General features: G+C 64.8%; 50 protein-coding genes and 1 pseudogene. 21 read left to right on the top strand and 30 right to left on the bottom strand.

Annotated elements, in window-relative coordinates; translation table 11 throughout:
• Positions 1-73: 73 nt before the first annotated feature.
• The 4 genes from IPF36_RS17515 to IPF36_RS17500 form a co-directional block, all read right to left on the bottom strand.
• Entirely contained in the window at positions 74-838 is a 765-nt protein-coding gene (locus IPF36_RS17515; RefSeq protein ID WP_133092720.1) for an amino acid ABC transporter ATP-binding protein, read from the bottom strand.
• A gap of 89 nt (positions 839-927) precedes the next feature.
• Entirely contained in the window at positions 928-1,578 is a 651-nt protein-coding gene (locus tag IPF36_RS17510; RefSeq protein ID WP_133092721.1) for an amino acid ABC transporter permease, read from the bottom strand.
• A 12-nt stretch (positions 1,579-1,590) separates the two neighbouring features.
• The gene (locus tag IPF36_RS17505) at positions 1,591-2,250 is read right to left on the bottom strand and encodes an amino acid ABC transporter permease (protein ID WP_133092722.1); all 660 of its coding nucleotides are present in this window, start codon (positions 2,248-2,250) and stop codon (positions 1,591-1,593) included.
• Between the two features lie 69 nt (positions 2,251-2,319).
• On the bottom strand, positions 2,320-3,114 hold the full coding sequence (locus tag IPF36_RS17500; protein WP_133092723.1) for a transporter substrate-binding domain-containing protein: 795 nt from the start codon (positions 3,112-3,114) through the stop codon (positions 2,320-2,322).
• A gap of 304 nt (positions 3,115-3,418) precedes the next feature.
• Here IPF36_RS17500 and IPF36_RS17495 point away from each other — a divergent pair, with 304 nt between their 5' ends.
• From IPF36_RS17495 to IPF36_RS17480, 4 genes are all read left to right on the top strand, one after another.
• Complete coding sequence (locus IPF36_RS17495; RefSeq protein ID WP_195429272.1) at positions 3,419-4,303, top strand: MurR/RpiR family transcriptional regulator; 885 nt, start codon at positions 3,419-3,421, stop codon at positions 4,301-4,303.
• Between the two features lie 70 nt (positions 4,304-4,373).
• Positions 4,374-5,600 (top strand): diaminopropionate ammonia-lyase, encoded by a 1,227-nt coding sequence (locus tag IPF36_RS17490; RefSeq protein ID WP_195429270.1) that lies wholly within the window; start codon positions 4,374-4,376, stop codon positions 5,598-5,600.
• Positions 5,597-6,874, top strand: a complete 1,278-nt coding sequence (locus IPF36_RS17485; RefSeq protein ID WP_133092726.1) for a Zn-dependent hydrolase — start codon at positions 5,597-5,599, stop codon at positions 6,872-6,874. Before IPF36_RS17490 ends, IPF36_RS17485 begins: the two co-directional genes overlap by 4 nt.
• Positions 6,875-6,936: 62 nt before the next feature.
• Entirely contained in the window at positions 6,937-7,887 is a 951-nt protein-coding gene (locus tag IPF36_RS17480; protein WP_195429268.1) for an N-carbamoyl-D-amino-acid hydrolase, read from the top strand.
• Positions 7,888-8,933: 1,046 nt separating this feature from the next.
• On the opposite strand, the gene IPF36_RS17475 is transcribed toward IPF36_RS17480, so the two are convergent.
• Genes IPF36_RS17475 through IPF36_RS17435 form a run of 9 tightly spaced genes read right to left on the bottom strand, consistent with a single transcriptional unit; the run spans position 8,934 to position 19,306 of the window.
• Positions 8,934-9,257 carry a tripartite tricarboxylate transporter substrate-binding protein gene (locus tag IPF36_RS17475; protein WP_368671166.1) on the bottom strand — a complete coding sequence of 108 codons (324 nt, stop codon included), beginning with the start codon at positions 9,255-9,257 and terminating at the stop codon, positions 8,934-8,936.
• Between the two features lie 2 nt (positions 9,258-9,259).
• Positions 9,260-10,066 (bottom strand): enoyl-CoA hydratase/isomerase family protein, encoded by an 807-nt coding sequence (locus IPF36_RS17470; protein ID WP_133092737.1) that lies wholly within the window; start codon positions 10,064-10,066, stop codon positions 9,260-9,262.
• A 33-nt stretch (positions 10,067-10,099) separates the two neighbouring features.
• A complete protein-coding gene (locus IPF36_RS17465; RefSeq protein WP_195429264.1) occupies positions 10,100-11,647 on the bottom strand; it encodes an AMP-binding protein in 1,548 nt (515 codons plus the stop codon).
• The gene (locus tag IPF36_RS17460; protein ID WP_133092984.1) at positions 11,640-12,167 is read right to left on the bottom strand and encodes a (2Fe-2S)-binding protein; all 528 of its coding nucleotides are present in this window, start codon (positions 12,165-12,167) and stop codon (positions 11,640-11,642) included. The genes IPF36_RS17465 and IPF36_RS17460 overlap by 8 nt, the downstream gene beginning before the upstream one ends.
• Before the next feature lie 44 nt (positions 12,168-12,211).
• The gene (locus IPF36_RS17455; RefSeq protein ID WP_195429262.1) at positions 12,212-13,027 is read right to left on the bottom strand and encodes a xanthine dehydrogenase family protein subunit M; all 816 of its coding nucleotides are present in this window, start codon (positions 13,025-13,027) and stop codon (positions 12,212-12,214) included.
• Complete coding sequence (locus IPF36_RS17450; protein WP_255519822.1) at positions 13,024-16,116, bottom strand: molybdopterin cofactor-binding domain-containing protein; 3,093 nt, start codon at positions 16,114-16,116, stop codon at positions 13,024-13,026. Before IPF36_RS17450 ends, IPF36_RS17455 begins: the two co-directional genes overlap by 4 nt.
• Entirely contained in the window at positions 16,113-17,087 is a 975-nt protein-coding gene (locus tag IPF36_RS17445; protein WP_195429260.1) for a tripartite tricarboxylate transporter substrate binding protein, read from the bottom strand. Before IPF36_RS17445 ends, IPF36_RS17450 begins: the two co-directional genes overlap by 4 nt.
• Before the next feature lie 55 nt (positions 17,088-17,142).
• Complete coding sequence (locus IPF36_RS17440; protein ID WP_133092741.1) at positions 17,143-17,796, bottom strand: UbiX family flavin prenyltransferase; 654 nt, start codon at positions 17,794-17,796, stop codon at positions 17,143-17,145.
• 4 nt (positions 17,797-17,800) lie between these two features.
• Positions 17,801-19,306, bottom strand: coding sequence for a UbiD family decarboxylase (locus tag IPF36_RS17435; protein ID WP_195429258.1), 1,506 nt, complete (start codon positions 19,304-19,306; stop codon positions 17,801-17,803).
• A 316-nt stretch (positions 19,307-19,622) separates the two neighbouring features.
• Between IPF36_RS17435 and IPF36_RS17430 the strand changes: the two genes are divergently transcribed.
• Entirely contained in the window at positions 19,623-20,552 is a 930-nt protein-coding gene (locus IPF36_RS17430) for a LysR family transcriptional regulator (RefSeq protein WP_133092743.1), read from the top strand.
• Between the two features lie 387 nt (positions 20,553-20,939).
• Positions 20,940-21,722, top strand: coding sequence for an IclR family transcriptional regulator (locus tag IPF36_RS17420; protein ID WP_133092744.1), 783 nt, complete (start codon positions 20,940-20,942; stop codon positions 21,720-21,722).
• Positions 21,723-21,787: 65 nt separating this feature from the next.
• Here IPF36_RS17420 and IPF36_RS17415 read toward each other — a convergent pair whose 3' ends face one another.
• Complete coding sequence (locus IPF36_RS17415; RefSeq protein WP_195429254.1) at positions 21,788-23,035, bottom strand: Zn-dependent hydrolase; 1,248 nt, start codon at positions 23,033-23,035, stop codon at positions 21,788-21,790.
• A gap of 232 nt (positions 23,036-23,267) precedes the next feature.
• Here IPF36_RS17415 and IPF36_RS17410 point away from each other — a divergent pair, with 232 nt between their 5' ends.
• From IPF36_RS17410 to IPF36_RS17380, 7 genes are all read left to right on the top strand, one after another.
• Positions 23,268-24,845 carry an ABC transporter substrate-binding protein gene (locus IPF36_RS17410; RefSeq protein WP_255519820.1) on the top strand — a complete coding sequence of 526 codons (1,578 nt, stop codon included), beginning with the start codon at positions 23,268-23,270 and terminating at the stop codon, positions 24,843-24,845.
• A gap of 138 nt (positions 24,846-24,983) precedes the next feature.
• Entirely contained in the window at positions 24,984-25,934 is a 951-nt protein-coding gene (locus tag IPF36_RS17405; protein WP_133092747.1) for an ABC transporter permease, read from the top strand.
• 10 nt (positions 25,935-25,944) lie between these two features.
• Positions 25,945-26,832, top strand: coding sequence for an ABC transporter permease (locus tag IPF36_RS17400; protein ID WP_135706926.1), 888 nt, complete (start codon positions 25,945-25,947; stop codon positions 26,830-26,832).
• 2 nt (positions 26,833-26,834) lie between these two features.
• Positions 26,835-27,905, top strand: coding sequence for an ABC transporter ATP-binding protein (locus IPF36_RS17395; protein ID WP_195429250.1), 1,071 nt, complete (start codon positions 26,835-26,837; stop codon positions 27,903-27,905).
• Between the two features lie 12 nt (positions 27,906-27,917).
• Positions 27,918-28,919, top strand: coding sequence for an ABC transporter ATP-binding protein (locus tag IPF36_RS17390; protein ID WP_133092750.1), 1,002 nt, complete (start codon positions 27,918-27,920; stop codon positions 28,917-28,919).
• Positions 28,920-28,964: 45 nt separating this feature from the next.
• Positions 28,965-30,155 carry an amidase gene (locus tag IPF36_RS17385; protein ID WP_195429247.1) on the top strand — a complete coding sequence of 397 codons (1,191 nt, stop codon included), beginning with the start codon at positions 28,965-28,967 and terminating at the stop codon, positions 30,153-30,155.
• A 44-nt stretch (positions 30,156-30,199) separates the two neighbouring features.
• Positions 30,200-30,613 (top strand): DUF3830 family protein, encoded by a 414-nt coding sequence (locus IPF36_RS17380; protein WP_133092752.1) that lies wholly within the window; start codon positions 30,200-30,202, stop codon positions 30,611-30,613.
• Between the two features lie 134 nt (positions 30,614-30,747).
• On the opposite strand, the pseudogene IPF36_RS17375 reads toward IPF36_RS17380, so the two are convergent.
• Positions 30,748-30,954 (bottom strand): annotated as a pseudogene (locus IPF36_RS17375) (amino acid ABC transporter ATP-binding protein); the annotation flags it as partial.
• Between the two features lie 158 nt (positions 30,955-31,112).
• Between IPF36_RS17375 and IPF36_RS17370 the strand changes: the two are divergent.
• The 3 genes from IPF36_RS17370 to IPF36_RS17360 all read left to right on the top strand — a co-directional run bounded on the left by IPF36_RS17370 (position 31,113) and on the right by IPF36_RS17360 (position 33,421).
• On the top strand, positions 31,113-31,310 hold the full coding sequence (locus IPF36_RS17370) for a hypothetical protein (RefSeq protein ID WP_195429246.1): 198 nt from the start codon (positions 31,113-31,115) through the stop codon (positions 31,308-31,310).
• 170 nt (positions 31,311-31,480) lie between these two features.
• Complete coding sequence (locus tag IPF36_RS17365; protein ID WP_133092753.1) at positions 31,481-32,575, top strand: branched-chain amino acid aminotransferase; 1,095 nt, start codon at positions 31,481-31,483, stop codon at positions 32,573-32,575.
• Between the two features lie 420 nt (positions 32,576-32,995).
• On the top strand, positions 32,996-33,421 hold the full coding sequence (locus IPF36_RS17360; protein ID WP_133092754.1) for an amino acid-binding protein: 426 nt from the start codon (positions 32,996-32,998) through the stop codon (positions 33,419-33,421).
• 264 nt (positions 33,422-33,685) lie between these two features.
• Here the strand turns inward: IPF36_RS17360 and IPF36_RS17355 are convergent, their stop codons facing one another.
• From IPF36_RS17355 to IPF36_RS17335, 5 genes are all read right to left on the bottom strand, one after another.
• Positions 33,686-34,033: a YkgJ family cysteine cluster protein gene (locus IPF36_RS17355; protein WP_133092755.1), complete on the bottom strand. Its 348-nt coding sequence runs from the start codon at positions 34,031-34,033 to the stop codon at positions 33,686-33,688.
• Positions 34,034-34,128: 95 nt separating this feature from the next.
• The gene (locus IPF36_RS17350; protein ID WP_165971416.1) at positions 34,129-34,293 is read right to left on the bottom strand and encodes a hypothetical protein; all 165 of its coding nucleotides are present in this window, start codon (positions 34,291-34,293) and stop codon (positions 34,129-34,131) included.
• A gap of 78 nt (positions 34,294-34,371) precedes the next feature.
• Positions 34,372-35,532 (bottom strand): DUF1275 domain-containing transporter, encoded by a 1,161-nt coding sequence (locus tag IPF36_RS17345; RefSeq protein WP_195429244.1) that lies wholly within the window; start codon positions 35,530-35,532, stop codon positions 34,372-34,374.
• A gap of 40 nt (positions 35,533-35,572) precedes the next feature.
• Positions 35,573-36,403 carry a fused MFS/spermidine synthase gene (locus IPF36_RS17340; protein WP_135706931.1) on the bottom strand — a complete coding sequence of 277 codons (831 nt, stop codon included), beginning with the start codon at positions 36,401-36,403 and terminating at the stop codon, positions 35,573-35,575.
• Between the two features lie 13 nt (positions 36,404-36,416).
• Positions 36,417-36,689 carry an HPr family phosphocarrier protein gene (locus IPF36_RS17335; protein WP_135706932.1) on the bottom strand — a complete coding sequence of 91 codons (273 nt, stop codon included), beginning with the start codon at positions 36,687-36,689 and terminating at the stop codon, positions 36,417-36,419.
• 150 nt (positions 36,690-36,839) lie between these two features.
• Between IPF36_RS17335 and IPF36_RS17330 the strand changes: the two genes are divergently transcribed.
• On the top strand, positions 36,840-37,049 hold the full coding sequence (locus IPF36_RS17330) for a ribbon-helix-helix protein, CopG family (RefSeq protein ID WP_133092759.1): 210 nt from the start codon (positions 36,840-36,842) through the stop codon (positions 37,047-37,049).
• A gap of 62 nt (positions 37,050-37,111) precedes the next feature.
• On the opposite strand, the gene IPF36_RS17325 is transcribed toward IPF36_RS17330, so the two are convergent.
• From IPF36_RS17325 to IPF36_RS17285, 9 genes are all read right to left on the bottom strand, one after another.
• Positions 37,112-37,633 carry an NADH-quinone oxidoreductase subunit B family protein gene (locus IPF36_RS17325; protein WP_195429242.1) on the bottom strand — a complete coding sequence of 174 codons (522 nt, stop codon included), beginning with the start codon at positions 37,631-37,633 and terminating at the stop codon, positions 37,112-37,114.
• Positions 37,633-39,183, bottom strand: coding sequence for an NADH-quinone oxidoreductase subunit C (locus tag IPF36_RS17320; protein WP_195429241.1), 1,551 nt, complete (start codon positions 39,181-39,183; stop codon positions 37,633-37,635). Before IPF36_RS17320 ends, IPF36_RS17325 begins: the two co-directional genes overlap by 1 nt.
• A gap of 4 nt (positions 39,184-39,187) precedes the next feature.
• Entirely contained in the window at positions 39,188-40,642 is a 1,455-nt protein-coding gene (locus IPF36_RS17315) for a hydrogenase 4 subunit F (protein ID WP_133092762.1), read from the bottom strand.
• A 1-nt stretch (position 40,643) separates the two neighbouring features.
• Entirely contained in the window at positions 40,644-41,303 is a 660-nt protein-coding gene (locus IPF36_RS17310; protein ID WP_133092763.1) for a formate hydrogenlyase, read from the bottom strand.
• A gap of 11 nt (positions 41,304-41,314) precedes the next feature.
• Entirely contained in the window at positions 41,315-42,262 is a 948-nt protein-coding gene (locus tag IPF36_RS17305; protein WP_133092764.1) for a respiratory chain complex I subunit 1 family protein, read from the bottom strand.
• A gap of 7 nt (positions 42,263-42,269) precedes the next feature.
• Positions 42,270-44,297 (bottom strand): hydrogenase 4 subunit B, encoded by a 2,028-nt coding sequence (gene hyfB / locus IPF36_RS17300; protein WP_195429238.1) that lies wholly within the window; start codon positions 44,295-44,297, stop codon positions 42,270-42,272.
• A gap of 3 nt (positions 44,298-44,300) precedes the next feature.
• Positions 44,301-44,576 carry a ribbon-helix-helix protein, CopG family gene (locus tag IPF36_RS17295; RefSeq protein ID WP_133092766.1) on the bottom strand — a complete coding sequence of 92 codons (276 nt, stop codon included), beginning with the start codon at positions 44,574-44,576 and terminating at the stop codon, positions 44,301-44,303.
• Positions 44,577-45,115: 539 nt separating this feature from the next.
• On the bottom strand, positions 45,116-45,724 hold the full coding sequence (locus IPF36_RS17290; RefSeq protein WP_133092986.1) for a response regulator transcription factor: 609 nt from the start codon (positions 45,722-45,724) through the stop codon (positions 45,116-45,118).
• 399 nt (positions 45,725-46,123) lie between these two features.
• Positions 46,124-47,083 (bottom strand): tripartite tricarboxylate transporter substrate binding protein, encoded by a 960-nt coding sequence (locus tag IPF36_RS17285; protein ID WP_255519819.1) that lies wholly within the window; start codon positions 47,081-47,083, stop codon positions 46,124-46,126.
• A 456-nt stretch (positions 47,084-47,539) separates the two neighbouring features.
• Here IPF36_RS17285 and IPF36_RS17280 point away from each other — a divergent pair, with 456 nt between their 5' ends.
• Positions 47,540-52,753: an AAA family ATPase gene (locus IPF36_RS17280; RefSeq protein ID WP_195429236.1), complete on the top strand. Its 5,214-nt coding sequence runs from the start codon at positions 47,540-47,542 to the stop codon at positions 52,751-52,753.
• Positions 52,754-53,063: 310 nt separating this feature from the next.
• Here the strand turns inward: IPF36_RS17280 and IPF36_RS17275 are convergent, their stop codons facing one another.
• Complete coding sequence (locus IPF36_RS17275) at positions 53,064-54,332, bottom strand: patatin-like phospholipase family protein (RefSeq protein ID WP_195429234.1); 1,269 nt, start codon at positions 54,330-54,332, stop codon at positions 53,064-53,066.
• A 736-nt stretch (positions 54,333-55,068) separates the two neighbouring features.
• Here IPF36_RS17275 and IPF36_RS17270 point away from each other — a divergent pair.
• The 3 genes from IPF36_RS17270 to IPF36_RS17260 all read left to right on the top strand — a co-directional run.
• Positions 55,069-55,755, top strand: coding sequence for a hydrolase (locus IPF36_RS17270; protein ID WP_133092770.1), 687 nt, complete (start codon positions 55,069-55,071; stop codon positions 55,753-55,755).
• Between the two features lie 237 nt (positions 55,756-55,992).
• Positions 55,993-56,859 (top strand): alpha/beta fold hydrolase, encoded by an 867-nt coding sequence (locus IPF36_RS17265; RefSeq protein ID WP_133092987.1) that lies wholly within the window; start codon positions 55,993-55,995, stop codon positions 56,857-56,859.
• An 81-nt stretch (positions 56,860-56,940) separates the two neighbouring features.
• The coding region (locus IPF36_RS17260) for an amidohydrolase family protein (RefSeq protein ID WP_218959615.1) at positions 56,941-57,671 on the top strand (731 nt) is incomplete at its 3' end.

Below are 57,671 nucleotides of genomic sequence, written 5' to 3'. Positions count from 1 at the left end.
GGCGGCCTCGACTTCGAGGAAGAAAGCCTTCGATCACACCGGTGTTCAGCAGTTCGGGCAGCTGCGCCGCGGATCAGCCGTGCATGGCCGACAGGAACTGCTGCAATTCCGCCGTCCGTGGGTCGCCGAACAGCTGCTCAGGGGTGCCGGTCTCGTGCACCCTGCCGTGGTGCATGAAGACGATGCGGTCGCTGACCTTGCGCGCAAAGTTCATCTCGTGCGTGACCATGATCAGCGTCATGCCGTCGGCGGCGAGCGACTCGACCACACTCAGCACCTCTCCCACCAGCTCCGGGTCCAGTGCCGAAGTGATTTCGTCGCACAGCAGCACGGCCGGGTCCATCGCCAGCGCGCGGGCGATCGCCACGCGCTGCTGCTGTCCGCCACTGAGCTGGTCGGGGTAGCTGTCGAACTTCTCGCCGAGGCCGACGCGCTGCAGCAGTGCCTGCGCGCGCCGGCGCGCATCCGCCTTCGGCACGTCCTTGACCAGCGTGGGCGCGAGCATCACGTTCTGGCCTGCGGTCAGGTGTGGGAACAGGTTGAAATTCTGGAAGATCATGCCGACGCTCTGTCGCAGTTCGCGCATCGTCTTCGCGTCGCCGTGACGCAGCACCTGGCCGTCGATCGACAGCTTGCCTTGCTGGAAAGTCTCGAGCCCGTTCAGGCAGCGCAGCAGCGTGCTCTTTCCAGAACCGCTGCGGCCAATGATGCAGACGACCTCACGCCGGCCGATCTGCAAGTCGATGCCCTTCAGGACTTCGTTGTCGCCATACTGCTTATGCAGGCCCTCGACATCGACGAGAGCAAATGGCTGGGTGGTGGCGTGTGATGTGGACATGGATATGCAGCTTGGAGAGCCTTGCTAAGGCTTGGTAGGCGTGGGTGGGGGGCTCGGTGCGAGCCCCCGTCGCGGTTCTATCTGCGGATTCAGGCATGCGCCTGCCAGCCGCGTTCGAGCCTGCGGCTCCAGAGCGACAGCGGGAAGCACAGCGCGAAATACAGCAACGCGACGCAGCTATAGACCAAGAAGGGCTGGAAGGTCGCGTTCGAGATCATCTGCCCGGCCTTGGTCACTTCGACGAAGCCGATCACCGAAGCCAGCGCAGTGCCTTTGACGATCTGCACCATAAAGCCCACCGTCGGCGCCACCGCGATGCGGGCCGCCTGCGGCAGGATCACGTAGCGCAATTGCTCGCGCAGGTTCAGCGCAAGGCTGGCCGATGCTTCCCATTGGCCGCGCGGAATCGCATCGACGCAGCCGCGCCAGATCTCGGTCAGGTAGGCGCTGGCATAGAGCGTGAGACACAATGCGGCGGCGAACAGCGCCGAGGTTTCGATGCCGATCAGCGCCAGCCCGAAATAGGCCAGGAAGAGCTGCATCAGCAACGGCGTGCCCTGGAACAGCTGCACGTACAACGCAATGCCGCGCCCCGCCCCCGGCACCCGGGAAATGCGCGCCACCAGCAGCAGCAGGCCGACGACGCCGCCGCCGACGAAAGCAATCAGCGACAGTCCGACGGTCCAGCGCAACGCCAGCAGCAGGTTGCGGAAGATGTCCCACAGTGAAAACTCGATCATGGCCGTCTCCTGTCAGCGTCCGAACAAAAAGCGCGGCCCGATCCAGTTCAGGGCCTGGCGCACCGCAACGGCCAGCGCCAGGTACGCGACGGCAACGGCGATATAAGCTTCAAAGTTCCGGAAGGTGCGGCTGGCGATAAGGTTTGCCGCATAGGACATTTCCTCCGCGGAGATCTGGCTGCAGACCGACGAGCCCAGCATCACGATGATGATCTGGCCGACCAGTGCTGGCCAGACACGCTTGAGCGAAGGCGGCAGCACCACGCGCGTGAAGATCTGCCAGCGGTCGAGCGCCAGGCTCTGCGCGGCTTCGATCTGCCCGCGCGGCGTGGATTCGAGGCCGGCGCGGATGATCTCGCAGGCGTAGGCGCCCAGGTTGAGCGTCATCGACAACACGCAGGCCACCTCGGGCGTCAGCCGCACGCCAATCGTCGGCAGGCCGAAGAAGACGAAGAACAGCTGAATGATGTAAGGGGTGTTGCGGATCGCCTCGACATAGCCGCCGACCATGGCGCGCACCCACGCCGGCGCGTGCAGGCGCGACCAGGCGCACCCGATGCCGAGCACGGTGCCGGCGACTGCCGAGAATGCCGTCAGCAGAACGGTCAGGAAGAGGCCCTGCAGCAGCATCGGCCATTGCGAGAGCACTGGCCCGAAATCAAAGGAAATCATACGCAACAGCCACACAGAAGCGAAGGTGGAACCCGCGACGGCGCGCGCCGCCGCGGTCTTGGCAGGTTCTTATTCGGGCAGCTCGCCGGTGCCGCGGCCGAGCCAGCGCTGCGCATAGTTACCCAGCGTGCCGTCGGCCCTGGCTTGGCGCAGGATCTCGTTGACCTTGGCCAGCAGTGCGGTTTCGCCCTTGCGCACGCCGATAAAGTTAGGCGAGTCCTTCAGCAGCAGCTTGTATTCGGCGTCCACCTTCGGATACTTCTGGATCGCCATGGCGGCGACCGCAGCCCCGGTGGCAACCAGCTGGGTCTGCTGCGTCACGAAGGCGGCCACCGTCGAGTTGTCATCCTCGAAGCGCTGGATCTTCAGCGTGGGCGGCGCGACCTGCTGCAGCACGTCGTCCTGAATGGTGCCGCGCGTCACAGCGATGGTCTTGCCCCCAAGGTCGGCAAAACTCTTGATGCTCAGGCTCTTCGGCCCGAACACCGCCTGGTAGAACGGCGCATAGGCGATCGTGAAGTCGATCACCTTGGCACGCTCGGCGTTCTTGCCCAGCGCCGACACGATCAGGTCGATCTTCTTCGTTTGCAGATAGGGAATGCGGTTAGGCGTGCTGACCGGCACAAGGTCGGCCTTGACGCCCATCTTGTCGGCAATCATCTGCGCCACGGCCACATCGAGCCCCTGCGGCTTCAGGTCGGGGCCCATGAAGCCATACGGCGCAAAGTCGACCGGGATGCCGATTGCAATCGACTTCTTCGCCATCACCGCGGTCAGGGAATCGTCGGCCTGCGCAGGCGCCATGGCGACCAGGGCGGCAGTGACGAGGACGGTGGCAATGGCGGTGAACTGTCTGCGTTTCATAAAACACCCTTTCTTCAGTCGGTCGAGGAGAACGAAGGGCCAATTCGCAAGATGCATGCCACGGCTCCTTGAAGCGTCGCCCGGAACCAGGAAGAGATAACACTCTCTTTAGATTCGACGGATTACGCGAGATCAGGCAAGCCATGGTGGCAGTTGGCATCGTCTTTGCTCGGGAACGATCGAAACGTGGAACAGTAGTTTCACATGCTACAAATAGAGAAACTCTGGTTCCATAACTGTGCGAGACGGCGCCAAACCGGTGCAGCCGGAACGAGACCCAGGTATCGCAATCGATCGCTCCGACATGAACACTTACGACGCGCTCGAAGCGCAGATCATCCAGTGCTACGGTGAGTTTTCCGGAACCGACAAGAAGCTCGCCGACGTACTGCTCAGCCGCAAATCCGAGTTGCTCGGATACTCCGCTACCGAGCTCGCCGACCTGGCGAGCGTGTCCAAGGCGAGCGCCGCCCGCTTCTTCCGGCGGCTCGGCTATGCCGACTTCGGCGCGTTCCGGCAGGCGTTGCGCGACCAGCGCGCCAGCCAGTCTCCGCTGGCAAAGATGGGTCGCGCTGCCACCCCGCGTGGCGCTCGCACTGGTGTGGCTTTACCCGCGTTCGCCGGACTGCAGGCACATGTTCAGCTCGACGCGCACCGCCTGGCCGCCCTGCCGGAGCAGCTCAGCGAACGGGTACTCGATACCACCCTGCGCGAACTGGCCGATGCGCGCCGGGTCTGGGTGGTCGGCTATCGCAACAGCTTCATGCTGGCCTTCTATGCCAATGCCTTGCTGTCGCAGGTACGGCCGGAGGTCTACCTGCTCAACGAGCAGGCCGGCAAGGATGCCGAACTGATCGCGGAAATCGACAGCAAGGACGTGCTGCTCGCGATCGATTTCCGGCGCCGCGCGCGCCGGCTCGCACCGATCGTCACGCTGGCCACCGAGGCGGGGGCGAAGATCATCCTGCTCAGCGATGCCCCGGTCTCCGCGCTGACCACGCACGCCACCGCCGTGCTGCGCTGCTCGCACCATGGCGACCAGGTGTTCGACTCCTATGTAGCCGCGACCAGCCTCGTCAATTACCTCGCCACCGCGATGGCGCGGCGCGCCCGCAAGCGCGCGCGTGCGCGGTTGGCGCGGGTCGAACGCGCGCATGACCTGCTCGACGATCTCGACCTGCAGGCGTGAGCGCCCCGCATCCCGAATACAGCGCGAGTCGGCTCGCGCAACCCCCTCTCCTGTCAACACCGGAAGTCCCATGTCCACGTTACCGCAGCTCAAGCTCGATCTTTTCGTCAACCCTGCGCGCACCCGCAGCGAAGACTATGGCAGCACGCGCGAGGCCATTCTCGGTGCGCCGGCGCTGGCCACCGCGCAACGCGCCATCACCGCCTGGGAGGGCTACCGGCCTACGCCACTGCATGCGCTGCCGGCGCTGGCCGCCGCGCTGGGCGTCGGCAAGATCCACTACAAGGACGAAGGCACGCGTTTCGGTCTCGGCAGCTTCAAGGCACTGGGCGGCGCCTATGCGGTGGGCCGCCTGCTGGCGCGCGAGATCGGCAAGCGGATCGGCCGCGCGTTGACCCCTGCCGCCCTCACTTCGCCCGAACTGCGCGCGCTGTGCGCCGATTACACGGTGACCTGCGCCACCGATGGCAACCACGGGCGTTCGGTCGCATGGGGCGCCCGGCGGTTCGGCTGCGCCTGCGTGATCTACATCCACGCCGCCGTCAGCGAAGGACGCAAGGCGGCGATCGAGCAGGTCGGCGCGACCGTGGTACGGACTACGGGCAACTACGACCAGGCGGTCCAGCAGGCCGACCGCGACGCTCGCGAACGCGGCTGGCACGTGATTTCCGACACTTCGTATCCCGGATACATGGACGTCCCGCGAGATGTCATGCAGGGCTACCAGGTCATGGTGGCTGAGGCCGTCGACGCGCTGCCCGAGTGGCCAACGCACGTCTTCATCCAGGCCGGCGTGGGCGGTTTCGCCGCCGCCGTCTGCGCCTACTTCTGGGAACGCAACGCAGCGCAGCGCCCGGTATTCGTGGTGGTCGAGCCGGACGCGGCCAACTGCCTGTACCGCAGCGCGCGCGCCGGCCACGTGACGGCGGTGACCGGCACGCTCAATACGCTGATGGCGGGCCTCGCCTGCGGAGAAGTGTCACTGCTGGCGTGGGAAGTGCTGGCTCACGGCGCGGATGCCTTCTGCACCATCGATGACGGAGCGGCGGTGGCGACGATGCGCTTGCTGGCGAATCCCGCTGATGGCGATCCCGCCATCGTCGCCGGCGAATCCGCGGTAGCGGGCCTGGCAGCCGCCATTGCGGGCATGCAAGATCCGCAAGCGCGTGCAGCGCTGGGCCTCGGCGCGCGCAGCCGCCTGCTGTTCGTTGGCAGCGAGGCCGATACCGATGCCGGGTTGTACGCGCGGCTGGTCGGGCGCAGTGCCGACGCCGTGCGCGCGGGAGCGCAGGCATGACAACGAACCTTAGCGCGGACAGCGGCCGCACGGCGCTCGACACCGAGTTCCCGGGCATCGACGGTGCGCGGTTGCTGCGCCGGCTCGACGAACTGAATACGCATGGCGCCATCAACGGCGGCGGCGTCTGCCGCTTGGCGCTGACTGACGCCGACCGCGCGGGGCGCGACTGGACCGTCGCGCAAATGCGCGCGCTCGGCATGGAGGTTACCATCGATGCCATCGGCAACGGCGTCGCGATTCATGCCGGCCATGAAGACCTGCCGCCGGTGATGGTCGGCTCGCACATCGATACGGTACGCACTGGCGGCAGGTACGACGGCAACTATGGCGTGATGGCCGGACTGGAAGTGGTCGCTGCGCTGCGCGATGCCGGCGTGCGGCTGCGCCGCCCGCTGGCGATCGCCTTCTTTACCAACGAGGAAGGCGCCCGCTTCCAGCCGGACATGATGGGCTCGCTGGTTTTCGTGGGCGGCATGCCGCTCGACGAAGCGCTCGCGGCAGGCGGCATCGACGGCAGCACGGTCGGCGCGGAACTGGAGCGAATCGGCTATCGCGGCGATGCGCCGGTCGGCCGGCCCGAGGTCGACAGCTTTGTCGAGCTGCATATCGAACAGGGCCCGGTGCTGGAGCGCATGGGCGTGCAGATTGGCGTGGTTGAAGGCGTGCAGGGAATCAGCTGGACCGAATTCGTGCTGGAAGGCGTGTCCAACCATGCCGGCACCACGCCGATGGCCCTGCGGCACGACGCTGGCTACTGCGCCGCACGCATCGCCACCTTCGTGCACGATCTGGCGCTGCGCTACGGCGGCCGCCAGATCGGCACGGTCGGCGCGATCCGCTTCGAGCCGAACCTCGTCAACGTGATTCCGAACCGCGCGACCTTTACCGTCGATCTGCGCAACACCGACGTCACGGCGCTCGCGCAGGCGGAAGCCGAGGTGCTCGCCTTCGCGCACCAGACCTGCGCGACGGAAGGTGTCGCGCTGCGCCAGCGTTCGCTGGCGCGCTTCGAGCCGGTGGCGTTCGACCCGCTGGTGACCGACCTGGTGCAGCGGCACAGCGACGCGCTAGGCCTGTCGACCACGCGGATGCCGAGCGGAGCGGGCCACGACGCGCAGATGCTGGCGCGCGTCTGCCCTGCGGGCATGATCTTCGTTCCCAGCGTGGGCGGACTCAGCCACAATGTTCGCGAGTTCACCGAAGCGGCCGACCTGGTGCGGGGCGCGCAGCTGCTGATGCGCGTGGTCGTCAGCCTGGCCAACCGTCCCTGAACGACCCGGGCACAGCCCCCCGATCCAACACCTTCTCTTCCCCCGAATTTCAGGAGTCAATCGTGTCCCGTTTCATCCATGTCGCACTTGGCCAGCTGGGCCCGATCGCACGCGCCGATACGCGCGTGCAGGTGGTCGCGCGGCTGTGCGAAATGATGCGCGAAGCCCATGCCTGCGGCGCGCACCTGATCGTCTACCCTGAACTGGCGCTGACCACGTTCTTCCCGCGCTGGTATATGGACAGCGATGGGGAAATCAACAGCTTCTTTGAACGCGAGATGCCGAGTGCCGACACGCTGCCGCTGTTCGCGCTGTCGCGTGAGCTCGGCGTGGGCTTCTATCTCGGCTATGCGGAACTGGCCAACGAGAACGGGCGCGAGGTTCGCTACAACACCTCGATCCTGGTTGACCGCAGCGGCACCATCGTCGGCAAATACCGCAAGGTGCATCTGCCCGGCCACTGCGAGCACGAACCATGGCGCCGCTTCCAGCATCTGGAGAAGCGTTACTTCACGCCCGGTGACCGCTTTGGCGTCACCGAGGCCTTCGGTGGCAAGATCGGCATGGCCATCTGCAACGACCGGCGCTGGGCCGAGACCTATCGCGTGATGGGCCTGCAAGGGGTGGAGATGGTCCTGATCGGCTACAACACGCCGGTGCACAACGCGCCCGCGCCCGCGCACGACGACCTGTCGCTGTTCCACAACCAGCTGTCGATGCAGGCGGGCGCCTACCAGAACGGCACCTGGGTGGTCGGCGTGGCAAAGGCCGGGATCGAGGAAGGCGTCGACAGCATTGGCGGCAGCTGCATCATCGCGCCATCCGGCGAAGTGGTCGCGAGCTGCATCACCAAGGGCGACGAAGTGGCGATCGCACGCTGCGACCTCGACTTCTGCGCGCTATACAAGCGCACCACCTTCAACTTCGACCTGCATTGGCAGCCGCACGCCTACGGCATGATCGTCGAGCGCAGGGGCGAAACGCTGCGCGCCGATGGGTCGCCGCTTGGCTAACGGAGCTGAACAGACCAGGCGATGTTCACCGGGTTGCTGAGGCAGGATGAGGGACGCGACACGCGACGAGCGGGCTCGGGAACCGAAGCCCGGCGTAGCGGTGGCCGGCAGCATGCCAATCAACGTGGCGCCCGCAGGGCGTCATCCAGGCCCTTGCTCCTGTCTTCGCTGTCAGGGACGTCGCCCATTCCGATGCTACTGCTAATGGGCAGGCCCTTTCGATACCGAGCGCTGTAGTTGACCAACGTAGGCGCGTTGTTCCTCAGGTACCAGTAGACTTTATCCAGGTTCCACCACAGCGTGCTGAATTCATACTCCGTCCTCGTCAGGAGTCCGGCGTCCAATGCCTTGATGCGCTCCAACGCTTTGCGGCCGTTGCCATGCCAGACCAGCCACTTGGCGTGAGTGATCTCCGGTTTCCACCAACTCCCGTTCCAGCGAGTCGATCGTCTTGCTGCCGAACACAGAACGTTGCACCCCCTTGAACTTCATCCCGATGTGGAACCAATCGAGGACCGGTTGCCGCCTGCGCGGCGTCTACTGTGGTCGGCGATATCTGCAGCAGCGTGTCGAACGCGGTGGCCCGGCGCCCCCGCCAGCTTGCCGTCGCGGGTAACGACCTCGATGTCCGCCGGCACGACCGCTTCGATCGCCCTTTCAAACGCGGCACCGCCCTGCCAACCGCACCCGGCGGTATCTGCTGGGATATGGTCTCTTCGAGTTGGGTCTGACCGCGGCCTCTCACTTCAAGCTCTGGCAGCTTTGCGAGCCATCGCTGAAGCGTTTGGCAGACGAGACTGGCGGCATTGCCTTCATGACGATCCGGAGCGGGGCGGACGCCATCTCCGTCGCTCGTGCGGAAGGACGGAACGCCATCAATATCCCGAGTCTGGAGATCGGCGTGCACCGGCCACTGGGAGTCGGGGCGGGAAGCCTTGCGCTGCTCATGTCCCTGCCGGACGATGAAATCGAGCGGATCGTGTGCGCCAACGCGAGGCGTTTGTTCGGCTACGGCAAGCTAAGCGTTCCGCTAATGCTCGAGATTGTCAGAGCCTCCCAGCGCTGCCCTTGTAGGGCACCTGCGTAAGGTCGATGCCTGCCAGGCTCTTGAAGTACTCCATGGTCAGGTGATTCGACGTGCCATTGCCCGCCGACGCGTAGTTGAGCTTGCCCGGCTTTGACCTGGCCAACGCCACGAAGTCCTTGAGCGAGCGGATCGGCGAATCCTCGCGAACTACCAGAAGGTTCGGCGAATAGGCGCCCAGCGCCACCGGCACCAGGTCCCTGGCCGTGTCGTAAGGCAGCTTCTTGTAGAGGTTCCCTTTGACGCGCCGGCCGCGCGGCGCCGCAGCGCCTTGCGGCCCAGCCACCTTCACTCGCCGCGGAAGGCCGGCGTGCGTTTGCCGTGGAACGCCTCGACGCCCTCGCGGAAGTCCGCCGAGCTGCGCAGCCGGCTGTAGCAATGGCCTTCCAGTTCGATGGCGATCGACAGCGGCGCGTCCTCGGTGTCGTTGAGCAGCTTCTTGGCGGTGCGCTGCGCCAGCGGCGAGAAGCCGCGCAGCTCATCGACCAGCGCATCGGTAGCGGCGGCCAGTTCACTGTCAGCCACGCAGTCGACAGCAAGGCCCCAGTCATAGGCCTGCTTGCCCGGGATGCGCCGCGAACGCATGACGATGTCCTTGGTGCGACCGATGCCAACCATCTTCTGCAGGCGTGCCGAGCCGCCCGAACCGGGGATCTGGCCCAGCTTCTGCTCGGGCAACGCATATTCGGTGCTTTCCGTCGCGATGCGGAAATCGCACGCCAGCGACAACTCGAAGCCCACGCCGAAGCAGTATCCCTGGGTGGCGGCGATCACCGGCTTGCTGCACCGCGCCGGCGCCGCAACGTTCCATGCCAGCTTCGACACATGCTCGGGCGAAGCTTCGAGGAAGCCCTTGATATCGCCGCCGCTGGAAAAGTGCTTGCCCTGGGCGCGCACCACGATCACGCGCACGCGCTCGTCGTCGTCAAGCGCCTCGAAGGCCATGCGCAGCTGGTCGCGGGCATGCATCGAGATGACGTTGTACGGCGGGCGATGCAGCACGATGTCGGCGCGCTCGCGCGCGGCGTCGACATCGACGGAAAAGCCGTCGAGATCCTTCAGCAGGTCCTGGCCGCGGTGGGTCAGTTGGGTCATGTCTTTGCTCCTGGTTTGGTTTTGCTCGGGAATTCACGCCGCGCCGTCCGGCGGCAGCAGCACGTCGCAGGTGTACTCGCCCGCGGACAGCTTGCGCCGCAGGATCTTGCCCACCGGCGACTTCGGGATATCGGCGACGAAGACGTAGTCGCGTGGTCGCTTGAAGTTGACCAGATCCGACGCGCGGCAATGGCCGTCGAGCCCGTCGGCGCTGACGAAGGCCTTGCGCTTGACAAAGGCCACCACGCGCTGGCCCCAGCGTGGATCGGACACGCCTGCCACGGCCACTTCATCGACCGCAGGATGCAGCGACAGCACCGACTCGATCTCTACCGGCGAGATATTTTCACCGCCGCTGATAATCATGTCGTCGACCCGCCCGGTCACGTAGAGGTCGCCATCGGAATCGAAGTACCCGGTGTCCCCGGTGAAGTACCACCCGTCGCGCAGCGACTTCCTGTTGGCGTCGTCGCGGTTCCAGTAGCCCTCGAAGGCCTCGTCGCCAAGCAGGTCGGCGATGATCTGCCCTTCCTCGCCCGGCGTGGCCAGCGCATCGGGCGAACTGGCATCGAGCCGCACCACCCGCAGCCGCGTGTTGAGCCCAGCGCGGCCCGCGCTGCCCGGCTTGCGCGTGGCATGCTGGTCGACGCTGAAGGTGTATACCTCCGACGAGCCGTAGTGGTTGACGAACAACTCCGGCCTGAAGGCCTTGGCCAGGCGTTGCAGCAAGGCATCGCTCATCGGTGCGCCGGCAAACCCCAGCTTGGTGACTGAACTGCTGTCCACGGCATCGAACTGCGGGTCGCCGAGCAGGTCGTGGTATAGCGTCGGCACCAGGTAGAGGCAGGTAAGCCGGAGGCGGGCGATCTCAGACAGCGCCTGGGCGGCATGCCAGCGGCGCAGGCAGACGAACAGCCCGTCAACGAGCGCCATGGCCAGGAGCGAGCGCACCCCCATGGTGTGGTACAGCGGCATCACGCCCAGCGTGCGCTCGCCGTGCCGGTACAGGTTTTGCGCCACGTGCGCCAGCGCCGCGGCGCGTTCCTGCCGGTGCCTGCGCGGCACGCCCTTGGGCTTGCCGGTGGTGCCGGAGGTGTAGAGCATCAGCGAGACATCCTCGGCGCCGGCCTGGGGGATGCCGCTGTGCGGTGCACTTTCCAGCAGCGTGTCGAAGGCGAGCGTCGCACCGGCAACGTTGTCCAGGCCGATGCGCGGCATGGCCTGCGCGGCCGCGCTTGCGGCCACGGCCTCGGCGCTCACGGGTTCGTACACCAGCGCACGAATCTCCGCATCGCCAATGCAATAGTCGATCTCGTCGGCCTTGGCACGCCAGTTGAGCGGCACCATCACCACGCCGGTGAACTGGCAGGCCCAGTGGAGCGTGGCCATCTCCCAGCGGTTCTGCAGCACGGCAAGGATCCGCTGGCCACGCCGCAGGCCCTGCGCTTCCAAACCCGCGGCCACCCGCAGGATGCGTTCGTGCCATTGGAGATAGGTCAACCCCAGGTCCCCATCGACGATGGCGGGCGCGTGCGGGCTGCGCTCCACGCTTTGCAGGAAAGTGCGTCCCAGGTCAAGCATGGCTTGCCTCCTTCGCGGGCTGCGCGCCGGCCCGGCGTGCCTGTGCGCGCGCGGCCGCCACGTCCAGCACGGCAGCCACGATCGGCGTGTAGCCGGTACAGCGGCAGATATGGCCGGACAGCATCTCGCGCACCTGGGCTTCGGTGGGGTCCGGCACGCGCTGCAGGTAGTCCGCGCATGACATCAGGATGCCCGCGGTACAGAAGCCGCACTGCAGCGCATGGTGGCGACGGAACGCCAACTGCAGGTCGCCAAGCTGGTGGTCCGGCGCCAGTCCTTCGACCGTGTCGATGCGGCGGTCTTCGGCCTGCACAGCGAGCATCAGGCAGGAGCGCGCGGCCACGCCGTCGACCTGTACGGTGCAGGCGCCGCAGACGCCATGCTCGCAGCCCACGTGGGTGCCGGTGGCGCCCAGTTCATGGCGCAGGAAGTCCGACAGCAGTTCGCGCGATTCGCACCAGCCGCTGCGCTGCCGGCCGTTCAGGGTTACCGAGATACAGCGCCGCTCGTCGCGACGCATCACGGCAGCGGGCAACTCACCCGCGGCGATGGTTCCTTTGTGTTTCACTTTGCCTCCTCGATCACCCGCATGCCCAGCTGCCTGACCAGGTGGCGGCGATACTGCGCACTGACATGGGCGTCATCCTGTGCGCCCAGCTTCCAACTGAAATCGTTGATGGCCTCCGCCAGCGCGCGGCCTTCCAGGCGCGGCCAGGTCTCCAGCACCGGCCGGTCGGCCACGCCGCCCACGGCGAGCGCGATGGCGTCGTCGGTCACGATGGCGGCGCACGCGACCAGCGCGAAGTCGCCATGCCGTGCCGAGAACTCCGTGAAGCCGTAGCGCGCACCCGCGCGGCGCAGCGGAAAGCGCACCGCTTCCACCAGTTCATCCGGCTCGCGCGCCGTCATCAACATGCCCTGGAAGAACCGCGCTGCGGGCAGCACGCGGCGCCGGCGCGAGGAGCGCAGCACCACTTCGCCGCCCAGCGCGAGCAGCACCAGCGGCAGTTCCGCGCTGGGGTCGGCGTGGGCGACCGAACCGCACACGGTACCGCGGTTGCGGATCTGGAAATGCGAGATGTACGGAAACGCCAGTGCCAGCAAGGGAACCTCGTCGGCCAGCGACGGGCGCCACTCGACGCTCCCCTGCGTGGCGGCGGCGCCGACCACGAGGTGGCCCTGCTCGACCCGTACGGTATTGAGCTCGTCAGTGCGCGAGATATCGACCAGCAGCTGGGGCTGCGCCAGCCGCATGTTGAGCACCGCCATCAGCGACTGCCCCCCGGCCAGTACGCGGGCCCCCTCTCCGCCGCGCGCGAGCGCCTCCAGTGCTTCCTGCGTGGTCCGCGCACGCACGTAATCGAATGCCGCGGGTTTCATCGGCGGACTCCCAGGCGGGCAAGCAGGCGCGCCAACCAGCCCGGCGCCTGCGCGGGCTCGCCGGCGGCCTGCCGCCCCAGCGATTCGAACAATTGGCGCAGCACCACCTTGGCCGCGCCCTCCAGCATCCGCCCGCCGACCGCGGCGACCTTGCCGGACACCTCTGCCTCATAGTCGTAGGTCAGGCGGGTACCGCTGCCGTGCGGCACGAGCTCGACCACGCCGTTGCCGCTTGCACTGCCCAGCGACGAAATGCCGGCGCCGGCCAGCCGCAAACGGTGCGGCGGGTCAAGATCGGACAGCGAGATCTCGGCGGCGTAGCGGGCCTTGATCATGCCCACGCCAACGGTCACGTCGGCGCGGTACTGGTTCTCGGCCGTGCGCTCCAGCGCATGGCATCCGGGCACCACCCGGGCCAGCGCCTCGGGATCCAGCAGCACCGCGAAGATGGCTTCCGGGCTGGCCGCCAGATCGACCGTGCCGCGCGCGGTGAGCGCCTTGCCCCCGCGCCCGCCGGCAGCCGGCTGGCTTGCGCGCGCCGCCTCCAGCAGTTCCGGGCGGGAGGGTGGCGGGTCGTCGATGCCCAGCAGCGCCATCACCCGGGCGGGCGTCAGCGGCAGCCTGATGTCGGGGATCCCGAGCGCGTCGGCCACGGCATTGGCGATGCACGGCGGCGTGCTCATGTTGTTGCCTTCGCCCAGGCCCTTGGCCCCTAGCGGCGTGAATGGGCTCGGCGTCTCCAGGTGGACGATGACCGGGTCCGGCACTTCACAGGTGGTCGGCATCAGGTAGTCGGCCAGCGTGCCGGACTGGAAGCTGCCGTCCGCCCCGTAACGGAACTCTTCCATCAACGCCGCGCCCAGCCCCTGCGCAAAAGCGCCCCGGATCTGCCCGTCGGCCAATGCCGGATTGAGCAGCGTGCCAGCGTCGTGCGCGGTGACATAGTGGTCGATGCGCACGCGCCCGGTGGCGCGGTCGACCTCTACCCCGCACATGTCGAAGGCAAAACCATACGTGGCGGAGGCATTGATGCGGTCGGCCTCGTCCGGCGCCTCCAGGTTGGGCGGCGACCAGAACACGGTCTCGCGCAGGCCCGGCTCCTCGCCCGCGGGCAACAACTGCGGCGACCAGTGCGGCGCATTGCTGGCCGCGCGTCCAAACGGCAAACCCGCGTCGGCGGCGCCTTGCACGAAGACGCGACCATCCCCGAACACCAGCGACTCGGGTGCGCAGCCAAGCTGCGGTGCGACAATGCGCGCCAGCTTGTCGCGCACCCGCATAGCGGCCAGGTGGACCGTACCGGCCACGGCGCCCGCGAAACGGCTGGAGTAGTTGCCGGAAGCTACCGACCAGGCATCCTTGTGCGTATCGAACTCGACGTTCACGACCACGTCGGCCGGCTCGATGCCCAGTACGTCGGCAACCACCTGCGCGCAGACGGTCATATGGCCCTGGCCCGCGGGCGTCGACGCGATCGTCACCACCACGCCGCCCAGCAGGTCCACGCTGACCGTCGCACTGGCGATCGCCCCGTTCTTTGGACCCGACTTCTTGCGGGCCTCGGCTGGCATCGCCGTGGTGATATACCCCATGTTCGACACCGACGGCTCGACGATGGCCGCAAAGCCGATACCGTACAGCCGCCCTTCACTGCGCGCCTGGTCACGGCGCCGCACCAGCGCTTCGTAGCCACCCTCGGCCTGCGCGCGCGCCAGCGCCAGCTGGTAGTTGCCGGAATCGAGCAGCGCGCCGGACGGCGTGCGGTAAGGGAAGGCATCGGCGGCGACGAAGTTGCGCCGGTAGACATCGAGCGGGTCCAGGCCCAGTTCGACCGCGATCCGCTGCACCAGCCGTTCCAGCGCAAAGTACACCTGCGGACCGCCAAAACCGCGCACCAGCCCGGTGGGCGTCTTGTTGGTGAGCACGACGCGGTTGCGCACCAGCAGGTTCGGGATCGCGTAGGCACCCGTCAGGCAGCCATGCATGCGGTAAAAGGTGGCCGGTTCCGGCGCCCGCAGGTAGCCGCCGCAGTCCTCCACCTGGTCATAGGCAAGTGCGACGATGCGGCCATCGGCCTCGACCGCGGCTTCCAGCGTGGTCAGGCGGGCGGTCGCGGAGGTGGCCGCGCTCAGGTGCTCGAGCCGGTCCTCCACCCACTTCACCGGTGCGCCGGCCTTGCGTGCGGCCAGGCACATCAGCACCACGTAGGGAAACACGGCCTGCTTGACGCCGAAGCTGCCGCCCGAGTCGCGTGGCGCCTTGTGGCGCAGCCGATTCGCCGGCACCTTGAGCGCCATGGCCATCACCGCATGAAGCGAAAACGGCCCCATGAAATTGGAGGTGACGTCGTAGCCTTCCTCGCCAGCCAGGTATTCGGCGATCACTACGCCGCACTCGATTGGCGCGCAGGTATTGCGCGGGTAGTGCGCGGTCAGGCTGACCTTGTGCGGCGCCGCCGCGAACGCGGCTTCCGGCTCGCCATAGCGAAAACTGCGGTCACTGACCACGTTGGTGCCGACTGCCGGATGCAGCACGGGCGCGCCGGCTTCCAGCGCGCCCTCGATGGACACCACCGGTGGCAGCACACGGTACGACACCTTGACCAGGTCCAGCGCGTCCTCGGCCAGCGCCCGGCTTTCGGCCACCACCACCGCAACCGGCTCGCCGACGTAGCGCACTCGATCGACGGCAAGCGCCCACTGCTCCATCGGCGACTTCACGCCGACCACGAACGGGCGCGACCACGCGGCAAGGTCCGCACCGGTCAGCACCGCATGCACACCGGGCGCAGCCAGCGCGGCGGCGGCATCGATCTCGCCCAGTTCCGCATGAGCATGCGGCGCACGCAGCACGGCTGCATGCAGCGTACCGGGCTTGATCGCAAGGTCGTCTCCATAGCGGCCGCGGCCGCACAGGATCGCCGCGTCTTCTAGCCGCTCCATCGAGCGGCCCACATGCGGCTTGCGGACCGGCGCGGTGTCGCCAGGCGCGACGCGGGGCGGCTCGGCCCGGCCCTGGCGCAGCGCATGCTGGTCGCCGCTGCCGGTGCGCGCCGCCGGGGCGCCATTAAGCAGCGCTGTATCGCTCATTGCGGCGGGATCCTTGCGTCCCCGACGACCTTCTGCCACTTGCCCAGTTCCTTGCCGATAAAGGTTGTGAAGTCCGTGGCACTGCCGCCCGCGGGCGCGACCCCCTGCTCCTGGAAGGTCTTGCGCACGTCCTCCATCTTCAGGATCTTGTTGATCTCGGCGTTGAGCCTGCTGACGATGGCCGGTGGCGTACCGGCCGGCGCGACAAAGCCGTGCCAGGACGAAACCTCGTAGCCCGGCACGCCCGCCTCCGATACCGTGGGCAACTCCGGCGCGGACGCCGCGCGATGGTGGTCGGCAACGGCAATGGCGCGGATCTTCCCTGCGCGCACCAGCGGCAGCACATGCGGCAGCGCGTCGAACGCCACCTCCACCTGCCCGCCGCCCAGGTCGGTCAGCATCGGCGTGCTGCCCTTGTAGGGGACCTGCGACAGGCTGATGCCCGCGGTGCGCTCGAACAGCGCCATCGCCAGGTGGTTCGACGAGCCGCTGCCGGAGGAGCCGTAGTTGATGCTGCCCGGCGCGGCCTTGGCCGCGCGCACCAGGTCCTGCACCGAGCGGATCGCCGAACCGCGCGAGACCACCAGCGTCATCGGCGACTGGCCGGCCAGGATAATCGGGACGAAGTCCTTGCTGGTGTCGTAGGGCAGCGATTTGTACAGCCAGGGATTGGCGGCAAACGGGAACTGCACCACCAGCAGCGTGTAGCCGTCGGCAGCGGCCTTGGCGACGAAAGAGGTGCCGATGATGGTGCCGGCACCCGGCTTGTTGTCGACGATCACCGGCTGGCCCCAGGCTGCGCTCAGCTTGCCGGCAACCACGCGGCCGAGGGTGTCGTTGAACCCGCCGGGCGGATAAGGGACCACCAGGCGGATCGGCTTGGCCGGATAGGTTTCGGCCGCCACCGCCGTACCGGCAAGCAGCGATGCGAAGGCGAGGCCGAAGGCCACGCGAAGCGTTTTGCAAATCATCCCTGTCTCCATGCTTGTATTGGTATTCACCGCGATCCGCGGGCCGCCGCGCCGGCTATGTCGTTGCCAGCCGGCCGCGATCGGTGTCAACCGGTTCGGCCTCGTCTGCCCGTGCGCTGCGGGCAAAGTCGTCTGCCAGGCCGCTCCACCGCTGTGGCAGCTGGTCGTGCTCGATCGAGAACAGGTCGAGGATGCGGCCAACCGTGTGGTTGACGATGTCATCCACGCTCTGCGGGTGCGCGTAGAAGGCCGGCACCGGCGGCATGACAATGGCGCCCATCTCCGTGACCGCGGTCATATTGCGCAGGTGCGCCAGGTTCAGCGGCGTCTCGCGCGCGACCAGCACCAGGCGCCGCCGCTCCTTCAGCACCACATCCGCGGCGCGCGTCAGCAGGTTGTCGGCAAACCCGTTGGCAATGCTGGCCAGCGTTTTCATCGAACACGGCGCGATCACCATGCCCTCCGTCACGAACGACCCGCTCGCCACCGCGGCGCCGATGTCGCGCACGCTGTGCGCCACATCGGCCAGCGACTCGATCTCGCTGCGCCGGATGCCGAGTTCCTGCGCGGCGGTCAGCGCACCCGACGAAGACACCACCAGATGGGATTCGACTGCATCGATTCGTGCCAGCGCCTGCAACAGCCGCACGCCGATGACCGCGCCGCTCGCGCCGGAGATGCCAACGATGATCCGCTGCCTTGCAGTCATGATGCTAGGCCTCCTGGCCAAGGTAGGCCTGCCATGACGGCGCGCCGGAATTAGCCAGCAGGGACTCGAGGTGCACCGCGTCCTCACCGGGAATGCGCACACGGGTAAACACATGCGAGTCGTAGGTGACCGGCCGCGTGGCGTCGATGCCCATCTTGGCGCTGATGCCCTGCAGGTGCGGGGGTGCTTCCATGCCGGCCTGGCTGGCCGCCACCGTGGTGGACGGATCGAGCACCGAGCCCTGGGCCCCGGGTACTACCACCAGGTCCCGGTCGGCCTGGAAGCGCGTGGCGACGGCCCACTCGACCTCGGCCGGATCGTGCACATTCACGTCGGTATCGACCACGGTGACCTGCTTCAGGTCGTAGTGGGCCCCGAACGCGCACAGGATCACGTTCTTCGCCTCGCCTTCGCGCTTCTTGCTGAACTTGACGTAGAGGTGGTACCGGCACACGCCGCCTACCGACAGATGCACGTCCTGCACGCCCGGATGGCTGCGCCGCAGGTGCGACAGCAGCGTCGCCTCGCGCGGGATAGCGCCGAGCAACAGGTGCTCCATTTCGGCAGGCACGATGGTGTGGAAGATCGGATTGCGCCGATGCGTCACGGCATCGACCGCGATGACCTCGCGCGGCTCGCGCGCGCTGTAGTACTTCGGAAACTCGCCGAACGGGCCCTCGGGTTCGCGCACGCCGGGAAGGATGCGCCCCTCGATGACGATCTCCGCATCCGCGGGCACCACGACGCCATTGGTCAGGCACTTGGTGGCGCGCAAACCGCTGCCGTGCAGGGCGCCGGCGATCTCGAGTTCGTCGCGATCGATTGGCGTGATCGCCTGTGATGCCAGCATGGTCAGCGGGTCCACGCCGATCACCACAGCCACGGGCAGGGCGTCGCCCGCTTCTTCTGCCGCCTGATAGAAGGCGTGCAGGTGGCGCGGCAGCATCAGGATCGCCATGCGGTCTGGCCCATGCACTTGGATCCGGTTGATCGACACGTTCTGGATGCCGGTACGCGGGTTACGCGCAATCACCAGTCCGGCGGTGACATAGGGGCCGTTGTCGTGTTCGCTGTGCGTCGGGATCGGCAGCAGCCGGTGCAGATCAAGGTTGCCGTCCTCGCGGCGGTGGACCACCTGCTGGCAGGCGGCCTCGCCCGGGCCAAGTTCGGCCACCGGCAAGGGATTGTCCACGGCATCGCTGAAGCGCGAAAGCAGCGCGGCCTCCGGCACGCCCATGGCTTCGGCCAGCCACGCACGCCGTGACATGAAGCCGCTGACCACAGGGATCTGGTGTGCACCCGGCCGGGAGAAGAACGCGGCCTGGCGGCCATCCAGCCGCTTCGCGATGGCGGCCAGCTGGTGCTCGAGCGACACCGGGACGTCGACGCAAGCCAGCCGCCCGGTATCGGCCAGATGCCGCAGCCAGCTGCGCATCGTCAGCGGCCCATGCTGCTGGCCGGCCGCGCCGGAGTCGGCGCCGCGTGCGATGTCGGCCTCGAATTCATACATGGAGTTGCTCCTGTGGATCCTGCTTGTCGCCTGCCGCGTTCTGCACGGGCGAGGCGTATCGGTGTGAAGTTGTGACAAGCGTAGCGGCTCTATTCCATAAGCTCTAATATTGTTTTCTGATGTAAAAAATCAGTTCTGATGATGTCAGTACTTGTACGGGTGCATGGCGTTGGAACGACCTTTTCGCGGCGACGCAATGCCAGGTGCACATGACCGCTGCCGCGGGGACCCAAATGATCCGGGGCCTGGCATCCGGTGTTATAAGGTTTGAGACATCATCATCAGATCTTATGACCCATAGGGACCCATCAAGCACATGGACTTGCGCCAGGTTCAATACTTCATCGCCTTGTTCGAGGACGGCTCCGTCACGCGTGCCGCCAAGCGCCTGAACATCGTCCAGCCGGCACTCAGCATGCAGATCGCCAAGCTGGAGGATGAACTGCGCCAGCAATTGTTCGAGCGCACTGCCTATGGCATGTCGCCGACCGCGGCGGGGCGGCTGATGTACCGCCTGTTCCTGCCGGTCATGCGGGACTTCACTGCGGCGCGCGAGCAACTGGTGCAACGCGACGAAGTGGTCACTGGCAGCGTGGCGATCGGGCTGATCGCGTCGGTCACCGAGGGAGTGCTGGTGGAATCCCTGTCACGCTTCAATGCCCGCTATCCGCAGGTCGAGGTGACCGTTGCGGATGGCTACAGCACGACACTGATCGACTGGGTGGCCGGCGGCCGACTGGATGCGGCGATCGTCAACAAGCCGCGCGAGCGCATCTCGCTGGAGGCGAAACCGCTGCATGACGAGGAGATGGTGCTAGTAACCAGCGCATTGCACGGCCCGGAACTGCCCCCGACCATCGAGCTGTCGCGGCTTCCCAACCTGGAGTTGGTGCTGCCAAGCAAGCACCACGGCTTACGAAGCGTGCTGGATACGGCGGCGCAGCACGAGGAGATCGTGCTCACCCCGACATTTGAGATCGATGTCCTTGGGACGCTCGTCAACTTTGTCAAAGCGACGCGGTTTGCAACGATCCTGCCCCACATCGTCGTGCGCCGCGCCGTCGAGCAGGGCGCGCTGCGCGCGCATCCAATCCTGGCCCCCCGGATCGTACGGCACATCATCGCTGTCACACATCCACGCCGCCCGTTAAGCAAGGCGGGCGAGTTACTGGTCGGCATCATCGCGGACGAAATTCGCCGCTTGTCTACCAACAGCGAGGCAGCAAATCCGACGCAAATTCAATGATTCGAACCGCGGGCGCCTGTGAGCGCCCCGGGCCGCTGTCCTGGGCCAGCGCCTTGTCCCACCGACTGCGCTACGCTGCTGGCTCGCGCATAACGAGCCAGCAGGTCGGTCATGGCCGGGCCACTGCCCTTGTACGGAATATGCAGCATGTCGACGCCCGCCAGGTTCCCATTCATTTTCCGGGCACCTTTGAACGACAAGGGTTCCAGCCGGATACCCGGTGACAGGGGGCCGTTCCCGCCCGGGGTCGGGCAGGCCAAAGCCATCCGGACCATGTATCATTGGTCATCCGCATCGAATCGATAATCGATTCATCAATATCTTGTTGCAATACCTTGCCATCGTGGTGCAGTGGATCACGCCGATGGTGCTCCTTCAAGCTGACCCATGTCCACGGAATCTCAGCGGCCGGACCCGCTTTTCAACCAGTCGCTCGAGAAAGGCCTGGAAGTCCTGCGCGCATTCAATGGCGTTCACCGCACCCTGACGCTGGCCGAGCTGGCCGATCTGACTGGCATGACCAAGAGCTCGGCGCAACGCACGGTCCATACCCTGGAGCGGCTCGGCTATGTCGACAAGCATCCGCAAACACGCCGCTTCCGTCTGACGCCGAAGGTAATGGAGATCGGCTACAACTACCTGGCGGCGGATGCCCTGATTCCCGTTGCCAGCCCCTATCTGTCGCAACTGGCGAATGCCAGTGGTGAAACGGCAAATCTCACCGAGCCCGTGGGACTCGACATGGTCTATGTGGCGCAGTTGATGACGGCCAAGTATGTGCCCGTGCTGACGCCCGTGGGCATGCGCATTCCGATGTACTGTACGAGTTCCGGCCGCGCCTACCTAAGCACGCTGCCCGATGAACAGGTGCGGGCGATGCTCGGGGCCTCTGCGCGCGTGAGGCGCACGCCGGCCACGCTGACCGATGCCGAAGCGATTTTCGAACGGGTAGTGGCTTGCAGGAGCGTGGGCTACGCCTGCAACGAAGAGGAACTGTTCCTGGGCGACATGGGCGTCGGCGCGCCGATCGTGAACAACCGTGGCGTTGCGGTTGGTGCGGTCCATGTGTCGCCGCCTGCCAGCCGTTGGACCATGGCGGAGGCCCAGAAGAAGCTCGGGCCACTGGTCGTGGAATGCGCGTGGGCCATTTCCAGGTCCATCGGACATTGAAAGCCCCGCGGGCTCGCCCCCTCGTGTGCGAGAAAACGCGGCGCCCGCGGGCGATGCATCGGCCTTCAGCGTGCGTGCGCCAGCATCGCCTGAAGCAACACGTTGGCGCCGGCTTCGATATGTTCTGGCAGCGCGTCTTCCAGTTCGTTGTGGCTGATGCCGTCCTTGCACGGCACGAAGATCATCCCCGTTGGCGCAAGCTGCGCAAGATAGACGGCGTCATGCCCTGCCCCGCTTACCACGTCCATATGGGGAAGGCCCAGTGATGCCGCAGCCCGTCTGATACTGTCCACGCACGATGCCGCGAACAGGCACGGCTCGAACTTGACGACCTGGCGGATGTCGACCGATACCGCGGCCGCCTCGGCAATTCCCGCGAAGGCCTCGCGCATGGCCGCGTCCATCCGGTCGAGCCCTTCCTGCGACAGGTTGCGGAAGTCCACCGTGAAATCGACCCGCCCCGGGATCACGTTGCGCGAATTGGGCCTGACCTCCACATAGCCTACCGTGCCGCGCCCATGCGGCGCTTCCTCGCGCGCGATGCGGTTCACCATCTCGATCATGCGCGCGGATGCGAGCAGCGCATCATGGCGCAGGGCAAGCGGTGTCGGACCCGCGTGGGCGTCCTGGCCGGTCACGGTCACGTCGTACCACTGCTGGCCGAGCGCGCCCGAGACCACGCCGATCGGCAGGCCCGCCGCTTCCAGCACCGGCCCTTGCTCGATGTGGGCTTCGAAATAGGCGGCATACATGCCGCCCGGCACCTCGCCCGCGGGATGTTCACCGCGATAGCCGATAGCCTCGAGCGCCGCATCGACACGCACGCCGTCGCGGTCCGTCCGGGCGCGGGCATGATCCGCCGCGAACACCCCGGCAAACACACCTGATCCCATCATGACAGGGGTGAAACGCGTGCCTTCCTCATTGGTCCAGAACGCGACTTCGAGCGGCGCGCGCGTGTCGATGCCGAGATCGTTGAGCGTGCGCATTACCTCGAGTCCGGCCAGCACGCCGAAGTTGCCATCGAACTTGCCGCCGGATGGCTGCGTGTCGATATGGCTGCCCGTCGCCACGGCCGGCGCTTCGGGGTCGGTTCCATGGCGGCGTGCGAACACGTTGCCGATCTCGTCGACACGTACATCGAGCCCGGCCTCGCGGAACCACTGCACGACGAGATCGCGGCCCTTGCGGTCCGCGTCGGTCAACGCGATGCGGCATACGCCGCCATTGGCCGTGGCGCCGATCGCGCCGAGATCCATGAGGGACTGCCAGAGGCGGGCGCCATTGATGCGGGGAAGGTGCTGCGAATCCATGTGTGTCATGCCTGCGGTGGTTGAACATCGTGCCCTATGCAGCAAGAAGCAGACCAATGCATGCGCATGTCCTGCTGGCATATCAATTGCTAGATCGTTCGCAGCCATTCCCAACCCAGGAGCATTGCCCGTGAACCACCCTACGTCCATCCAAGCGAAAGGTTTCTCCGCTGCTGTGCGGTCCGTGTCCGCGGCCGTCGCGCTCTCGCTGCTCGCCTTGCCCGGTGCCGCGATGGCCGAGAAGGTGTTGCGCATCGGCATGACCGCCGCCGATATCCCCCGCACGCTGGGCCAGCCCGATCAGGGCTTCGAGGGCAACCGCTTCACCGGCATTCCCATGTATGACGCACTCACGCAATGGGACCTGTCCAAGAGCAACGGGCCCAGCCTGCTGATTCCCGATCTTGCCACCGAGTGGAAGGTCGAGGACAAGGACAAGACCAGGTGGACCTTCAAGCTGCGCCCCGGGGTGAAGTTCCACGATGGCTCTCCGTTCAATGCCGATGCCGTGGTGTGGAACGTCAACAAGGTCCTCGACAAGACGGCGCGACAGTTCGATCCGAGCCAGGTGGGCGTGACGGCTTCGCGCATGCCTACGCTGCGCAGTGCGAAGAAGATCGACGACCTGACCGTTGAACTGGTCACGTCCGAGCCGGACTCCTTCCTGCCGTATAACCTGTCGAACCTGTTCATGGCGTCGCCCGCGCAGTGGGAGAAAAAGTACGCCGCGGTCCCCGCATCGGTAACCGATGCGGGCGAGCGCAGCAAGCAGGCATGGGTCGCGTTCGCCGCCGACGCGTCGGGCACGGGCCCGTTCAAGATGACGCGGTTCGTGCCGCGCGAGCGCCTTGAACTGGCAAAGAATGCAGCTTACTGGGACAGCCTGCGCGTGCCCCGCATCGACAAGGTGGTGATGGTGCCGATGCCCGAAGCCAATGCACGCACCGCGGCATTGCTGTCTGGCCAGGTCGACTGGATCGAGGCACCGGCCCCCGACGCCATCGCCCAGATCAAGAGCCGCGGATTCAACGTCTACGCCAACGCCCAGCCCCATGTGTGGCCGTGGCAGCTGTCGTTCGCACCGAACTCACCCTGGCTCGACAAGCGTGTGCGTGAAGCCGCCAACCTCTGCGTGAACCGCTCTGAGCTCAAGGCGCTCCTTGGCGGCTATATGGCGGAGGCCAAGGGCATTGTAGAGTCCGGCAATCCCTGGTGGGGCAACCCGAAGTTCGACATCCGGTACGACGCCAATGCGGCGCGCAAGCTAATGAGCGAAGCGGGCTACTCCTCGGCCAGGCCGCTCAAGGTCAAGGTACAGGTATCGGCCTCCGGCTCCGGCCAGATGCAGCCGCTGCCAATGAACGAGTATGTCCAGCAGAACCTCAAGGAATGCTTCTTTGATGTCGATTTCGATGTGGTCGAATGGAACGCGCTGTTCACGAACTGGCGCGTCGGCGCCAAGGACGCAAGCGCGCACGGTGCCAATGCCATCAACGTGAGCTTTGCCGCCATGGATCCGTTCTTTGCCATGGTCCGCTTTGTCAGCACAAAGACGCAGCCTCCGGTTTCGAACAACTGGGGCTATTTCGGCAACGCCGAATTCGACAAGCTGATCGAGACGGCACGCACGTCGTTCGACGCCAAGGCACGGGACGCGGCGCTGGCGAAACTGCACGCCCGCATCGTCGAGGAAGCACCGTTCGTGCTGATTGCGCACGACGTCGGTCCCCGTGCTATCTCGAAGAAGGTCAAGGGCGTGGTCCAGCCGCAAAGCTGGTTCATCGATATCGCCACGATGTCGATGGATTGAACCTGTAACCCGGCACCCGCTCTCTTTCGCTCAGCAGGAGAGCGCCCAAGGGGACGGACTCGCCACGTCTCGTCCAGCCCCCGCCTCCCTGCCCGCACGGGCAGGGAGCGCATGACACCCACACGACGGGCACAGACCATGACTTATCTGTTCCACCGCGTTCTCTATGCGTTTCCGATCCTGCTCGGGGTCGCGCTGCTCTGCTTCTCGCTGGTCCACATCGCTCCCGGCGATCCGCTTGTGTCCGTGCTGCCTCCCGACGCCTCCGAAGAACTGCGGCACCAGCTCACCGCGCTATATGGCTTCGACAAGCCGTTCCTCGAGCAATTCGTGCACTGGCTGAGCCGCGCACTGCACGGCGATCTGGGCACTTCCATCGCCACCAGCCGGCCCGTGATGGCTGAAGTGTCGAACGCCGTGGTCAACTCGATCCGGCTCGCGGCGGTGGCCACGCTGATCGGCTTCGCTCTCGGCAGCCTGTTCGGCTTTGTCGCGGGCTACCTGCGCGATTCAGTAGCCGACCGCATTGCCTCGTTCCTGTCGGTGCTCGGCGTCAGCATTCCCCACTACTGGCTCGGCATGGTCCTGGTGATTGCCTTCTCCGTGCTGCTCGGGTGGCTGCCCGCCACCGGCGCGGGGCCGGACGGCTCCGGAGCCTGGACGTGGGACTGGGCGCACGTCCAGTACATGCTTCTGCCTGCCGTGACGATGTCCGTGATCCCGATGGGAATTGTCAGCCGTACGATCCGCGCGCTCGTGGCGGAAATCCTGTCCAACGAATTCATCGTCGGCCTGCGCGCGCGGGGATTGTCGGACTTCGCCGTGTTCCGCCACGTGGTCAAGAATGTCGCGCCCACCGCGTTGTCGGTGATGGGCCTGCAGCTTGGTTATCTGCTCGGCGGCTCGATCCTGATCGAGACCGTGTTCTCTTGGCCGGGCACCGGATTCCTGCTCAACTCGGCCATCTTCCAGCGCGATTTCCCGCTCCTGCAGGGCACGATCCTGGTACTGGCCGTTTTCTTCGTGATGCTGAACCTGTTCGTCGATGCGCTGCAGACGGTATTCGACCCGCGCATCCAGCGCAACTGAGGAGTCCCGGATGGAAATGACGCTCAACAAATCCGTCGCGCCGCTGGCGATCGAACACTCTCCCGGCTACTGGGCCACGGTCGTACGGCGGCTGCTGCGCAACAAGGTCGCAATGGCAGCGGCTCTGATCCTGATCGCCCTCGTGCTGATGGCTGTATTTGCCCCGGCACTGATGCCGGGCGACCCCTATGCCTCGTCGATCCTGAAACGCCTGAAGCCGGTCGGTACGGAGCACTACCTGCTCGGCACGGACGAGCTCGGCCGCGACATGCTGTCGCGCCTGATGCTCGGCGGCCGGCTCTCGCTGTTCATGGGCATCACGCCGGTGCTGCTGGCATTCGTGATCGGCAGCGCCATCGGCATCGTCGCCGGGTACGCCGGCGGCTGGACCAACACGGTAATCATGCGCGTGACGGATGTGCTGTACGCGTTTCCGTCGGTGCTGCTGGCCATCGCGCTGTCGGGCACGCTCGGCGCCGGCGTGGGCAATGCGCTGCTGTCGCTGACCATCGTGTTCGTGCCGCAGATCGTGCGCGTAGCGGAAAGCGTGACCACGCAGTTACGCAGCCGGGAGTTCGTCGATGCGGCCCGTGCCTCGGGTGCGTCCGCACTGACCATCGTACGGGCCCAGGTGCTCAACAACGTGCTCGGCCCGATCTTCGTCTATGCCACGAGCCTGATTTCCGTATCGATGATCCTGGCCTCCGGCCTGTCCTTCCTCGGCCTCGGCGTCAAGCCGCCGGAACCCGAATGGGGACTGATGCTCAACACGCTACGCACGGCGATCTACACCCAGCCCTGGGTGGCCGCGCTGCCCGGCGCAATGATCTTCCTGACCTCGATCTCCTTCAACCTGCTGGCGGACGGCATCCGTTCGGCCATGGAAATCAAGGACTGAACATGACCGATACGCTCGTCTCCCCCGCCGCCGACATTGGCGGTCCGGCCCAGCCGCTCGTGATCGCGCGCGATCTGGTCAAGCACTTCCCGCTCAAGTCGGCGATCCCGCTGCGCCGGGCGGGCGTGGTGCGCGCCGTCGATGGCATCAGTTTCGACGTGCGCAAGGGCGAAACGCTCGGCGTGGTCGGTGAATCCGGCTGCGGCAAATCCACCACGGCTCGCTTGCTGATGCAACTGACACCCCACGACAGCGGCGAACTGATCTTCGACGCGCAGGGCGTCGGCTCGCGGCAGCTGCCGATGAAAGCCTTCCGCAGCCAGGTGCAGATGGTCTTCCAGGACAGCTACTCGTCGCTGAACCCGCGCCTGACCATCGAGGAATCGGTCGCCTTCACGCCGCGCGTACATGGCGTGCCGGCTCGCGAAGCCACCGAGCGGGCCCGCTACCTGCTGAACCGCGTCGGACTGGAGCCGTCGCGCTTTGCCGGACGCTACCCGCACGAGCTTTCCGGCGGCCAGCGCCAGCGCGTCAATATCGCGCGGGCACTGGCGCTGCGCCCGCGGCTGGTGATCCTGGACGAAGCGGTGTCCGCACTGGACAAGTCCGTCGAGGCCCAGGTGCTCAACCTGCTGCTCGATCTCAAGGCCGAGTTCGACCTGACCTACGTCTTCATCAGCCATGACCTGAACGTGATCCGCTACCTGTGCGACCGGGTCATGGTGATGTACCTGGGCAAGGTCGTGGAAGTCGGCGATACCGAATCCATTTACCGGAACCCCGCCCACCCTTACACGCGCGCGCTGCTGGCCTCGATGCCGTCGATGGACCCCGACCATCGCACCCTGGCCGCGCCGCTGGCCGGCGACCCGCCGAACCCGATCAACCCGCCATCGGGCTGCAGCTTTCATCCTCGCTGCGCCAGCGCGGAGCCCGTCTGCGCCCGCCGCGCACCGGCGTTGTCCCACGCGCTGGCGGAACACCCCGTGTCCTGCCTGATGGCAATGCCCGATGGCGGCCATTCGCAGCCGTTGCGCCGCATGACGCCCGGCCTGCACGCCGCTGCACACTGAACCTGGCCGGAGATGACCATGCCCTCTAATACCCCCGCCATTTCACTCCGGGACCTGCGCGTGACGTTCGCGGGCGGCGGCAAGACCATCCAGGCCGTCAACGGCGTGTCGCTCGATGTTGCCACGGGAGAAGCCGTCGCATTGATCGGCGAGTCCGGTTCCGGCAAGAGCGTCACCCTGCGCGCGCTGATGCGCCTTCACCCGCCGCGTCGCACGAAGATGAGCGGCGATATCCGGGTCGCAGGGCAGGACGTGCTGAACCTGGACAAGCGGGCACTGGCGCGCCTGCGCGGGGGCACCGTGGCGATGGTGTTCCAGGAACCGCTGCTGGCGCTGGATCCCGTCTACACCGTGGGCCAGCAGCTCATCGAGTGCATCCGCACACATCGCAAGGTATCGAGCGCCGAAGCACGGGAACTCGCGCTCAAGGCGCTGGAAGCCGTACGGATCCCGAGCCCGGAGCGCAGACTGGCCGCCTATCCTCATGAAATGTCCGGTGGCATGAGGCAACGTGCGATGATCGCGCTGGCGCTGTCCGCGCAGCCCAAGATCCTGCTGGCCGACGAGCCCACTACGGCGCTCGACGCCACGGTGCAGATCCAGGTACTGATCCTGTTGCGCGAACTGCAGCGCGAGCTGGGCCTGTCCATCGTCTTTGTCACGCACGACATAGGCGCCGCGGTGGAAATCGCCGACCGCGTCGCGGTGATGTACGGCGGACGCATCGTCGAGGAAGGTCCGATCCGCACGCTGATGCGCGAAGCGCGCCACCCATACACGATCGCGCTGCTGCAAAGCCGCCAGCACGGCATGCATCGCGGCGAGCGGCTGCCATCCATCGACGGCGCGCCGCCGGATCTCGCGGCATTGCCGCCGGGCTGCGCGTTCGCGCCGCGTTGCCCGCACGCCCGCCCCGAATGCCTGGCCGACGTGCCGCGCGCGGTGTCGCTCGGCAACGGCCATCAAGTCAGTTGTACCCTCGTTTCCGCGCGCGCCGCGGCCGAGGCCGCCTGAGTCCTTCAGGCTTCAGCATTCACCGGTAAAAGGAACCCGACAGCCATGAGCCTGGCCACCCATCCGTCCCGCGCCTTCCTGCCCTACCCCGAGGCGCCTGTTCCCAACGCGGCGCAGGGCCCGCTGAGCGGGCTGACATTCGCGGTCAAGGACCTGTTCGATGTAGCCGGATACCCGACCGGCGGCGGCAACCCGCATGTGCTGGCGCGCTCCGGCATCAAGACGGCCACAGCGCCGGCGGTATGCAGTCTGCTCGAGGCCGGTGCCACGTTCCTGGGCAAGGTCCATACCGATGAACTCGCGTTCTCGATGAATGGCCAGAACTATCACTATGGCGGCCCTTACAACGGCGCCGCGCCAGACCGGATTACAGGCGGCTCCTCGTCGGGATCGGCATCCGCGGTATCGCACGGCCTGTGCGATTTCGCGCTCGGCACCGATACCGGGGGCTCGATCCGGGCGCCGGCCAGCCATTGCGGCCTGTTGGGCATCCGCCCCTCGCACGGCCGTGTCACGCTGGAGCGATGCATGCCGTTGAGCGAGTCGCTCGATACCTGCGGCTTTTTTGCACGCGACATCGGCACATTCGCACGCGTCGCCGACGTACTGCTCGGCAACGACAGCCAGCCGCTGTCCGTGCCCCCGAAACTGCTGCTTGCCGCGGATCTCTTCGAACTGCCAACGCCCGAGGCACGCGCGGCGCTCGCGCCAGCCGTTGCCCGCATCGAATCCCTGCTTGGCACGGCCATGCCTGTCAACGTGGCCGACCGCCCCCTGTCCGAGCTGTACTGGGCTTTCCGGTACGTGCAGGGGTGGGAAGCCTGGCAAGCCGACGGCACCCTGATCGAGGACTTTGCACTGCAGCTCGGCCCCGACGTGGCCGGCCGATTCCAGTTCAGCAAGGGCGTCACGCGCGACCAGTTCGAACACGCCAGTACGATACGCCACGCCTTCACCGCACACCTGGGCCGCATGCTCGGGCAGGACAGCATCCTGGTGCTGCCGACCATGCCGGACATTGCCACGCTGCGGACCGCGCCGGCGGAGGCCCTGGAAGACTATCGCACGGCCGCTGCGCAATCGCTGTGCCTGACGCCGCTGACCGGGTTCCCGCAATTGACTCTGCCTCTGTCTGGCCGCCAGGGTGCGCCGCTCGGCATTTCCCTGCTTGGACCGAAGGGAAGCGACCGCAGACTGATCGCCGTGGCCGAAATGCTGATGGCCGCGCTCGCCTGAGATACGCTCTTCGGTACGCCTTCCCACTCGCCTACAGGACCGACATGACCCGACTTTGCATCACCGCCGCCGGCTACACGTTCATCGCCGAGACCAATCCGGACGCGCCGCAAACCGTGGCCGCGTTCCTGAAGCTGCTGCCCTATCGGCAAAAACTGATCCATGTGCGCTGGAGCGGAGAAGGCTGCTGGATTCCGCTCGGCGAATTCAGGCTCGGCGTCAGCTTCGAGAACCACACGAGCCATCCGTCTTCGGGCGACATACTGTTCTATCCTGGCGGCTACAGCGAGACCGAGATCATCCTGGCCTATGGCAGTTGCTGCTTCGCGAGCAAAATGGGGCAACTCGCGGGGAACCATTTCCTGACCATCGTCGGAGGCAACGAGAACCTCCGCGCCCTGGGCACCAAGGTACTTTGGGAAGGAGCGCAGGAGGTGGTGTTCGAGCTCGCCGAATAGGGTGCCTGCCGACTGCCCGGCCAGCCGCCTCTCACAGTCGTGCAGACCACGGCAGGCATCGCTCAACTGCGCCATGCCAGGGCATTGACGGATGCCCGGCCACCCACCGTCGACAGCCGCGAGCGCGCCACTGCTCAGGTACAACCGTGTACGGCTGACAAGAACTGCCGCAACGCGGGGGTCCGCAGCTGGCCGAATACCTGGTCGGGCGTGCCCGCCTCGTGCACCTTGCCCGGGTGCATGAACACGATGTGGTCATTGACCTTGCGCGCAAAGTTCATTTCGTGCGTCACCATGATCAGCGTCATGCCGTCGGCGGCAAGCGACTCGACCACACTCAGGCAGTGAAGATGGCAGTCCAGGACACGGTTGTCAGCGCGTCCATCCCTCCGCTATGCGTTTTGAAGATACCAGATGTTGGAATTCTTGAATTTACGATGGCGCGAGCGCTTCCTAGACTCCTCCGGACAAAAGAAGCATCCGGAGACAGACATGGTGAATGCCAAACTACCCGCGCAACCTGCCCGAGGCCCTGGCGAACGCCAGCCTGGGCGACAAGTATCCCCTCGAGAAAGGCTGTGTCTACCTGAGCGGCGCCCAAACGCTGGTTCGCCTGCCCGTGCTGCGTAGGACGCGGCAGCGGCGGATGGCGTTGCTGGCCCAATATCGCAGTAACGCGCAGAGGGCTGCGGCCTGACCCGGCCCGCAGCAGATTAGAATCGGGCGCGTCCGGCCTGCCCGTGATGGGGCGCGCGACGGCGCACCGCGTTTTGGCGAGTAGCTCTCCACCCTTGTAAGACACCCGCCCCGGTGACAATATCGCGTCGGCCAGGGCCATATGGCCCAACATCCTTGGAACACTGAAAAATGAGCACGGAAAATCAATTGCAATTCGTTGTAGAGCCTCACCCCCAACCCACCCCCGCCGATGAGATCGCAGCCAGGTTGGAAAACCCGACCTTCGGACGCGTTTTCACAGATCACATGGTCACGATCCGTTGGACCGACGGTCGCGGCTGGCATGACGCCAAGGTCGAAGCACGCCGTCCTTTCCAAATCGATCCCGCCTGCGCAGTACTGCACTACGCGCAGGAAATCTTCGAGGGCATGAAGGCATACCGTGGCGAGGACGGCAAGATCTCCCTGTTCCGACCAGAGGAGAACGCAAGGCGTTTTCGCGCCTCCGCTGCCCGCATGTCGATGGCCGACCTGCCCGAGGCCACATTCCTGCAAGCCGTGGAAGCGCTCGTCGATATTGACCGCGCCTGGATTCCGGGAAGCGAGGGGAGCCTCTACCTGCGCCCGTTCATGTTCGCCTCGGAGAGTTTTCTCGGTGTGCGCGCGGCGGCCGAGTATATATTCTGCGTGATCGCGTGCCCGGTCGGCCCGTATTTCAAGGCCGGCAAGTCGGCGGTGACCGTATGGGTTTCGGATCAATACACCCGCGCGGCCCCTGGCGGCACCGGCGCGGCCAAGTGCGGCGGCAATTACGCGGCCAGCCTGATCGCGCAGACCGATGCCTCGGCCAAAGGCTGCGACCAGGTGGTGTTCCTTGATGCTGCGGAGCACCGCTGGATCGAGGAGCTCGGGGGCATGAATGTGTTTTTCGTGATGGATGACGGCTCCCTGCGCACGCCCCCGTTGACAGGGACAATCCTGCCGGGCGTTACCCGCGCTTCGATCATCGAACTGGCCGGGCACGAGGGTATTCCGGTCAACGAAACACCATATGACTTCGAGTCGTGGCGCACGGATGCAGCCAGTGGCCGGGTTAAGGAAACCTTCGCCTGCGGCACGGCCGCGGTCGTCACCGCCATCGGGCAGGTGCGCCACGCTGGTGGAGAATTCACGATCGGCAATGGTGGGGAAGGCGAAGTCACGCAACGCCTCCGTTCGTTGCTGACCGGCATCCAGCGCGGCAGGATCGCCGACCCGTTCGGATGGGTCCATCACGTCGATTGAGAACGGCGTGTCTGACATCAGCGGCATGCACGGAATCGGAAGCCAGTCCGCGCCGCGTTGATTCGGTTTGACGTCTATCCCCGCCCGCCTTGGCGGTCCGGTCAATTCCAACAAATACCGGGGCCGGTGCGCGACCTGCGTGCCGGCAAGCCCACCGCGAAGGGTGTTGTTGGTACGCCTGCCCACCAAGGAAACGCTAACTTATTGATTTATCGAACCTTCTGCTCAGGCGCTTCGACGGAGCATCTTTATCTTTACTACACTTCACGTTTACCGCTAACGCCAGGCACGTTCGCCGTTCGCCCGCAAGACGACGGCTTCTCGCTGAGCACCCATCCAATGGACGGTGCGCCACGGCTGGATGAGCCGATACGGGGAGCGGCCTCTCGCGCCGAACGGGTGGAGCAAGGAGAAACGACGATGGAACTGCTCGTGGAACAAGTGGAAGTTTGGGCGGCGAGCATACCGGACAAGCCGGGTGGCCTAGCCGGGGTCCTGACGACCTTGCGCGATGTGGGGGCCGATCTGCAATTCATCATTGCCCGGCGCAGTCCGGACAGGCCTGGCGAAAGCGTCGTGTTTGTCACACCATTGCAGGGAGAGCGCGAAATGGTGGCGGCGGCCATCGCCGGATTCAATCTCACGCAAAAGCAGCATTGCGTGCGCGTCATGGGCCAGAATATACCGGGCCTTGCCGCTGCCTTGACCGAGGACCTTGCCGAAGCGAGGATCAACCTCCGTGGTTTTTCAGCGGCGGTAATCGGTACGCAATTTGTCGCCTACGTGGCCGTCGACTCGCTGGCGGAGGCGGACCTGGCAGCGGACGTCCTCAAAGCCGTTGTCTGAAGGAGCTCGCATGACGCGCTCGCGATAGGTATCGAGCCGCGTCGCGTGCTCCGGTTTGCTTGATGTGCGCAATGCCACGGGGTCAATCGGCGAATGCACTCCACGCGACGGACCAGACTCCCGCCCGATGTCGTCCAGCGCCTGATTGGTCTCGAGCCTAGATACCGCCGGCATTGCTGGCCGCCAGGGTTGGCTCTGCTGCGCAAGGCGGCCTTACGATAGCGAATTGCCTGCGTCCTGTTGTTACCGCCGGTGCCTCTTGCCTCATACCAGCACGTGGCGTGTCTCTACAAAGAAGCGCTGAATTTCTTCTTCAATATCCGGATCGATCATTCTTTCCGGCCGATTTCCGTTCGGGCAGGCAAGCCTTGGGGTCGTGCCAAACAAGCGGCAAATCAACGGGCGCTCCGAATACACGCTACACCCCTTGGTATCCAGATGGGGGCAATTTAGGTTTGCCAGCGCAGTTTCGTGCTCGGCATCGCTCTTAACGGGAAGCCTCGACATCTCTTCGGTTGAGGTGGTCACCGGCCCACAACAGTCATGACATCCAGGGGTGCACTCGAAGGTGGGAATTCGTGAGCGAAGAAATCTGATCTTTTGACTATTCATTGGTGCAGGTATCAGACAGTCGGTCGGGAGCGAGCCGAGGCTGCGGAAGGCTGCGCGCTACGTGCGACCCAACTGAGCGCCGCAATCGAGTTCAACTACCGTTCCCCCGGCTGTAATCCGAGGAATTCCGACGCCTCTTGCATAGCGCTCTCGGCCAGCTCACGAGCTTCCTCGCCTCCGCCGGGGGACATCAGGCCGACCAGCGCTGCGTAGAGCAAGTGGATCAGATCCACGGCACGGTGATACTGTTCGTCGCTCATGTCTTACTCTCTACGAAGCCATTGAGCCGTGTCATCAGCTCAGGTTTGCGCAACTTTGCGCCTGATCGGGCCGTCGTTTCAGGTGCTTCCCCGCCCGGGCAGATGTTGCACGAGCCAGATCATTACCGACACCGCGGCAATGGCCCAGAGGATCACGATCACCAGCGCCGCAACGTGGCTGACGGGGCGATTTGCGGCCTCTGCGGCGGCTACGCGATGCTGGCGCATTACTTCCGCAGGAATCCATCGTATTGCCAGCAACAAGCCGAGCGGTACCAGCACCACGTCGTCCAGACAGCCGAGCACTGGAATGAAATCCGGAATCAGGTCAATGGGCGACAAGGCATAGGCTGCGACCAGCAAGGCTAGCGCTTTCGCATACCAAGGCGTGCGGGGATCGTGCGCGGCCAGCCACACCGCGTGCACATCTTCCTTGACTGCCCGAGCCCAACGCCGGGAACGTGCGGCCAAATGAGGCAGAAGGTCCCGGCGCCACAAGTGCAGGCGCACATCGTCGAGCACCGGAACCGCCGCGAGGGCGAGCAGCAAGGTTGCCAGGACAAGCGTGGCGCTGAACCCGACGTGCTTGAACCCCAAGGCGCCAATGACGCCGCCGGCAAAGAATAAGGCGACCAGGGTGATAAGTACCTGTAGCTTGTGCCGATTGGCGAGCACCAGTGGCTTGCTCGAATCGGCTCTGGACAGGTTGCAATAGAACAGCTTGCCCAGTTCGATACCGATGTCGGTGACCATGCCGGTCACGTGCGTGGTGCGGATCTCGGCGTTCGACAGCTTGGTGATCATGGCATTTTGCAAGCCCATGATGAAACAGAGCACCATGACCGTTGCTGGTACAAACAACCATTCGTGGTGCTCGAGATTGCTGCCAAGCAGGCCAAAACACACCAACAGCGCAGCTTCCAACATGAGCGGCAATGCGTATTCGCTATGCAGCCGCTCGCGCCGAGCCCAGTTTATCAGCACCGCCGAGCAGGCGGCACCCGCCAAAAACGACAGCATGGCCCCCAGGCCGTCCAGCATCAGCCAGAAACTGCCAAGCGCCAGGTTGTCGGCCATGGCGGACACGATCCCCGACATGTGAGAGGTGTACTGCTGCACGGCCAGGAAGCCTCCCGCGTTGGTCGCTCCGGCAACGAAGGCCAGGTAGCAGGCGAGTTGCCGATTGATCCCGGGATTGCGCTCCTTCCCGGTGAGCTTACGCAGGTACAGGATTGGCATGGTCGCGTCGGTAAGGTGGTGTGCGCGCGGGGGGGCGGTGTCAATACCGAGTCTGCGACCTTCCGAGCTTAGGCCAGAAGGCGCGATCCGACGCAAGCCGCTCGCCGTGCTTCAGGCGGCGAGCGGCCGCGGTCAGGTTCAGCGAATGCGCCGTTTCCAGGATGCGCGCACGCGCCGTCAGCGCGTTCAGGGAGGGCAGCTTGTGCGCACCTTTCCAGGCAAACAGCGTGTAGTTACAACTGTCTTCGGAAAGGGAAAGCGATATCGACTGACCAAACGAGGCGCTGACTTCCTCCAGGTAGAGCGGAATATCGGGATCGCTTTCGAGAAAATTCGCAACCAGCACCCCGGTATCGGTCAAGCGTGCATGACAGTCGGCATAGAAGTCCGCGGTGCCAAGCTGCACCGGCATGCCGTCGGCCAGGAAGCCATCCACCAGGATGACGTCCGGTCGCGCATTCCGGTTCGAGACATATTCGGCGCCATCCGCGCAAACTACCTCGAGTCGCTCGTCATCCGGCGGGATGTGGAACTGGTCGCGCAGGGCAATGACCGCCGGATTGATCTCAATGGCCACAATCCTGGTATTGGGTAGGTGCCGGTAGCAATATTTGGCCAGTGAACCGCCCCCCAGGCCGATCATCGAGATTCTGGCGGGCGTTGGGTGCAACAGCAGGAATCCCATCATGGTCCGGGTATAACCCAGCACGAGCCTGTCGGGATCCTTGCGCGACATGAAGCTTTGGGTGGCCAGCGCGTCGAAATGCAGCGACAGGGCGTGCTGGGTTTCCAACACCTGGGGCGTACCGTCGTTGGCCGCCTCGGCCAGGAATTTCAGATAAGCCTCGAACGAGGAGCGGTCGGCGTGCATCTGTCGGTTTCCATTAGCGAGACTTGGGGAGCGCCTCGCCCCTCAACAATGCCGCGATAGTGACGACAGCGGCGGCCTCGTCCACGCCGTCCGCCTGGATGCCCAGGTGTGTCCCCACTTGGGCGGACAGGCGCATGACCTCCATAACGTTCTTGGCGTTTGCGATCCAGGGGCCGCTGGTGAGCAGGATCTTGCACTCAAACTGATTGGCCGTGAAAGCCAACCGTGCAGAATTCCGTCCTTGAAATCCGTTGCCGGCAGTTACTTCTATCGTCACTTCTACCACTGCGCCCTCATCAGAAAAAGGTGCCCTCAAGACTCGTTCGCGCGGGACCGCGCCCCTGCCAGCCTGCACACCGTGCCGATGGCATGCCGGCGCATCCAGGAGATGTATATAATGATAATGGCATTATAATACGATGACATTGTTAGACGCATGGAATCCAAGACCGCCCGCCTGACCGTATTGATCGATCCGGAGAAAAAAAAGGCCTTTGAGGCACTCTGCGCCGCCCAGGACCAGACGCCATCCCAAGTCGTTCGCCAGATGATTCGCGACTATTTGCAGCGGTACGAGGTGGACTACGCCACCCGGCCGACGCTCGGCGCGCCGAGGTCAGTGGCGAAGGAAGTGGGTGATGCGTAGCAGGACGGGAGCCGGCCGGTGCCCACGCTCAAGTGCGCACCGCTGATGCCAGGGCCGGATCGCTAGCGCCGTGTGGCACCGGCCTGCCGAACGGCGCTTAGTATTCCGCGCAGGATCTCTATTGGCGGCGGCGGACAGCCCGGCACGGCTACGTCGACCGGGATCACGTTGGCGACACGGCCGCAGCTCGCATAGCTCTCGCCGAAGATCCCGCCGGTACAACCGCAGTCGCCTACCGCCACCACCAGTTTCGGCTCCGGGGTTGCCGCGTAGGTGCGCAGCAGCGCCTCCTCCATATGACGCGAGACGGGCCCGGTCACCAGCAGCATGTCGGCGTGGCGCGGGCTGGCGACGAACTTGATGCCCAGGCCTTCGATGTTGTAGTAAGGATTACCGAGCGCGTGGATCTCCAGCTCGCAGCCATTGCACGAGCCTGCGTCGACCTGCCGGATCGTCAGCGCCTGGCCGAGAATGTCGAGCAGTTCCCGGTGGATGCGCTGGATAGAGGCAGCCTCCCCCGCGCCGGGCGGCGCAGGCTCAGTGACGATGCCGGTGTGGACGATTTGCTTGAGGATTTGCCACATCAGAGGTCGTGCCCCGCATAACTGAGGTTGAAGGATTTGTTGATCAGCGGAAAGTCCGGCACGATGTTGCCGATGATGGCGTGCTCAAGCACCGGCCAGTTCTGCCACGACGGGTCGTGGCAATGACAGCGGAGGATGCGGCCGTCATCGGCAAGTTCGAGCGCGACGAGGACTTCGCCGCGCCAGCCCTCCACCCATCCCGCCCCAATGGCGGCACCGGCGGGCGCTTGTAGCGCAAGTCGCGTGGCCCCATCCGGCAAGCCTGCACAGATGGCACGGATCAGTCGCAGCGACTCCAGCACCTCATCGAATCGCACCGCGACACGGGCGGCGACATCGCCGCCGCGGTGTCCGGCCATTTTTACGGCAAGGCTATCGTAGGGCGGCCAGGCATGGTCGCAGCGCAGGTCCGCCGCTCGGCCGCTGGCACGTCCGGCCAGCCCCGTCAGCCCAAGCTGGGCGGCAAGCTGTGGCGTGACGCGGCCCGCCCCAAGAAAGCGGTCCTGCAGGCCCGCATGTTCGTCGTACACTGCGCGCAGCACGCGCACTTCCCGCTCAATGTGGTTGCACTGCTGCCGCAAGCGCTCAAGCATGGCTGGCGTCAAGTCCTGCGCTACGCCGCCCGGTACCACGGCGTCCATCATCAGCCGGTGGCCGAAAGCCTCTCCGGACAGCCGCTGCCAGTCTTCGCGCAAGCGCGAGAATTGCGCCAAGCCGAAGGCCAGCCCCGCGTCGTTGCCCAGCGCCCCCAGGTCACCCAGGTGATTGGCCATGCGCTCACGCTCGAGCATCAGGGCACGCAGCCAGTTTGCGCGCGGCGGGGGCGCACAGTCCCAGGCAGACTCGAGCGCCATGCAATAGCCCCAGGCGTAGGCCACGGTGGAGTCGCCCGAGACCCGGCCGGCCAGACGGTAGCCCTCCAGCGGCGGCAGTTCGGTGAACCGCCGCTCGATGCCCTTGTGCGTGTAGCCCAGGTGTTCTTCCAGCCGCAGGACCTTTTCTCCGACCACGGAAAAGCGGAAGTGGCCGGGTTCGATGATGCCGGCATGCACCGGGCCGACCGCGATCTCGTGCACCCCGTCGCCCTCTACACGCACGAAAGGATAGTCGGCCGGCAGTTCGCCGGCCGTGGCCGCACTCAGCTGCGCGCCGTTTTGCAGCGGTCGCGGCCCTGGCGACCACAGGCCGTGGTCCAGCCAGGGCCGGGCGTCGTGGCTGCCGTGCACGGCGATACCCGCCAGGTCGGTCATGGCACGCTGCATTCGGCCTGCGCACGGGAATGCACTGGTCAGATCCGGCACGGTGGGCGCGACACCATCAAGCCGCAATTCGAGCCATATCAGTCCCCGCGGCATGGCATACGCCACGCATGCGGCCAACGTACCGCCGATGGCGCTGCGGTCGGCGCCCCACAGTCCAACAAGGCGCCCACCCGCATCCGCCACCGCGCGGGCCGTGGCAGACCAGTCGTCTTGCCCGACCTGGCCGTGCCAGACCGGCAGCGGCGCAGGCAGCCGCGCCAGGTCAAGGCTGAGATCTGACAGTGTCATCGGTCTAGCTCCCCAGCATTGCGGCTGCCTGCCGGTACCAGGTGTCGAGATAGGGCGGAATATAGAGGCCCAGCATCAGCCCCAGGGCGAGGTGCGCGAACACTGGGATCAGCGCTGGCGGATGCGCCAGCGGCTTGAGCGTGGTGTCACCGAACACCATCGGTTGTACCCGGCTGAACACCGCGGCGAATGCCAATCCGAGCGCAATCAGCAGGAAGGGCGTGGCCCACGGCTGCTCGCGCATGGCGGTCGTGACGATCAGGAACTCGCTGGCGAAGACCCCAAACGGCGGCATGCCCAGGATGGCGAGTGCGCCTACCATCAGGCCCCAGCCGACGGTGGGGCTGACACGGATCAGCCCGCGGATGTCGTCCATGATTTGCGTGCCCGCTTTCTGCGCGGCGTGGCCCACAGCGAAGAAGATTGCGGACTTGACCAGCGAATGCACCGTCATGTGCAGCAGGCCGGCGTAGCTGGCGATCGGCCCGCCCATGCCGAAGGCGAAGGTCATCATGCCCATGTGCTCGATGGACGAATATGCAAACATGCGTTTGATGTCGCGCTGCCGGATCAGGAAGAAGACCGCCGCGACCACCGATACCAGGCCGAACCCCATCATCAGGCGGCCGGTGAGATGGTTGCCCAGTGCCGCATCGGTCAGCACCTTGCAGCGCAGCACGGCATAGAGCGCCACATTGAGCAGCAGGCCGGAGAGCACGGCGGACACCGGGGTCGGGCCCTCGGCGTGGGCATCGGGCAGCCAGTTATGCAGCGGGACCAGGCCGACCTTGGTGCCATAGCCGATAAACAGGAAGGCGAATGCCAGCGTGATGATGTTGGGATCGAGCTGGCGCTTGACCGCGTCCAGATTGGTCCACAGCAACGCGCCCCCCTCCGCGCCGATGACTTTCTCGGCGGCCATGTAGAGCAGCACCGTGCCAAACAGCGCCTGGGCAATCCCCACCCCGCACAGGATGAAGTACTTCCATGCCGCTTCGAGGCTGGCGGCGGTGCGGTAGACGCTGACCAGCAGCACCGTGGTCAGCGTGGCGGCCTCCATCGCAACCCATACGATGCCCATATTGTTGGTCGTCAGCGCCAGCAGCATGGTAAAGGTGAAGAGCTGGTACATGCTGTGGTACAGGCGCAACCGCGGCGGCGTCATCTTGCCGTGGTCGTGCTCCACCCGCATGTACGGCCGCGAGAAGATCGAGGTCGTCAGGCCCACGAACGCAGTCAGCGCAACGAGAAAGACGTTCAGGGGATCGATGTAGAACTCCCGGCCCCATGCCAGCATGGGGCCATCGGCGACGATCCGCACTGTAAGCATGCAGGCGGCGAGGAATGTGCCCAGGCTGAAGGCGACATTGATGTCGCGTGCGCGTTCGCGATGGCCCGTCAGCGCGAGCACCAGCCCGCCGGCGAGCGGCATTGCAAGCAACAGGGCCAGCGCAATCAACTCAATCCTCCTTCAGCTTTTCAAGGTGACGGATGTCCAGGCTGTCGAACTGCTCGCGGATCTGGAACATGAACACGCCCAGGATCAGAACGCCGATCAGTACATCCAGCGCGATGCCCAGCTCGACCACCATCGGCATGCCGTATGTCGCGGCGGTGGCTGCAAAGAAGAGGCCGTTCTCCATCGCCAGGAAGCCAATGACCTGCGGCACCGCCTTGGAGCGCGTGATCATCATCAGGAAGGACAACAGCACGCATGCCAGCGCAATGCCCAGCGTGCCGCTGGCTAGCTTCAGCGACAGCCGCGCGATTGGCATGGTGAGATTGAAGGCGAAGATCACCACCAGGATGCCGATCAGCATGGTGGTGGGAATGTTGATCAGCGTCTCGACGTCCCAGCGGATCTGGAGACGATCGATAACGCGGTGCAGCAGATAGGGGATGAGCAACACCTTGAGTACCAGGGTCAGGCCGGCCGACAGGTAAAGGTGCGGCTGGCCCGTCACGTAGCCAACGACGGCGGTGGCTAATGCCAGGGTCGCACCCTGCAGCGTAAACAAGTGGATCAGCGACAGGATCCGTCGCTGCGAGATCATGGCGAAGGCGAGGATCAGCAGCACCGCGCCGAGCAGGTTGACGAACTGGGTGAGGAGCGCAGTCATTAGCTTGTTTGTCAGTGAGCCAACAGCAAGTGGACCAGCATGCCGATCACCGCCAGCAGAAACGCAGTGGCCAGGAACTCCGGCACGCGGAAGATGCGCATCTTGGCGCTCACCGTCTCCAGCGCCGCGAGCAGGATTCCACCCACGATGAGCTTGAACAGCAGCACGGGCAGCGCCAGCAGCATGGCCAAGGGGGCTTGCGCTTCAGCGATTCCCCACGGAAAGAACAGCGCCAGGCCGATGCAGGAATAGGCAAACAGCTTCAGGCTTGCCGCCCACTCGAGGAGCGCCAGATGCCGGCCCGAGTATTCCAGGATCAGCGCCTCGTGGATCATTGTCAGCTCGAGGTGGGTGGCGGGGTTGTCGACCGGTACACGGGCGTTCTCCGCCAGCGATACCATGGTGAACGCAACGCCGGCAAACGCCAGTCCGGGGTAGATGGCCAGGTCGCGGTGAGCAATCGTCTCGACAATGGTGGTGAGCGAGGTCGACTTGGAGACCAGCGAGGCGGAGAACAGCACCATCAGCAGCGCCGGTTCCGCCAGGAAGCCGATCAGCATCTCTCGCCGCGCACCCAAGGTTCCGAAGGCAGTGCCGACGTCCATCGCCGCCAGCGAGATGAAGACCCGCGCCAGCGCGAACAGCCCGACCAGGGCGATCGCGTCGGCGGCCGGCGCGAGTGGCAAGTCGGTGGACACGGTCGGGACGATCGAGCAGGCCAGCGCCATGCATCCGAACACCACATAAGGCGTGGCGCGAAACAGAGGCGACGCATTGTCCGCGACCACCGATTCCTTGTTGAACAGCTTGTGCAGCATTCGATATGGCTGCCAGACGCTGGGCGCCGATTTGTTCTGCAGCCAGGCCCGCCACTGATTGACCCAGCCGGTCAGCAAGGGCGCCAGCGTGATCGAGATCACGATCTCGAGTAGCTGTGACAGGGTCCCGGTCAGGTTCATGCAACCCTCATCGCATCACGGCCAGCAGCGTGGCGGCCAGGGTCAGGAAGCTGTACAGCAGGTAAGCCGAAATCCGTCCCTGCTGCATCCGGCCGATCAGGCGGGCCAGATACGATGCCAGATCGATCACGGGGACATACAGCCAGCGCCAGAAATGGTCCGCAACCGTGACCCGGTAGCGCGGCTGTTCGTCGAATGGCGTCGGCAGGTCACGACGCATCAGGAAAAACGGCTCGAAGATCTGGCGGATCGGCTGACCAAACCCCTCGGCAGTGTCCTGCATGCGCGCGGTGCTCCATGGAAAGCCGCAGGCCCAGGGCGGACTGCGGCGAAGCCGACCGTGGTAGAAGCGGCGCACCAGCAGATAGGCAAGCGCAAAACTGGCCAGAATACCTAACAGGAAAATGACCGGCCCATAGCTGGCCTGAGCCAGGCCGTTAGGCGCCAGCAGCCAGCCGCCGCCGGCCGCGGCCCGGGCGCCGAGTCCGCTCGCCACTAACTGCTGCGTCACCGGATCGATCAGCTGGACGAATTGGGTCGGGAGCAGGCCCAGCGCTATGCAACCCAGCGCCAGCCACAGCATGCCCGCGCGCTCCCCGCGCCCGGCGTCGTGCGCGTGGGCCAACTTGGGCTCACGCGGCTGACCGAGGAAGATCACGCCGAAGAACTTGACCATGGTGTAGCCGGCAAGGGCCGCCACCAGCGCGATCAGCGCGGCGACGACTGGGATCAGCATGGTCAGTATCGGCTCTGGGAGGCCAGGCGTGAACAGGAAGCTTTGCAGCAGCAGCCACTCCGAGACGAAGCCACCGAGCGGGGGCAGCCCCGCGCTGGCCAGCACGCCCAGCAGCGTCAGCCAGCCCACCCATGGCATATAGCGAATCAATCCGCCCAGCTTGCCAAGGCTTCTCTCGGCGGTAGCATGCAGCACGCTCCCGGTTCCCAAAAAGAGCAGGCTCTTGAAGAAGGCATGGCTGGCGACATGGTAGAGCGCGGCAGTCAGGGCCAGCGCGGCCATTGGCTTCATGCCGTAGGCCGAAAACAGCAGTGTCAGGCCCATGGCAACAAAGAGCAGGCCCATGTTCTCGATCGACGAATAGGCCAGCAGCCGCTTCATGTCGGTCTGTACCGCGGCGAAAACCACGCCGAACAGCGCGGTGGCCAATCCAACGGCCAGCAGCACTACGCCCCACCACCATAGACGCATCTGCAACAAGTCGAAGGACACCCGCAACAGGCCGTAGATCGCAGTGTTGAGCATGACACCGCTCATCATTGCCGACACCGGCGACGGCGCTGCCGGATGCGCCTCCGGCAGCCAGACGTGCAGCGGCAGGATGCCCGCCTTGGCGCCGAATCCAAACAGGGCGAGCAGGAAACCGACGGAGGCCCAGAACGGCGTCAGCGCCTGGGCGCGCATGTTGGCAAACGTATAGTCGCCGGTGTTGGCCTGTAGCACGCCAAAGCACAGCAGGATAGCGATCGCTCCGATGCGCGCCATCGTGATGTAGAGATGGCCGGCGGCGCGCACTTCGGCGATCCGGTGGTTGGCCGTCACCAGGAAGAACGATGACAGCGCCATGGTTTCCCACATCACCATGAATGAGTAGGCGTCGTCTGCCAGGATCACCACGGCCATGCTGGCGAGGAACAGGTGGTACTCAAGGCAGAGCAGGCCCGGCGGCGTGCCTTCCCCCTTGCGGAAGTAGCCAGCCGCAAACGTCGAGATGCCGGCCGCCGCTCCCCCCATGACCATCAGGAAGTAGGCGGACAGGCTGTCGAGCCGGACGTGGAACGGCAGTGCGGGCAGGCCAATGGGCAGCACGGCGACCTCGGGCGTGCCGAACACAGCGTGGAGCGCCAAGCCGAACAGCGCCAACCCTAGCAGCCCCCCGATGGGGAATAGCAGGTGGGATACCAGGTCAAACCGATGCAGCGCCAGGACCCCTGCCACGCCGACAAGCAGCCAGGCCCCAACCACAACAAGCATCCAGTCGAGATGGAGCCATTGCGTGAGTGGGGGCACGCTGCTCATGGATCAGGCTCCGCGGCGGGCCGCACGGCGCTTGGCAGGAGGTTTCGCAACGCGCCGCGACGGCGCGCCAACCGGTGACTTCTCTTTGCCCATGGCTTCCGCTTTATCCGTGTCCACGCCGCTGAGGACGTAATCGACGCCATGCTGGGCGAGGTAGTCGCGGATAAAACGCCGTATCACCTGCGAGGCGGTCAGATCCTGCTGTGCGCAAAGGCGCTCGAAGGCAGCCTTCTTGTTGGGATCGATGAGCAGCGTAAGCCGAGCGGTCTTTTGCTCCATGGGAGCCTCAAGATGGCAATACGATGATTACATGATTCACATCATAGATGATGGCCATGCGAATCCAAAGGACTTCGCAGTCGAGCCGCGCTCTCCCGCGTGGCGCCGGCGTCAGCAGAATGCGCACAGGCTTGCCGACCGCAGCATGCGACAAGTTGTAAACATTTCGTAGACCCAACCGATTGGGGTCTGCACCGAGCTTCGGATAGCGGTCGAGCAGTTGGGAGAAAGCGCCTGCGGTACCTCGACTGCTCAGCTCGGTCCACGCGACGGCAGGCCATACTGCGAGATCGCGTGTCTGTAGTTCGGACTAATGCGAATTGACTGATTAATTATTTTTAGAGTGTCGATAAAAATGTCAATTCATTTTCCGCCACCTTTATTCGACATGGGTTCCAGCCGGATACCTCGGTGACAAGTTTATTTTCCGCCACGGTTGTGGTCCAGTCCCAATCAGCCTTGCGGGGCCGTGTTTCAGTTCACCCTGCCGCCTCAGGACTGAATGCCTCTCCCCGACACCGGGGAAAGGCAGCAGGAACTTAAAGCGGCGGCTCGCATATTCCCAGTCGCTGCGCCATCAACACAAGCTCGGCAAACGTGTGCGCCTTCATCTTGCGCATGGCCTGGCCGCGATGAATCTTCACGGTGATCTCGCTGATACCAAGCTCGCCAGCGATTTGCTTGTTCAGCCGACCGGCAACAACCAGACACATGACCTCGGCCTCACGTGGTGTGAGGCCCTGATAGTTGGCTCGCAATTCATCAAGCTTGCGCATGCCACGGCGGCGCTGTTCATCCTTTTCCAAGGCTGCCGTCACGGCATCGAGCAGGTCCTGTTCGCGGAATGGCTTCGCCAGGAAATCCTCCGCGCCAGCCTTCATGGCAGCCACGGTCATGGGGATGTCGCCGTATCCGGTCATAAAAATGATCGGGACCGGGATGCCTATTTGCGACAACCGGGTCTGCAGGTCCAGGCCGCTCTGCCCGCGCAGCCTGACATCAAGCAACAGGCAGGTAGGCGCATCCGGAAACGCAAACGCGAGAAGTTCGGCAGCGGATGCGAACAGTGCGACACGCATGCCGACGGATCGGAAGAGATTCTCCAACGCGCCGCGAAGCGCTGCGTCGTCATCAACGATTAACACCATCGCTTCATCACTCGCGCTGTCCGCTGCTATGAAGCTGTTGATTGTCACGGTCTATCTCCAGTGCATCCATCGGTGCGGGTGCGCGAGCCTTCAGCCTGAGCCATGGGCTTCGCAAAACATTTTGTTACATCACGCTATGGGGTCGTCGGCTACTTATACCATGGGGTTAGTTCGAATCCGCAACCCACTGCCGTCATTCGGGTCGCGGCGATGGCAACGGCCGCACTCAAAACTTCAGCGGTCACTCATGCTGGTCATCGAACGGTGATCGGCCTATAGGCGCATCCCGTCCAGAACAATGGGCTTTGTCATAGTCGACAGGGCCGCGTGGCTAGGTGTCGGTTCAGCGTGAACCGAAGGAAACGGTATTCCTTGGTCCGCCGCTGGCGGGAACTTCTTTTACCGTCGAACATTGCCCGCGACGCCGGCATTTCCACCCTCTACCTCGTCCGCAACGAGATTGCGGTCAGCGACCAGCCTGCTCCAACGCGCAAGCTCCTGTTGAATAAACGCCTGGAAATCTGAGGGGCCCGCGTGCACGACTTTGAAACCGTAACCCGAGAGTACCTCGCTCTTCGACAACTCGGAAAGGACCTGCTTCACCGCTAGATCAAGTTTCTCGATTCTCTCCTTCGCGGTCCCCTTGGGGGCCAGAACGCCATACCAGCCGGTGACCAACATGTTTGGCAAGCCGGCCTCGGCAAAGGTGGGGGTCTCGGGCGCTATCGATAGACGCGCGTCGTTCGCAACCGCCAGCGCCCGTAACTTCCCGGACTTGATGTGTCTGAGGCTATCGGCGCCAGCGAAGACTGCGTCCACATCACCGCTGATCGCTGCCATGACCGCCTGGACGCCGCCGTGGTACGGAACATGTGTCACGCGAATCGAGGCAGATTGCGAGAGCAACTCTATGGCGAGATGGCTCGTATTTCCGTATCCAGACGATGCCACGGTAACCGGATGGGACCTCGCCCGGACGACAAGGTCGGATACAGACGTGATTCTGGAAGTGGCTCCCACATAGAGAACCAACGGTTGCTTTGCTATGAGAGAGACTGGTTGGAAGTCGCTAACGGGGTCATAGCCCGCCGACTTACTCACGAGTGGCCCGATCGCGTAGGCAGCGAGGGCGAGCACCAGCGTATAGCCATCGTTCTTAGCGCGCTGTATGTGCCGCAAGGCGATCTGTCCGCCTGCACCGGGCTTGTATTGAAGCACCACAGGCGCTCCCAGGGCCTTTTGCAGGCCGTCGCTGAGTGGGCGCGCCAAAAGATCCGCCGGCCCCCCCGGAGGATAAGGTACGACGATGGTGACTGGTTGATCCGGGTAAGCTGCCCACGCTGGCTGAACGGAAGTCATCGTTCCTCCCAGCAACAGCCATGCGCCAAGCACAGTCGCGCTTCGCACAATGGGCGCACGCTTCGTCCTGGCTCGCTCCATCGTCCATGTGGAGGTGCGTTCTACGATCGCGAGGGCTTCGAGTCGCATAATTTCCGCGAGTGTTTGCACAATCAAAAGAGCTAAGCAATTTTGCGAGATGATTCTAGCGGTCGGATCATACGCGGAGAAGTCGACTTGCTACACCCTGCCTTTGCCAGTCGGATTCGTGACAGCAAAAGCCTGCCAGGTTTCCAGGGCGTTGGACCAGTAGACGTATTTAAGTACTTACCGCACGGCCCGCCGAAGGCTGCCCAATCAGTCATCAACAACCATCGACTATGTGTTGACGGGGGCGATTTGATAAGATGTAGCCTCCCGGCTGCGCCTGCAAGCAAGCCGTTTTTTGCACATTTGTTCCCGATAACGGTGCTTTCCATGTTTTTCCCGCAGGCGGGCGTACGCTCAGGCTTTGATTCCACATGGGAGGCAGGCGACCGGCTGTTTGGCCGCGGCTGGCTGATGCAGGACGATGGTCGCAAGGTGCCCGTGCTCGGTGTCTGGCCTGCCGACAAGCATTGCACGCCGGCCGCGCTTGACCGGCTTGCTCACGAATATGCGCTTCGTGACGACCTCGATGCAACTTGGGCCGCCCGCCCGTCAAGTCTGTTGTGCGAGCGCGATGCGGCAGTGCTTCTGCTGGACGATCCGGGAGGCGAGCCACTCGCCCACCTGGTGGGTGGGCCGATTGACCCGGCGACGTTTCTCGACATTGCCGTGGCCGTGACCAAGGCGGTCAGTCATCTCCATCAGCGCGGTCTGGTCCACAAGGATTTGAAGCCTGCCCATGTCCTTGTGGCTCCGGACCGGCGCCAGGTGTGGTTGCTGGGCTTCGGCATCGCGTCGCGGGTGCAGCGTAGCGCCCAACCGCGTGCGGAAATTAGTGAGATCTCCGGCACGCTGGCCTATATGTCGCCAGAACAGACAGGCCGGATGAATCGCGCCATCGACGCGCGAAGCGACCTGTACGCACTAGGCGTGATCTTCTACCAGCTGCTTACTGGTGTGCTGCCCTTCGTCGCCAGCGACCCGCTGGACTGGGTCCATGCACACCTGGCGCGCAAGCCGTGCCCGCCGGCAGAGCGCAACCCGGCCGTGCCTGCGATGCTGTCGGCGCTTGTCATGAAGCTCCTGGCGAAAGCTCCAGAGGAGCGTTATCAGACAGCCGCAGGGCTGGTGCGGGACCTGCAGCACTGCCGCCGGGCATTGTTGGCGCATGGGCAGATTGCAGCGTTCGCGCTGGGGCAACACGACCTCTCGGGCGCCTGGGAAATACCCGACCGCCTCTATGGCCGCGAGCAAGCCATGGCGACGCTGCTGGCAGCTTACGAGCGCGTGGCATGCACGGGACGCAGCGAGATGGTGACGGTCTCCGGCCATTCTGGCGTAGGCAAGACGTCGCTGATGCGGATGTTTGGTCGCGCGGTTGCCGGGCGCGGCGGGATCCATGCCGCCGGCAATTCCGATGCGCCGGGTGACGTAGCGATCGACGCGCCTGTCGATGCGGGCATACGGCTGCCCTATGCAGCGCTCGCCCGAGCAGTCAGCGGCCTGTTGCGGATCGGACTGGCAGATCACGCGGCCGACATGGCACCCTGGCGCACTGTCATCGCGGAGGCGCTGGGGCCGAACGCCGGTGCGCTTGCGCCATTGCTGCCAGAACTGCAGACGCTGCTTGGTCCGGTACCGTGGATGCGCGACACGCCCTCGCGCGAAACGGGGCCCCAAGTGCAGCTCGCGCTGCGCAACCTCGTGGCCGCCCTTGCGAGCACCGCGCGACCGCTGACGCTGTGCCTCGACGACATCCAGTGGCTCGACGACGAAAGCGTCACGCTGCTGCACCAGATGCTCACTGAGCCGGGCACAGCAGACCTGCTGGTGGTCTGCGCCTATCGCAGTCACGAGGTCGGGGACGGCCAGGGCGTGATGCAATGCGTCGATGCGTTACGCGCGGATGGTGCCGCAGTGACCCAGGTCGAGCTGGGCTGCCTCGACGAATCTAACCTGCGGCAGCTCGTCGCCGACGCGCTCCATTGCGATACCGAAACGGCTGCCGCGCTCGCGCGACTGGTGATGGAGAAGACGGCCGGCAACGCGTTTTTCGCCACGCAGTTCATCAGTGAACTATCCGACGAGGGGCTGCTGCACTTCGACCACGGCTCGGCAAGCTGGACCTGGGATCTCGGCCAGATCGCAGCCAAGGCGCTGACCGACAACGTGGTATCGCTGATGGTTGGACGGATCGACCGGCTGGCGGCCAGCACCCAATCCGCACTGGCCCTGCTCGCCTGCCTTGGCAACGACACCACAGTCGACACCTTGGCGCGCGGTTGGACCGGCGACACCGATGAACTAGAGCCCGCGGTCCGGGAGGCCGTGCGGGCGGGGCTGGTTTCGTGCAGGGAGAACGTGCTGCGCTTCTCCCACGATCGCATCCTCGAAGCGGCCTATTCGCGCATCGCCGAGCCGACGCGGCAGGCGTTCCATTTACGTGTTGGCCGACTGCTGCTGGAGCGCACGCCGTCCGACGAGGTTGACGCGAGCATCTTTACCATCGTCGGACAGTTGAACCGCGCGACCGGCAACATCGAGGCACAGGGAGAGCGCGACAGGCTCGCGGAACTAAACCTGGCCGCTGCCCTGCGTGCCAAGTCCGCATGCGCCAACACCGCGGCGCTGCGCTATCTGTCGATCGGGCTTGCACTGCTGGGCGATCACGGCTTTTCCCGGCAAGAGCCCCTTGCCTTCGCATTGACACTGCACATGGCCGAATGCGAGTTTCTCACCGGGGACTCGGCACGCGCCGAGCATCGATTGGAGGCACTGGCCGCGCGCACCTCGTCGATCACCGCGCTGGCAGTGCTGACGCAGCTCCAGCTTGGCTTGCTGATGACCGGCGGGCGCCGTGCTGAAGCGGTCACGGTAGGCCTTGCTTACCTGCAGCGTGCAGGGGTCGAATGGGCATCGCATCCCAATGCAACGGCGTTGGCGCACGAGGAGACGCTGTTTGCCCGTCAACTCGGCGGCCGCGAGATCGCCGAACTGGCCTCGCTGCCCCCGATGACGGATGCTGGCGCGCTCGCCACGATGCGCGTGCTGATTGCCCTCGTGCAGCCGGCCTGGTACACCGACGAGCATTTGCGCAGGCTTGTGCTGCTGCGCATGGTCAACCTGAGCGTGTCGCATGGCAACAGCGACGAGTCTGCTCTGGCCTATGCATGGGTGGCAATGCTGCGTGTGGCCGCGTCAACCGATGAGCCGGCCGGCGGCGCATTCGAGCGTCTGTCGATAGACGTTGCGGAACGGCGGGGCATTGATCGGATACGTGCACGCGTTTATCAAGTCGTCGGTGGGAATCTTCTGCATTGGTCCAAGCCGCTGCGGGTCGCGCGCGGCCTGCTACAACAGGCATTGGAGTTGACACAGCAAATCGGCGACCTCACCTATGCCGCGTACATCCGTAGCAACCTGATGACGCATGCGCTGGCAATCGGCGATCCGCTCGGCAGTGTTCAGCGCGAGGCCGACTCGGGCAGCGTGTTCGCATGGGGGCCGCGATTCACGCTGGTAGCAGACCGCCTTGCGCCCCAGCGCCAGCTCGTACGTACGCTGCGCGGATTGACGCCGGTCTTCGGCCGCTTCGACGCCAAGGATTTCAGCGAAACCTCGTTCGAAGCCCGGTTGCGCGGCGACGTGGGCCTGCTTCTGGTGTCATGCTGGTACTGGATACGCAAGCTTCAGGCACGCTACCTGGCTGGTGCCGCCGCAGAGGCGTTGGATGCGGCAGCTCAGGCGCATCCGCTTCTGTGGACCTCGCCAGCCTATTTCGAGCAGGCCGAATACCATTTTTACGCCGCGCTGGCACGCGCGGCGTGCTGCAATCCGGCCGTCGAAGGCGAACTGGCAGCGCACCTTCCCGCCCTGGCCGGGCACCATTGGCAGTTGGCACAATGGGCACGACGCTGTCCGGCGACGTTTGCGCACCGGGCCACGCTGGTCCAGGCGGAGATCGCGCGGCTCGAACGACGCGACATCGACGCGATGCGCGGGTACGAGTCGGCTATCGCCCTGGCACGCGAGAGCGACCTCATCCACATGCAGGCCCTGGCAAACGAGCTGGCGGCGCGCTTTTATCTGGATCGTCAACTTGATAACGTGGCGATGGTGTACTTGCGTCAGGCGCGTCACGGCTACATGCGTTGGGGTGCAGACGCCAAGGTCTGGCAGCTCGACATGCAATATCCCGCTCTGGCAGCCGAAGCGGGAGCCGCCCTTGCCTCAACGTCGTCGATGGGCACGATTGGCGCGCCGCTCCAGCATCTGGACCTGGCCACGGTCATCGCGATCTCGGAGGCGATTTCAGGCGAGACCGGGTTGGAGCGGCTGCTGGCGACGCTGATCCGGACAGCGATCGAGCAGGCCGGCGCGACGCGCGGGCTGCTCATCTTGCCCGAAGGCGCTGAACATCGCGTGCAAGCCGAGGCTGCCGTTCGTGATGAAACGGTCATGGTGACATTGTCCGTGCGCCCGCTCGACGCGGCCGATATGCCGATGGCGATGATCGAGCACGTGCTGGATTCCCGCGAACACGTCGTCATAAACGATGGCTGCGCCAACGGAGCCTTTTCCGCTGACCCTTTTGTTAGCCAACGCCGGGCACGTTCTATGCTGTGCCTGCCGCTGCTAAATCAAGGCCGGCTGGCCGGAGTGCTTTATCTTGAAAACGCACTTGCGCCAGGCGTGTTCGTTCCGGCACGGATCGAAGTGATCAAGCTGCTGGCGTTCCAGGCGGCCAGTGCCATTGAGAACAGCCGGCTTTCCGAGCATCGCCGACGCGCAGATGAATCCCTGCGCCAGGCGCAGGCGGAGTTGGCTCACGCAAGCCGTGTCATGACACTTAATGCGTTGACAGCGTCAATCGCCCATGAGGTGAGCCAGCCCATTGCGGCATTGACCATCGAGGCGCGCGCCGCGCTACGGTGGCTCGATCGCAAGCAACCGGACGTCGGGCAGGCGGTCGCAGCGTTGGGTGCCATTGTCGAACAAGGGGAACGTGCTGGCAGCGTTATTGCGGGCATGCGTTCGATGCTGCGCAAGACCGGGCCTCAAGCGCAGCGGATCAATCTCAACGAGATGATCGCCGAGACGCTGCCGCTCTTTGCCGGCGAACTGGAGCGCACCCAAGTCATCCTGAAAACCGAACTCCTGCCTTCGCTGCCGCTGGTGTATGCCGATAAGATCCAGCTCCAGCAAGTGTTGCTGAACCTCGTGATCAATGCCGTTGAGGCAATGCGCGAGATCCTCGAGCATTCACGCGAGCTCATTGTACGCACCGCGGTCAGTCCGGCGCGTGAGGTAGTGGTCACGGTCCACGACGTCGGTGTCGGCCTGCCTGGCGATACGGAGCAGGTTTTCCAGCCCTTCTACACGACCAAAGCCGAAGGTTTGGGCATGGGCCTGTCGATCTGTCGCTCGATCCTCGAGGCGCATGGCGGGCGCCTGCACGCCTGGCCGAACCGGCCGAGGGGCGCGGTATTCGGGTTCGTTTTAAAGGCCGCCAAAACTGCGCCCGAAGAGAGTTGCGGAGTTTAGTCTTCCTAAAGAAATGCCAATCCGGCCACTCGCTTTGAACCTTTCAGACTTCGCCTCTTGCATCAAGGCGTGTGAGGCGGCGCTCGACGCGCAGAAGGGCTTCATCAAGCCCTCACCGCAGCGGGCTACCACGCTAGCGGGGTTTCGTCCCCTGGCCATCCGGTGCCATCGGGCCGGCACGCAAGCCAAGTTCGCCGGGACCCTGATGACTCAATTCGCCAGGCCCGCTCAACCCCAGGCGCCTTGGAGTCGAGATCGGCCGTGCGGATCGTGTCTCCGCTAGAGCGCCGCGGGCCGCGGGACTGCGTGACTATCGCACCGCAGTGGATTCGCGCTCGAACTCGCGGATCACCGGGTTGCCAAGAATGGCATCCCTCCCCGCCTCGATCAGGCGATCGACGTCCACCTCGGGCAGACGAAGTCTGGTCGGTATATCGTTCAGACTTGTGGCACGCTCCTTGTCAAGGGCTTCAAACGAGATCCGCGTGACGAAGAATTCGACTTCGTTGCACCGCCAGCCTGGGCGGTATGCAGCGATCTCCTGCTGCCGAGAATGTGGCATGCCACACCGATACGCCACGAGGTCGTCGCGCCACTGCTGCATCATGGGAACGAAGGCGTCATAGCTCATTCGGACGTTGGTCGCCATTGCCGCGTCGATGGCCGCGCTTGCGACTTCGATTCCGGATGGGCCACCCTGGCTTCGGTTCCAATCGCCGCGCGGGCCCTGGCCGGCGTCAACAACGATGAAAAGCAGCCGCCGCACATTGACCGCGTCGTTCTCGCTCATGGGACCGTAAGCCGTGCCCAGCAGCAGGCGCGTTTGCAAAATGGTGGCCAAGCCGTAGTTGTCGGTCACCCCGCCGTCGACCAGCTTGATGTACTTTCCCTTCGACGTGTCCCGGTGACCGCGAACGGCGGTTGCCAACGCGCCCAGCAGCAGCGATCGCCCAGGCCTCTGGGCGTGGTCAAGGTTCGGCAGCGGTGCACTACAAGCCTCGGGATATTTATGAAGGACGATCGGTGCGAAGAAGAGCGGGACCGCCATGGACGCGGCGACGGCCTCGGAAACGGGAAAGCTCGCGAGATCACTGCATAGCGCATCGAATGCCAACTGGCTGAACGGGAACGCGACCCGGTAGTAGACATTGGTGGCGTTGATCCAGACGATTGGCTTGCCGCGGCGGAACATGTCTGCGTACGTCGCGCCCTTGAACACGTCTTCGTCGAGCCATGTCCGGAGATCTTCCCGATCGTTGAGGCCCCCCGCGAAGAGGCGCGCAAGGTTGACCGGATTCAGGAGACTGAAGCGAAGTCCCGCCTCTCCGTCCTTCAAGAGCACTGATCGAAAGGTCGCCAGGCTGGCCTTGCCGTGCAGGCCGTAGTACGCAGCGGTGATGGAGCCTCCGGACACGCTGCTAATGAATGCGACATTGTCGAGCAAGGACGCGCCCCCAGGACCTCTCATGGCGTCGAGCCCCTGCAGCGCGCCGAAGGCGAAGGCTGCGGCTCGCGTGCCACCGCCGGAGAACGACATGGCGACGGTTGTCTGGCCGGCGACGTCGGTGGGTTCGCGCATGGCCGCGGTTGCGCTGCCAGCCGCGGCCTGAGGCAGATTGCGCGGAGCATTGTGAGGAAGCGACCCGCAGGCACTGAGTCCCACAAGTAGAAGCAGCATCAGAGTGCGGTAGGCCGTGCCGCAGGCGTGTCGCTCTCTTCCCGCCCCACCCATTCGCCAAGGCAGGCTGCTCTTGCGGCCAAGAGGGTGGTCATGTCGAAACTTCCACATTGGACTAGCTCAGGTACGTGCTCGGCGTGGTGGCGGCCCGCAGGTCCAGTCCACTCTGCCCGCGGCAGCCGGACATCGAGCAGAAGGCAAGTGGCCGCGTAGGTCCCCACTCACGCCAAACTGGCATGATCCCGCAAAACATTTCATCACATTGCCGGGATCCTGAACACTTATACCATGGTGTTAGTTCGGCGTGGCTCTCGGAGCCAGCTCCAGTCGGTCAGTTTGCAGGCGACCGCAGATCAGAAGTCGCACGCAGCCCCTGTCTCCCCACGCCGCAAGGGCCGGTGAAGCCAGCCCTGCTTGCAATAGCACGGCGTGGCAGCGCCGCGATGAAACCTAGGCAGCGGACGACTAATACGATCTGCCAATGGCCACGGCCGACAGCGCCGACTATTCTTGCCTCGGGTTGCGATCCGGATACAAACGCCAGTCGCGGCCCTTATGCCTGGCCGCCCCGACGCGGCTCTGTCGCGGCGGCTGGTGCCGTGGCAGCCCTACTCTCGCCCCCAACAGGAGCAACACAATGTCCAATCCCAAGCTTGAAGTCCTCACCCCGCAGAACAGCCAGCTGATCATCATCGACCACCAACCGCAAATGGCGTTCGGCGTCCAGTCGATGGACCGCCAGGCGATGAAGAACAATGTCGTCGGCCTGGCCAAGGCGGCCAAGATCTTCAGTATCCCGACGACGATCACCACCGTCGAGAGCGAGTCGTTCTCCGGTTTCACCTATCCGGAACTGCTCGACGTGTTCCCGGACCAGAAGACGCTGGAGCGTACCTCGATGAACTCGTGGGACGACCAGAAGGTGCGCGACGCGCTCAAGGCCAACGGCCGCAACAAGGTGATCGTGGCCGGCCTGTGGACCGAAGTCTGCAACACCACCTTCGCGCTGTGCGCCATGCTGGAAGGCAACTATGAGATCTACATGGTGGCTGATGCTTCGGGCGGCACCAGCAAGGAAGCGCACGACTACGCGATGCAGCGTATGGTGCAGGCCGGCGCTGTGCCGGTGACCTGGCAGCAGGTGCTGCTGGAATGGCAGCGTGACTGGGCCCACCGTGATACTTATGACGCCGTGATGAAGCTGGTCAAGGAGCATTCCGGTGCCTACGGCATGGGCGTCGACTACGCCTACACGATGGTCCATAAGGCCGCCCAGCGCACGGCCACGGGACACGAATCCATCGCCCCGGTGCCCGCACGCTAACCAGCCGGTCAAGAACACGATAGTCATCGGCCTACACATTTGCGTGCATGGGCCGATGCAACCAGCGATCTCATTCATCCAGGATTCCGAGCCAACTTTGGGCTAACCCTAATCATGCAAATAGAACACTCCGAGGAACGAAGCCACAACATCGATGCATCGCGGCGGCAACTGCTGGTAGGCAGCACTGTTGGCGCCGCGGCCGCATCGGTCGCGTCGCTTGCCGCACTGACGCCAATGGCCGCGGAAGCCGCGCCGGCCAGCGGCAGCGCCACGAAGCAGGGCCACTACGTCACGACCAAAGACGGCACCCGCATCTTCTACAAGGACTGGGGCACGGGCAGCCCGGTGGTGTTCTCGCACGGCTGGCCGCTCAATGCCGACGCCTGGGACGCCCAGATGCTCTTTCTGGTCCAGAAGGGATTCCGGGTGATCGCCCATGACCGGCGCGGCCATGGCCGTTCGGACCAGCCCGCGCAGGGCAACAACATGGACACCTACGCCGACGACCTGGCCGCGCTGCTGGACGCCCTCGACATCAAGGGCGCAACGCTGGTCGGCCACTCCACCGGCGGCGGCGAAGTGGCGCACTACATCGGCCGTCATGGGACGAAGCGCGTCGCCAAGGCGGTGCTGATTGGCGCGGTGCCGCCTATCATGCTCAAGACCGCGGCCAATCCGAACGGCCTGCCGATGGAAGTGTTCGACGGCATCCGCAAGGGCGTGGCGGAAAACCGCTCGCAGTTCTACAGGGACCTGACCACGCCGTTCTTCGGCTTCAACCGGCCCGGCGCCAAGGTTTCGCAAGGCACCATCGATGCGTTCTGGGCACAAGGCATGACCGGCGGCCTCCTGGGCCAGTACGCCTGCATCAAGGAATTCTCGGAAGTGGATTACACCGGAGACCTGAAGAAGATCACCGTGCCGACGCTGATCCTGCATGGTGACGACGACCAGATCGTGCCCATCGACAATTCGGCCCGACTGTCGGCCAAGATCGTCAAGAACGCCACGCTCAAGGTATATCCGGGTGCATCGCACGGCATGTGCGTGACCAACGCCGACCAGGTCAATGCCGACCTGCTGGCCTTCCTGAACGCATAAGCCGAGATGTCCATTACCCGTCGGCACTTCATCGCCTCCGCTGCCGCCCTCGGTGCGGCAGCCTCGTCGGAACTATTCGCCATGTCACCGAACCCGACTCCCGACCTCATTCTCGTCAACGGCAAGTTCGCCACGCTCGACCGTGCCAATCCGCAGGCCGACGCCGTGGCCATCCAGGACGGCCGCTTCGTCGGGGTGGGTACGCGCCAGGACATCATGAAGCTGGCGGGAACGCAAACCAGGGTGATCGACCTGAACGGCCGGCGGGCCATTCCCGGGCTGATTGACAGCCACATGCACATTATCCGCGGCGGCCTGAACTACAACATGGAGCTGCGCTGGGACGGCGTGCGTTCGCTGGCCGATGCCATGCGCATGCTCAGGGACCAGGTCGCGCGCACGCCGGCACCGCAATGGGTGCGCGTGGTCGGCGGCTTCACCGAGCACCAGTTCGCCGAGAAGCGGCTGCCGACCATCGACGAACTGAACGCGGCGGCACCCGATACCCCGGTATTCATCCTGCACCTGTACGATCGCGCCATCCTCAACGGCGCGGCGCTGCGCGCGGTCGGCTACACGAAGGACACGCCCAACCCGCCGGGTGGCGAGATCGTGCGCGACGCGCGCGGTAATCCCACGGGCCTGCTGCTGGCCAAGCCGAACGCCACCATCCTGTACGCGACGCTGGCCAAGGGCCCCAAGCTGCCGCCCGAATACCAGAAGAACTCGACGCGCCATTTCATGCGCGAGGTTAACCGGCTGGGCGTGACCGGCGTGATCGATGCGGGCGGCGGGTACCAGAACTACCCCGA

Origin of the sequence: Cupriavidus sp. IK-TO18, from assembly GCF_015549295.1 — a bacterium.
Classification (GTDB): Bacteria; Pseudomonadota; Gammaproteobacteria; order Burkholderiales; family Burkholderiaceae; genus Cupriavidus; species Cupriavidus oxalaticus_A.
This window is presented reverse-complemented; position numbering and strand designations above follow the sequence as displayed.

Coding starts and splice junctions, on each gene's coding strand:
- IPF36_RS17515 (WP_133092720.1), bottom strand. CDS start 838: ATGTCCACATCACACGCCACCACCCAGCCATTTGCTCTCGTCGATGTC.
- IPF36_RS17510 (WP_133092721.1), bottom strand. CDS start 1,578: ATGATCGAGTTTTCACTGTGGGACATCTTCCGCAACCTGCTGCTGGCG.
- IPF36_RS17505 (WP_133092722.1), bottom strand. CDS start 2,250: ATGATTTCCTTTGATTTCGGGCCAGTGCTCTCGCAATGGCCGATGCTG.
- IPF36_RS17500 (WP_133092723.1), bottom strand. CDS start 3,114: ATGAAACGCAGACAGTTCACCGCCATTGCCACCGTCCTCGTCACTGCC.
- IPF36_RS17495 (WP_195429272.1), top strand. CDS start 3,419: ATGAACACTTACGACGCGCTCGAAGCGCAGATCATCCAGTGCTACGGT.
- IPF36_RS17490 (WP_195429270.1), top strand. CDS start 4,374: ATGTCCACGTTACCGCAGCTCAAGCTCGATCTTTTCGTCAACCCTGCG.
- IPF36_RS17485 (WP_133092726.1), top strand. CDS start 5,597: ATGACAACGAACCTTAGCGCGGACAGCGGCCGCACGGCGCTCGACACC.
- IPF36_RS17470 (WP_133092737.1), bottom strand. CDS start 10,066: ATGACCCAACTGACCCACCGCGGCCAGGACCTGCTGAAGGATCTCGAC.
- IPF36_RS17465 (WP_195429264.1), bottom strand. CDS start 11,647: ATGCTTGACCTGGGACGCACTTTCCTGCAAAGCGTGGAGCGCAGCCCG.
- IPF36_RS17460 (WP_133092984.1), bottom strand. CDS start 12,167: ATGCGTCGCGACGAGCGGCGCTGTATCTCGGTAACCCTGAACGGCCGG.
- IPF36_RS17455 (WP_195429262.1), bottom strand. CDS start 13,027: ATGAAACCCGCGGCATTCGATTACGTGCGTGCGCGGACCACGCAGGAA.
- IPF36_RS17450 (WP_255519822.1), bottom strand. CDS start 16,116: ATGAGCGATACAGCGCTGCTTAATGGCGCCCCGGCGGCGCGCACCGGC.
- IPF36_RS17445 (WP_195429260.1), bottom strand. CDS start 17,087: ATGATTTGCAAAACGCTTCGCGTGGCCTTCGGCCTCGCCTTCGCATCG.
- IPF36_RS17440 (WP_133092741.1), bottom strand. CDS start 17,796: ATGACTGCAAGGCAGCGGATCATCGTTGGCATCTCCGGCGCGAGCGGC.
- IPF36_RS17435 (WP_195429258.1), bottom strand. CDS start 19,306: ATGTATGAATTCGAGGCCGACATCGCACGCGGCGCCGACTCCGGCGCG.
- IPF36_RS17430 (WP_133092743.1), top strand. CDS start 19,623: ATGGACTTGCGCCAGGTTCAATACTTCATCGCCTTGTTCGAGGACGGC.
- IPF36_RS17420 (WP_133092744.1), top strand. CDS start 20,940: ATGTCCACGGAATCTCAGCGGCCGGACCCGCTTTTCAACCAGTCGCTC.
- IPF36_RS17415 (WP_195429254.1), bottom strand. CDS start 23,035: ATGGATTCGCAGCACCTTCCCCGCATCAATGGCGCCCGCCTCTGGCAG.
- IPF36_RS17410 (WP_255519820.1), top strand. CDS start 23,268: ATGGCCGAGAAGGTGTTGCGCATCGGCATGACCGCCGCCGATATCCCC.
- IPF36_RS17405 (WP_133092747.1), top strand. CDS start 24,984: ATGACTTATCTGTTCCACCGCGTTCTCTATGCGTTTCCGATCCTGCTC.
- IPF36_RS17400 (WP_135706926.1), top strand. CDS start 25,945: ATGGAAATGACGCTCAACAAATCCGTCGCGCCGCTGGCGATCGAACAC.
- IPF36_RS17395 (WP_195429250.1), top strand. CDS start 26,835: ATGACCGATACGCTCGTCTCCCCCGCCGCCGACATTGGCGGTCCGGCC.
- IPF36_RS17390 (WP_133092750.1), top strand. CDS start 27,918: ATGACCATGCCCTCTAATACCCCCGCCATTTCACTCCGGGACCTGCGC.
- IPF36_RS17385 (WP_195429247.1), top strand. CDS start 28,965: ATGAGCCTGGCCACCCATCCGTCCCGCGCCTTCCTGCCCTACCCCGAG.
- IPF36_RS17380 (WP_133092752.1), top strand. CDS start 30,200: ATGACCCGACTTTGCATCACCGCCGCCGGCTACACGTTCATCGCCGAG.
- IPF36_RS17370 (WP_195429246.1), top strand. CDS start 31,113: ATGCCAAACTACCCGCGCAACCTGCCCGAGGCCCTGGCGAACGCCAGC.
- IPF36_RS17365 (WP_133092753.1), top strand. CDS start 31,481: ATGAGCACGGAAAATCAATTGCAATTCGTTGTAGAGCCTCACCCCCAA.
- IPF36_RS17360 (WP_133092754.1), top strand. CDS start 32,996: ATGGAACTGCTCGTGGAACAAGTGGAAGTTTGGGCGGCGAGCATACCG.
- IPF36_RS17355 (WP_133092755.1), bottom strand. CDS start 34,033: ATGAATAGTCAAAAGATCAGATTTCTTCGCTCACGAATTCCCACCTTC.
- IPF36_RS17350 (WP_165971416.1), bottom strand. CDS start 34,293: ATGAGCGACGAACAGTATCACCGTGCCGTGGATCTGATCCACTTGCTC.
- IPF36_RS17345 (WP_195429244.1), bottom strand. CDS start 35,532: ATGCCAATCCTGTACCTGCGTAAGCTCACCGGGAAGGAGCGCAATCCC.
- IPF36_RS17340 (WP_135706931.1), bottom strand. CDS start 36,403: ATGCACGCCGACCGCTCCTCGTTCGAGGCTTATCTGAAATTCCTGGCC.
- IPF36_RS17330 (WP_133092759.1), top strand. CDS start 36,840: ATGGAATCCAAGACCGCCCGCCTGACCGTATTGATCGATCCGGAGAAA.
- IPF36_RS17325 (WP_195429242.1), bottom strand. CDS start 37,633: ATGTGGCAAATCCTCAAGCAAATCGTCCACACCGGCATCGTCACTGAG.
- IPF36_RS17320 (WP_195429241.1), bottom strand. CDS start 39,183: ATGACACTGTCAGATCTCAGCCTTGACCTGGCGCGGCTGCCTGCGCCG.
- IPF36_RS17310 (WP_133092763.1), bottom strand. CDS start 41,303: ATGACTGCGCTCCTCACCCAGTTCGTCAACCTGCTCGGCGCGGTGCTG.
- IPF36_RS17305 (WP_133092764.1), bottom strand. CDS start 42,262: ATGAACCTGACCGGGACCCTGTCACAGCTACTCGAGATCGTGATCTCG.
- hyfB (WP_195429238.1), bottom strand. CDS start 44,297: ATGAGCAGCGTGCCCCCACTCACGCAATGGCTCCATCTCGACTGGATG.
- IPF36_RS17295 (WP_133092766.1), bottom strand. CDS start 44,576: ATGGAGCAAAAGACCGCTCGGCTTACGCTGCTCATCGATCCCAACAAG.
- IPF36_RS17290 (WP_133092986.1), bottom strand. CDS start 45,724: ATGGTGTTAATCGTTGATGACGACGCAGCGCTTCGCGGCGCGTTGGAG.
- IPF36_RS17285 (WP_255519819.1), bottom strand. CDS start 47,083: ATGACTTCCGTTCAGCCAGCGTGGGCAGCTTACCCGGATCAACCAGTC.
- IPF36_RS17280 (WP_195429236.1), top strand. CDS start 47,540: ATGTTTTTCCCGCAGGCGGGCGTACGCTCAGGCTTTGATTCCACATGG.
- IPF36_RS17275 (WP_195429234.1), bottom strand. CDS start 54,332: ATGCGCGAACCCACCGACGTCGCCGGCCAGACAACCGTCGCCATGTCG.
- IPF36_RS17270 (WP_133092770.1), top strand. CDS start 55,069: ATGTCCAATCCCAAGCTTGAAGTCCTCACCCCGCAGAACAGCCAGCTG.
- IPF36_RS17265 (WP_133092987.1), top strand. CDS start 55,993: ATGGCCGCGGAAGCCGCGCCGGCCAGCGGCAGCGCCACGAAGCAGGGC.